Source organism: Nonlabens sp. SY33080 (assembly GCF_011784885.1).
Taxonomy (GTDB): domain Bacteria; phylum Bacteroidota; class Bacteroidia; order Flavobacteriales; family Flavobacteriaceae; genus Nonlabens; species Nonlabens tegetincola.
This window is the reverse complement of the sequence record NZ_CP050461.1, coordinates 115,343-173,013: the sequence shown is the minus strand read 5'-3', so window position 1 is coordinate 173,013 and position 57,671 is coordinate 115,343. Positions and strand designations below refer to the sequence as shown.

Sequence of the window (57,671 nt, the reverse complement as noted above, 5' to 3'; positions counted from 1 at the left end):
CAAAATGGGGAACATCATCATACCCACGATAAGAAGCAAGTTGATAAACCTAAAGGCAAAGGAACAGGAACATTTTACTGTCCGATGCATTGCGAGGGCGACAAGACTTACGACAGACCAGGCGATTGTCCTGTTTGCGGAATGGATTTGGTCGAAGAAGTGAATTTAGCGACTACTTCTGATACTCAATATACCTGCCCGATGCACCCAGAAATTATTAAGGACGAACCGGGAAGCTGTCCAATTTGTGGAATGGATTTAGTTCCTATGAAACCCGATTTATCCGCAGAAGAAAAGACCTATAAAAAACTGCTTAAAAAGTTCTGGATAGCGGTCGCTTTCACATTGCCCATTTTTATCATTGCAATGTCCGAAATGCTGCCCAACAACCCCTTATATGATGTTTTAGAATTAAAATATTGGAACTGGATTCAATTTGCGCTTTCTATTCCTGTGGTATTCTACGCTACTTGGATGTTCTTTGAACGTGCCTACCGCAGTATAAAGACGTGGAACTTAAATATGTTTACGCTTATCGGTATCGGTGCTGGCGTTGCTTGGCTCTTCAGCGTGTTCGGGATGCTCGTACCCGATTTTTTCCCTGACCAATTCAAGACCGAAGCCGGTACGGTTCACGTCTATTTTGAGGCTGCTACGGTGATTCTAACTTTGGTTCTACTTGGTCAAGTCCTCGAAGCTCGTGCGCATAGCAAGACCAATTCCGCAGTCAAGGAACTTTTAAAATTGGCACCTAACAAGGCTATAAAGGTAGTTGATGGGGAAGAACAGGAAGTGGCCATCGATGAAATTGAATTGGGCGATATCCTACGTGTGAAGCCGGGCGATAAGATTCCTGTGGATGGCGTTATTACCGAAGGCGAAACTTCCATCGATGAATCGATGATTACAGGCGAACCCATTCCTGTAAACAAATCAGTAGATGATAAAGTAAGTAGCGGAACTATCAACGGCAATCAGTCCTTCTTGATGAAAGCTGAAAAGGTGGGGTCTGACACCCTGTTATCACAGATTATACAGATGGTTAATGATGCCAGTCGAAGCCGTGCACCCATCCAAAAGTTGGCCGATACCGTTTCGGGATATTTCGTGCCAATCGTGGTCATCATCGCTGCTGTGACATTCGGCGTTTGGGCGATTTGGGGCCCAGAGCCAGCCTATGTTTATGCCTTGGTTAATGCGATTGCCGTATTAATTATCGCCTGTCCGTGTGCTTTGGGGCTTGCGACACCTATGTCCGTAATGGTCGGTGTTGGTAAAGGCGCACAAAATGGGGTGCTTATCAAGAATGCTGAAGCCCTTGAGAAAATGGATAAGGTAGATACTCTCATTGTCGATAAGACCGGAACGATAACCGAAGGAAAACCTACAGTTGAGAAAGTGGGTTCTTTTGAGAAGGGTTTTACCGAAACCGAAGTACTACAATACATTGTTTCCTTGAACAGCCAAAGTGAACATCCGCTGGCGGAAGCCACCGTAAAATATGGAAAAGAACAAAACGCAGAGTTTTTAAAAGCAGATGGATTTAACGCAGTAACTGGAAAAGGCGTTGAAGGTGAAGTTAACAATAAAGAAGTGGCTTTAGGTAACGCCAAAATGATGGAACAGGCAAATGCTACACTTACCGAAGCTATGGAAAACGAGGCACAATCCTACCAAAAACAAGGGAAAACGGTTTCCTATCTCGCTGTAGAAGGTCAAGTTGTAGGCTACGTCGTTATCGGCGACAAAATCAAGGAAACAAGTGCAAAAGCTATCAAGGATTTGCAGAATAAGGGAATTGCGGTCATTATGCTTACTGGTGATAATCACGACACCGCCCAAGCTGTCGCAGATGAGCTTAACCTTGCCGATTTTCAAGCAAGTATGCTACCAGAAAACAAATTGCAGGAAGTCGAGAAATTACAAGAGCAAGGCAAGGTGGTTGCAATGGCAGGCGATGGTATCAATGATGCACCTGCACTCGCTAAAAGTGATGTAGGTATCGCAATGGGAACAGGTACGGATGTTGCCATTGAAAGTGCAGCCATTACATTGGTGAAAGGCGATTTACACGGTATTGTAAAGGCAAGAAATCTAAGTGATGCAGTAATGCGCAATATCAAACAAAACCTCTTTTTTGCAATGATTTATAACACGCTGGGTATCCCTATTGCAGCAGGACTACTGTATCCGTTTTTTGGAATACTCTTATCGCCAATGATTGCGGCTTTGGCGATGAGCTTCAGTTCGGTATCGGTAATTGCCAACTCATTACGTCTAAAAAGTAAAAACATATAATCTAACTAATTAAATACTTATGAAATATAAAATTTTGATAATCCTATTGGTAGTTGCTGTCAGCGGATGTAAAAACGAAGAAAAGAATAATACCAAAATAGAGATAGAGCACAATCATACCCAGAGTGAACCTAAATCTGAGAACAAAAAAACCCTTAGTCCACATACATCGGCAATGGCGATGATAGGCGATACACATATCCATATAGATTATTCGTCGCCAGGCGTAAGGGATAGAATTATTTTCGGTGGACTGTTGGCTTACGACCAAGTCTGGCAGGCTGGTGCCCATATGGCTACTTGGCTTGAAACAAATAAGGATTTAGAAATTGACGGTAAAGAATTGAAAGCCGGGAAATATGGGTTTTTTGTAATTCCGAATCAAGAAGAATGGACTGTCATTTTCAACAGGAATTGGAACCAACACGGTAAGGACGACTATAATGAAAATGATGATGTATTACGATTTAAAGTGACACCTAAAATTTCCGAAGAAATTAAAGAACATTTAGAGTATAACGTAAACAAAACAACTGAGACTTCCGGAACAATATCAATGAGTTGGGAAAAAGTCACGATTGAATTTCCTTTTGAAATAAAGTAAAATGGTGAACAGAAAAACAGCGAAATGGATTAGAAAAGCGCACCGCTATTTGGGTATCTTTTTAGGGATTCAGTTTCTGATGTGGACGATTAGTGGGATGTATTTCAGCTGGACAGACATCGACGAGATACACGGCGACCATTTTAAGAAAGAAGCACCTTTAAAGACTACATTTAATGATTTGCTCGGCACATCCCAACTTGCTACTAAAGAACCCGTACAATCTTTGGAATTACTGGAAATAGCCAATGAACCTTATTATTGGATTAATGAAGCACAGCTTTATAACGCAAGAACGGGACAAATGAAAAACGGAATTTCTAAAGAAGAGGCACAACAAGTTGCAAATAGGTATATGTTGAACGATTTAGAAATAGCAAAAATTCAATTAGTCGATTCTGTAGGGCCACATCACGAATATCGAGGTCGCCCACTTCCAGCTTATGAAATCTCGTATGAGACACCACAAAATTTAAAAGCCTATGTGGCGGTTGAAAATGGCGCTTTTCAAACGGTGAGACACAGAGACTGGCGCTGGTTTGATTTTCTATGGATGACCCATACAATGGATTATCAGGGAAGGGATAATTTCAACACGTTGTTGTTAAGGGCATTTTCACTTTTGGGATTGATAACTGTCTTAAGCGGTTTCGTTTTGTGGTATATCAGTTCCCCATCAATCAGAAAACTAAAAAAGAAAATCAAATAATTAGTAACAAATAAAACCAAAAATTATGAATTCAAACGAACACGAAAACAAGAACAAAGGAATGAGCCAATACACTAAATTCTTCCTTATGCTAGGGTCATCATTTATAGCAATGTACATCACAATGTATTTAAATACCTACGAGTTTGACCACGTGTGGTTCAGTCTTACACGATTTTATATGGTGTGTTTAGGAATAGCTACTATGGCTGTTATTATGTTGTTATTTATGTTGAATATGTATAAAGACAAGAAAAAGAATATTGCAATTCTCGCAGGTAGTGTTATATTGTTTTTGGGAGCATTAGGACTAGTACGCGACCAAAAATCCACTGTGGGCGACGTACTGTGGATGAAAGCAATGATACCGCACCATTCTATAGCAATTTTAACAAGTGAGCGTGCAGATATTAAAGACCCAGAAGTAAAAAAACTGGCAGAAGACATTATTAAGGCACAACGTAAGGAAATTGCAGAGATGAAAGCAATGATTGAACGTCTAGAAAACGAAAAATAAGATTATGAATAAGAACATTTTATATATAGCAATAGCCCTAATAATAGGTCTGGGCGCAGGCTGGCTCATTTTTGGAAACGGGTCAAGTGATACTATGGCAAACAAGGATATATCCGAGATGTCTGATCAACACGACCACTCTGGCGAGAGTGCAGACCAGATGTGGACGTGCTCAATGCATCCACAGATTATGCAACCAGAAGCTGGCGATTGTCCTATATGTGGGATGGACTTAATCCCTGCAGAAGCTGGTGCAGAAGGTCTCGCTGCAAACGAGATAAAAATGACTGAAAACGCAATGGCGTTGGCAAATATTCAAACCACTATCGTGGGCAATGCAGAAGCCAGCGATGATGATGGGATGATATCCCTTTCTGGAAAAATAGCTGCTAATGAAGAAAACAATACTGTGCAAGCCAGCTATTTCAAAGGAAGAATAGAAAGACTCAACGTCAACTATGAAGGTCAACAAGTAAATCGTGGTCAGCTGCTCGCAACCATTTACGCACCAGACCTTGTAGCGGCACAACAGGAATTGATTACCGCAGCATCGTTGAAAGAATCGCAACCCGCTTTGTATAAAGCAGTTCGCAATAAACTCAAAAACTGGAAACTTTCAGATACACAAATCAATGCTATTGAAGAAAGTGGAACGGTACGAGAGAATTTCCCGATTTATGCAACGGTTTCCGGAACGGTTTCAGAAGTAATGGCAGCACAAGGCGATTATGTAAATCAAGGACAGCCTATTGTGAAGTTGAGCAACCTCAATTCGGTTTGGGCAGAATTTGATGCCTATGAAAATCAAATAGCGCAATTCAACATTGGGCAAAAAATCAACATCACGACCAATGCCTATCCTAACAAGGAATTTGAAGGAACTATTTCATTCATCGACCCTATTCTAAATAATGCGACACGCACGGTAACGGTACGTGCAACCCTTCAAAATAGAGACAACCTGTTTAAACCAGGAATGTTTGTGACGGGCAAGGTTAAAGGCGCAACGCAAACTATGGAAAATACCCTTACTGTACCTGCAAGTGCTGTACTATGGACGGGCGAGCGCTCATTGGTATATATTAAAACCAATCCTAACGAGCCTGTGTTTGAAATGCGCGAAGTGACCTTGGGCAATCGCTCTGGCGAAACTTACCAAGTATCTTCCGGATTAAATAATGGCGATGAAATTGTTACCAATGGAACGTTCACGGTAGATGCAGCAGCACAATTACAGGGTAAAAAATCAATGATGAATCAGCAAATGATGCAGGACGAATCAGCAATGATGGGCGATATGGAAATGAGTTTCAGTAATGCGTTTAGTTCTGATTTCAACAAAGCATTACCATCATATCTCAAAATGAAAGATGCCCTTGTAGCAAGCGATGCAAGTCAAGTTTCCGCTTTCGCGAAAGCGACATCAGAAAAATTAAAAGCAATATCGACTGATGATTTAGGTACGATGGAAAAACAACATTTAACCAAAAGTATTGAGATGCTGGATGCCATTGCAAACAATGACATTCTGGAAAATCAGCGTTCTCACTTCGTCATTCTAAACGAGAATATCGTGCCTATTGCAATGAGCATAGAAAACTCGACAAATTATTACATTCAGAAATGCCCTATGGCAAATAACAATAAAGGTGCGGTATGGTTAAGTATGGAAGAAGAAATAAGAAATCCATACTATGGCGATGCAATGTTGACTTGCGGAAGTTTAATTGATTCGTTGTAAAAACCCTTTGCAACTCAATTGCATCATTATTCTTTTATCTTTGTAATATATATGAAAGCATTTTGTTCTATATCAATGGCAATCTTATTCCTTTTTCAAGGGGCTACAGCCAATATGGAAATATGTGAACAAATAGAGAAGTTTTCACATTTTTTATCGCATTACCAAATGCATAAAGAGTATGGTGGAGATACGTTTTATGAATATGTAGTAGAGGTAGTTTTCAATGATGAGTCTGATAACAAAGACCATCACGATGGCTCGCACGACGATAGTGCGCCTGTACATTCACATCATCAATGCTGTTATCCTAAAGTTTTTTTAACGCCTTCTAACGCATTAACCATAAAGCCACTTCTCTTTGAAAAAAGGGTGACATATTCATATTATTCTTTTCAATTCAATTCCAGATATCTGGAATCTCTTTTTCAGCCACCTCGGGCATAATTCAGTTTTCATAGGATAGCTCTATCCTGTTTTGAAGTTTTTCTAATTGAAAAACTTTATGATGTTTTCGCTTTCGCGAAAGCGTACAACTAATTTTTAACTGAATTAATTCTCTAATCTATGATTAACAAAATCATTGATTTTTCAATCAATAATAAATTTATTATTGGCTTGTTTACGTTGACTCTTATAGGAGTTGGTATCTGGTCAATGGCAACGGTAAATCTTGGGTCTGTGCCAGATATTACCAATAATCAAGTGCAAGTCATCACGCAATCGCCCAATCTGGGAACGGAAGATATTGAACAGTTCGTGACCTATCCTGTAGAATTATCTATGGGTAATTTACCGGGCGTTACCGAAATAAGATCTATCTCACGTTTCGGACTCTCTGTAGTAACCATCGTTTTTGAAGACGATATGGGAACCTATCTTCCTCGACAGCTGGTACAGGAAAAACTAAACGAACTGGGCGAATCTATCCCTGAAAAATTTGGAAGTCCATCTATGGGTCCCATTTCCACAGGATTAGGTCAAATTTATGAATACACCATTCAGCCAGGGAAAGGATTTGAAAACAGATATTCGCCTATGGAACTGCGTACCATCCAGGACTGGGTTATCAAACGACAACTTACTTTACTGGAAGGTGTGGTAGAAGTTAACTCATATGGTGGTAGCATTAAGCAGTACGAAGTTGCCGTCGATCCAGAGAAGTTAAATAGTATGGGCATCAGCATTTCACAAGTGTATGACGCTCTTGCTATGAACAATGTCAATACAGGTGGTGCCTATATTGAGAAAAATAAAATGTCAAACTTCATAAGAGGCGAAGGTCTTATTCGCTCTTTGGAAGACATCAAGAATATCTCGATTATCAACGAAGGCAACATTCCCATAACAATTGGAGATGTAGCAACGCGTGTCCATTTTGGGAGTCAGGTACGTTATGGTGCATTTACCCAAGACGGTAAGGAAGCCGTGGGCGGTATGATTATGATGCTCAAGGGTTCTAATCCTAATGCAGTTATTCAAAATGTAAAGGATCGTATGGCAGAAATTGAAAAATCCCTGCCAGAAGGTTTAACGATCGCCCCTATCATTGATCGTAGTGAGCTTATTGCCAGAACTACAGATACGGTTAAAACTAATTTACTGGAAGGTGCTCTTATAGTGATTTTTGCCCTTGTGTTATTGCTGGGTAGTTTAAGAGGTGGAATCATAACAGCCACGACCATACCATTGTCCTTACTTTTTGCCTTTATCCTGATGAAGCAGTTTAATGTATGGGCAAACTTAATGAGCTTGGGAGCTATTGATTTTGGGATTATCATAGATGGTGCGGTAATTATTATAGAAGGAACGGTTTATGAGATCCAAAAACGGATTAGGTCTGGCAAGCTAAAATTCAATCAAGGCGTGATGGATAAAGTGGCTTATGATGCAGGAAGCACGATGATGGGTTCCGCTTTTTTTGGACAGATAATTATCCTTATCGTTTTTACGCCTATACTTTTTCTAACTGGTGTAGAAGGTAAAATGTTTAAACCTATGGCATACACCTTTGGCTTTGCAATGATAGGTGCCATCATCTTGTGTCTCACGTATGTGCCTATGATGGCAGCGCTTTTTATGAAACCAGTACAAAATACCAAAAACTGGTTCGGCAGGTTCGAGCGTTGGCTCGAAAAAATAAGCGATAAAATTATAGGTGCTATTCATAGTGCATATATGCCATTATTAAAGGGAGCCCTTAAACTAAAACTTATTGTTTTATCAGCTGCTACCGTATTACTTCTTATTGCTGGTTTTATCTTTTCTAATATGGGTGGAGAATTTGTGCCCCAGCTTGATGAAGGAGATCTAGCAATGCAAGCGCTCATTAGACCAGGAAGTTCATTATCCGAATCTATTGAAGTTTCCAAGAAAATAGAAACTATCCTATTAGAAAATTTCTCTGAAATTAAAACAGTCACAGCTCGTATAGGTGTTGCAGATATTCCTACCGATCCTATGCCTATGGATATTGCAGATATGTACATCATCCTAAACAAGGATATGGACGAGTGGACAACAGCTACTACTAAAGAAGGTTTGATAGATGCCATTAGAGACAAATTAGATGAAGAACTCGTGGGTGTAAATTTAGTTTTTACCCAACCAGTAGAGTTACGATTTAACGAGCTGTTAGAAGGTGTAAGAGAAGATATTGCGGTAAAGCTATATGGCGAAGATTTAGAGGTGTTATCACAAAAGGTTCAGGAAATGGCAGCGATTATACAGACCGTTCCTGGCGCTGGTGATGTGAGTGCAGAACGAACTGCAGGATTACCACAGATGACCGTAAAATATAAGCGTGATAAAATGGCGCAATATGGACTGGATATTCAAAAAGTAAATGATTACATAAGTACCGCATTCGCTGGCGGAACTGCAGGAGTAATTTTTGAAGGCGAGAAACGATTTGATCTCGTGGTACGATTTGATGAAAGCCATAGAAAAAGTATCGATGACCTACGCAATATGTATATCGATCTTAAGGATGGCAATCAGATACCCATTATCGAAATAGCCGAAATTGAATACGTCCCTGGACCTATGCAAATTTCACGTGACAATACGTATAGAAGAACCTACGTAGGTGTAAATGCAAGAGGCAGGGATGTGGAGTCTGTAGTAAAAGATATTCAGCAAAAATTAGATGAAGAACTGGACTTGCCATCAGGCTATTATATTACCTATGGTGGCGAGTTTGAAAATCTACAAAGCGCAAAGGATCGTTTGATAATCGTTGTGCCCATCGCCCTGTTTTTAATATTTATACTGCTGTACTTTGCCTTAAAATCCTTTTCACAATCGCTAATGATTTACATAGCGATTCCCTTGGCGGCCATCGGTGGTGTGTTTGCCCTATGGTTGCGGGATATGCCATTTAGTATTTCGGCAGGTGTCGGCTTTATTGTGCTATTTGGTGTTGCAGTTCTTAACGGACTGGTACTTATAAACCGATTTAATTCCTTAAAAGAAGAAGGTGTGATAAGTATAAAGGATAGAATATTTCAAGGGACTAAAGAACGTATTCGTCCCATTATGCTCACGGCCACCACAGATATTTTTGGGTTTTTACCAATGGCATTTTCCACATCAGCCGGTGCAGAGGTGCAACAACCGCTCGCTACGGTAGTTATTGGTGGGATGCTTACGGCCACCCTACTCACGTTGATCGTACTTCCCGTGCTCTATACCTTTATAGAAAAGCGACGTGAGCGCAAAGACCAGAACAAGATTGGTTCGTTTAATCCGCAAGCATTGGCCACGATTTTAATACTTGGTTTTATGTTAGGTGGTACCGCTTTCGCGCCTGCCCAGAGCGCAGTCGAAGGGAAAGGGCAACAAACACAAGCACCTGTGCCAGACCTCATTGTTCAGGATAGCATTACACCCATTACCTTATCTCGGGCTGTAGAAATTGCCAAAGAGAATTATCCAGCACTCAAGACGAGCCAACTCGAAATAGAAAGACAGAACGCACTTAAGGGCATTGCTTACGACTTCGGTAATACCCAAGTTTTTACAGGTGGCGAAGAAGTGGCAGATGGTCAGGGCATTTATACATTGATAGGCATCGGGCAGCAGAATATTGATTTACTGGGAATAGGTGCTAAAAAACGTTTGCAACAACAACGTATTGAATTGGCACAAACCGCATTTGACCTATCTGAAATCCAGATAGAACTGGAAGTCAAAAAAGCCTGGTCTGAAGCTTTTCAGGCAAAGAAGAAATTTGTTTTGTACCGAGAACTGGACAGCATTTATGTGCAGTTTGCACAATCTGTAGAACTCAATTATGAAGTGGAAGCCATTTCAAGACTGGAATACGCCGCTGCGCGCAATCAAGCACTACAGATCAACAATAAGTTTCAGCAGGCAGAAACAGACTATTTTATAGCTCTGCAAAAACTCAACCTTTGGTTGACACCAGATACGATGTACGGCGTTACTGATGAATTGGGCGCTACTGAAATTTCAATTTTAGAGACTGATGATACATTGAATGATCATCCCGAGTTATCGCTTTCGCGAAAGCGTATAGATGAAGCACAAGCAAGTTATGATGCTGCTAGGGCAAATTTACTGCCCCAGTTTAATCTGCAAGGTGGTCTGCAACGTGTCAATGGTGATAGTGGTTTCTACACATATCAAGCAGGTATTTCCATACCGCTGTTTTCTGGACCAGTCCGTAGTCGTGCAAAAGCGGCAAAACTCGATGCACAGATTGCAGAAACCAATGCTATTTTCAAACAACGCGAGCTAAAATCGCAATTCGTACAGTCACAACAAAATTATGCACGATGGCGGGATACCTGGTTTTTCTATAAAACCGAAGCCTTGCCACTTGCCATAGACCAGCGCAAAGGTGCATTGCTGGCATACAAAGAAGGAGCGCTGGATTATGCAGCATTCACGCAAATAATACGTGATGCCATACAGACCGAAATGGATGCGCTGGACGCACTTGATAATTATTTAGAAGCCCTGTTTGATTTACAATATTTCCAAAACTAAAAAAGATGAAAACGATAAAATATATACCAATAGCCGCTATGCTAATAGCATTTACTTTAACCAGCTGTGGCGACTCAAAAACTGAAGATGGCCACGATGAAGCCACCCATTCTGAAACAGAAGAAAATCACTCTGAAGGGGAAGATGAAGAAGATAATATGGAAGGCGAAGCTGAAGAAGTAATGCTCACGGCACAGCAGTTTGAAGCTTTACAAATGGAAATTGATACACTCGCGCAACGCAATATGAGTGGTTATGTAGAAGCAAACGGTACGCTGGAAGTGCCACCGCAAAACGAAGCAAATATTACCGCGCTTGCAGGTGCAAATGTGGCATCCATAGAAGTAATAGAAGGCGACGAAGTCAAGAAAAATCAAGCAGTTGCTTATTTATCACATCCCAGCATCATCCAGATACAGAGTGATTACCTAAATGCATACAGCAACAGTCGCTTCTTAAAGCAAGAATATGAACGTCAAAAGAGGCTTTATGAAGCTGGTGTAGCATCTGGAATGAACTTTCAAAAAGCAACGGCAGACTATCGGTCATCTACCGCAATGGTAAACGGGCTTGAAGCACAGTTGCGACAGTACAACATCAATGCAAGTGGCGTGCGCAATGGTACCATATACCAGCGTGTTGCGTTGCGCAGTCCCATTGCAGGTGTGGTAGAAAAGGTTTTCATAAAAACTGGTCAATATGTAGAACCACAGACCAATCTTATGGAAATAGTAGATACAGACCACGTACACGCAGATTTGATGGTTTTTGAAAAAGATGTGGACAAAGTGAAGAAGGGACAAAAGGTACGTTTCAGTATCCAATCGCGTCCAGGAAAAGAACTGGAAGCCGTAATTTATTCGGTTAGCCAGACCTTTGAACAAGACCCAAAAGCAGTGCACGTTCACGCTGAAATTGAGAATAAAGAAAGTGGTCTTATCCCTGGTATGTATATAAAAGGTAAAATTGAAGTTGATAACCAACAGACTACAGCACTACCTAAAAGTGCCATAGTTACAGAAGCTGGAAAGAATTATGTATTTACAGCGCAAAAAGAAGGCGATGCTTGGAGTTTTAAACCAGTAGAGGTTACAACCGGCGAGAAAGATGGCGACTGGATTGCCATACGCTTTTTTGAAACCCCAGATCCCAATACACGTTTTGCATTCAACAATGCCTATTACCTGATGGGAGAAATGAAAAAGGGAGAAACTGAACACGAACATTAATAACTATGGATAAGACAAGAAGAAATAATCTTAAACAAGCCAGAACGCTACAGATTTGGAACGTTGTTTATGATGTTATTGAAGTAGTGGTCTCGCTTATAGCAGGATTTACGGCCAATAGTTCAGCATTAATTGGTTGGGGATTAGACAGCACAATTGAAGTCGTAAGTGCGGGAACATTAGGCTGGCGACTACACGGCGAGATTAAAGGTATTGATGAAGAAAAAGTAAAACGAAGACAAAAAATCACGTTAAACGTAATAGCAATTTCATTTACGCTCATCTGTGTTTTCATTTCGTATGACTCCATTACAAAGCTTATAAATCAAGAAACTGCAAACTGGAGCACTTTGGGACTTATTATATTATTGGTTTCCCTCGCTGTAAATCCAATTCTAATATATTTCAAAAGAAAATATGGAAAGAAACTGGACAGTCCAGCTTTAATGGCCGATGCTAAAGACACCTTTATTTGTCTATACCAAACCGTGGTCGTTCTTATAGGACTGATATTGGTCAATTGGTTAGGCTGGTGGTGGGCAGACCCTGTGGCAGCATTGCTTATCGTGCCCTATGCGGCAAAAGAAGGCTGGGAAGCCTACAACAAAGCCAGAAACATCAATTATAACATCGCGAAAAATGACTGAAATAGAAAAAACATTGAGCGATCATAAGGTGCGTCCTACCGCAATGCGCATTTTGATCTACAAATATCTGGCTCAACAAAAGATTGCACTGGCTTTGCTTGATATAGAGACCGCTTTCGCGAAAGCGGAACGATCTACCATCTTTAGAACATTAAAAACTTTTGAAGAGAACGGTATTGTACACCAAATAGAAGATGGTACCGGAATCACTAAGTACGCACTTTGTGAGCCAGGTTGCAATTGCGAGATAGATCAAGATTTACACTTGCATTTTCATTGCAGTAATTGTGATGAAACTGTTTGCTTGACAGAACATAAAATACCACACATCAACCTTCCAGATGGCTACGTAGCCGAAGATGTAAATCTTGTTGTGACAGGTGTTTGTGAAAAGTGCAGTAGTTGACATTGCACAACAGTTGCGCAACTATTTTTTGCATTTTTGTACTTAATGAATTAAATAAAATGAAAAATAAATTAGCGGTTACAAGTATCCTAACAGCAATTACAGCTTCATTGTGTTGCATCACACCTGTTTTGGCATTAATTGCAGGAACAAGTGGTGTAGCTTCAACTTTTTCTTGGATAGAACCATTTAGACCTTACTTAATAGGGCTAACAATATTAGTTCTTCTGTTTGCTTGGTATCAAAAATTGAAACCAGAAAAAGAAATAGACTGCGAATGTGAAACGGATGAAAAACCAAAATTTATGTATTCAAAAACCTTTTTAGGTATTGTAACGGCATTTGCAATTGTGATGTTGGCTTTCCCATACTACTCAAGTATGTTATATCCAAAAACCGAAAAACAAATCATAATAGTTAATAACTCAAATATCAAAACAACAGAGTATAAAATAAGCGGTATGACCTGCGCCAGTTGTGAAGCACACGTAAACCACGAAGTAAATAAACTCAACGGAATTGTAAATTCAAAAACATCATACGAAAATGCTAACGCAATTATTAAGTATGATAAAACTAAAACGAACGAAACGGAAATTGAGAAAGCAATTAATGCTACAGGGTATAAAGTAACTGATAAAAAATAAAATTGATGCAAACCATATTAAAATCGGAAATCACTTGCCCAGCCTGTGGTTATAAAAAAGAAGAAAATATGCCAACAAATGCCTGTCAGTTCTTTTATGAATGTAAGGATTGTAAAATAGTTCTCAAACCAAAGGAAGGAGATTGCTGCGTGTATTGCTCATACGGAACCGTTCCTTGTCCACCAATTCAACAAAACAAAAGTTGTTGCTAACACAAAATTAGATGAAAAAGAAAAAAGTAAACTTACGTGACATAGACCCAAAAGAACATCAAGGCGAACATTCTCACGATGATGGTCACAATCACGATCACGGAGATGGAAGTGCATTTAAAACGTACATCCCTGCGATAGTAAGCTTTCTAATGCTTATTCTAGGCATAGCTGTTGATTATTTTGATGCCATTCCAGCCTTTAAAGGTTGGGTACGGATTGTTTGGTACACCATTGCTTATTTACCTGTAGGTTTTCCAGTTATTAAAGAAGGTTGGAAAAGTATTATGCGTGGAGACGTCTTTACAGAATTTTTCTTAATGTCCATTGCCACCTTGGGTGCATTTGCGATTGGAGAATATCCAGAAGGGGTAGCCGTAATGCTGTTTTATGCTGTGGGCGAACTCTTCCAGAATGCGGCTGTTAACCGTGCAAAAGGAAATATAAAAGCCCTACTCGATGTAAGACCAAATGAGGCATTAGTTTATCGTGATGGCGATTATGTTTCAGTAAATCCCGAGACAGTTGAAATTGGCGAAAAGATACAAGTGCGTGTGGGCGAAAAAGTCCCACTAGATGGTATTCTGCTTTCTGAAAAGGGATCTTTTAATACTGCGGCCTTGACAGGTGAAAGCAAGCCTGATACAATTGCTAAAGGCGATAGTGTTTTTGCTGGAAGTATTAATCTCGATGGAGTTATTGAAGTTGAAACAACAAAAGAATTTAAGGACAGTTCCATTGCACGTATTCTCGATATGGTGCAAAACGCAACTGCTAGAAAATCAAAAACGGAATTGTTCATTAGAAAATTTGCGCGGATTTATACGCCTATCGTTGTATTCCTTGCCATCGGCCTGACGTTTCTTCCTTACTTTTTTGTAGATGATTATGTGTTTAGAGATTGGTTATATCGTGCATTGATATTCCTCGTGATTTCGTGTCCTTGTGCTTTGGTTATCTCAATACCGCTAGGTTATTTCGGTGGTTTGGGAGCTGCTTCACGTAATGGTATTCTTTTTAAGGGTGCGTCCTTTCTCGATGCAATGACTCAAGTTAATACCGTAGTGATGGATAAGACGGGAACGGTCACTAAAGCAGTATTTAAGATTAAAGAAATTGTTACTGGTTCCGCTTTCGCGAAAGCAGAATTTATGAAATACCTAATGGCAATGGAAGAGCAATCCACGCATCCAATAGCAATAGCCATTATGGAATATAAGGCTGAAGGAGCAGATTATAATGCTACAGACGTTTCTGAAATTGCAGGTAAAGGTTTGAAAGGTAGCGTAAATGGAAAAACAGTCTTAGTTGGGAACAAAGCATTGATGACAGCACATCAGATAGAAGTTCCAGCAGCAACCGATAACATTGTTGAGTCTATAGTGATGGTAGGCATAGATGGCGCATTTGCAGGTTATGTAACAATCGCCGATGAATTGAAAGACGATGCGCATCAAGCGATCAAAGAAATAAGGGCAGCAGGAATCGATAAGATTATTATGCTTTCTGGAGATAAGGATTCTATCACTCAAGAAGTAGCAAAAGAATTAGGCATCGACTGGGCAAAAGGTGGAATGCTTCCAGAAGACAAACTCAATGAGGTGGAAAAATTAAAACAGCAACCAGATACTAAGGTGGCTTTTATAGGTGATGGTATTAATGATGCGCCTGTACTTGCGGCTAGTGATGTAGGAATCGCGATGGGCGGTCTTGGTAGCGATGTGGCTATTGAAACCGCAGATGTTATTATACAAACAGATCAACCCAGTAAAATCTCAAGAGCGATAAAAATAGGCCGTTCTACACGTCGGGTTGTTTGGCAAAATATCATACTTGCCTTTGGCGTGAAAGTTATTGTATTAATATTAGGCGCTGGAGGTCTCGCCACAATGTGGGAAGCAGTCTTTGCAGATGTGGGCGTCGCATTGCTTGCTATTCTCAATGCTGTTCGATTGCAGAAAATGAAGTGGGAATAGCATTGTAGAATTCAATAAGTCAACTGGATGATTCACTTACTCAAAAGTTACATTTACGGTTTTCTGTTATGAAAGGAATTGTTTTTAAATTAATTTTCTTGGCAAACATCAACCAATGGAAAAAAATTTACTCGCTACACTTTCAAATTACAAAACAGAAATTGAACCCATCATTACATCTGACCTATCAGATATAGCAATCGTAAGCAATGGAATTGCAAAGTCAAGAATGTGTATTCATAGTTTCAGAACTACTCTTAGATCATCAAAATTTAGAAGTAGAAAAGCTGAGGTACATTTCTTCAAATACACAAAACCTTATGTATATGGACGACTAAAGTTTTTTGTAAAACTTCATAAATATTTACTTCTCAAACCTCAAGGAAGTATAGCAAAACAACGGGCGCACATTGATGAAGCCGTATTGAAGTTGGAGGCACATAATTTTAAAAACATTGATTTTGTAGGTTACTATCGAAGGGATGAAAAAAATTTAGACAAATACTATTTCGTACGTGGCAAAGACGAGATAGGCTTAGCGTCTGACTCTTCACACTTTTATACAGATCCAGAATTTAGCACCAGTCACGATAATTTGGCAGCTCAGATAATAGCCTATGATTTGTTGATTGAACATTATAATGAAGAATTGGATAGACTACGTAAAAAAGAACTCAACTTATCAATTGAGCCAGACAGCCCAGCAATTCTTAATAATTTATCCTGGACCGCTTCCAAGACTGATTTAGTTGAGATTATATATGCACTGCAAGCGTCTGGTGCGATTAGAAATGGTCAGGCAGAAATCAATAAGATGGCATTGGTCTGTGAAAAATTATTTGATTTAGAATTAGGAAATTTCTATCGCACCTATTTTGAAATTAAAGAGCGTAAAAATGATAGAACAAGATTTTTGACTAAGCTCAAAACAGATCTTGAACAAAAAATGAAAAATGATGATGAAAGATATTAGACATAAGGAATGAGTAACTTAAACACTTTGAAATGTTAAAACTCTTACCAACCCATTCCCAACTTGGGAATAAAATTCATCAAACAACCACACATTTGTAAAACGAATGTCAAATCAAAGCAAAGCAACCGCTTTGAACTGCAAGCAGTTCGGCGGTTGTTTTAATTTTAAACCGTTTTACTATGCCCACATCGATTATCACATCAGATGACCTAAGAGAATTCAAAATGGAATTACTCGAGGACCTAAAAGAACTTATTCAGACACCTGTTCAACCTAAAAAGAAGAAATATCTCAAGTCAGCTGAGGTTATGGAAATGCTTCAAGTGAGTCCTGGAACACTTCAGAATTTGAGAATCAACGGCACACTTCCCTACTCAAAAATTGGTGGCATCATATTCTATGATGCAGATGAGATTACGAAAGTAATTCTCGAGAACCGTATTGATAATTCTCAATAAATGGAATGGAAGTCAACTACATCCAGCACCTCAACGCAGTATTCAAATCATTTCAGGAAGATGGCAGACTAAATCCCACACACATCAGTTTATACCTGGCGCTATTCCAGTTGTGGAATCATCATCGCTTTCGCGAAAGCTTTCACGTCAACCGTGAGGATGTGATGAAGCTGTCAAAGATTGGGTCAAAATCTACCTATCACCGTTGTGTCAAAGAGCTGAACCATTACAAATATTTGGTTTATGAGCCGTCGCACAATCCGTTCAAAGGGTCTAAAATTAAGATGCTCAAATTTGGGACAACCTCTGGACAAGTATTGGAACAAGCTGTGTACCAAGGTGTCCCAAATCAAGGACAAGAAGTGGTACGTTCTAATAAACATATACAAACTAATCAAAACAGTTATAAACTACCCAAGCCTAAAAATGAAATTGAAGTTCTACAATTTTTTAAAAAAGAAGAGTGGCCAGAAGTCGAGGCGCAAAAATTCTTCAATCACTACCAATCTATCGGCTGGAAGATTGGCGGGAAAATCAAAATTGAGAATTGGCACGCTTCCGCGAAAAATTGGATGCTAAAAGCCGAAGAACTCAAACAAGAAAAACAGAAAAGCGAGCTGTCCCAAAACGCTGCCCTGAGCTTGTCGAAGGGTCAGGACAACCTGCATACCACTCGGAACAAGAATTATAATAAGCCGTTATGAAAACACCGGAAACTACATTCGACCCAAAGAACCCTCATATCATTATTGAAGGTGCTGTGGAATATAAGCTCGGTACGTTTGACGGTAGCTTTATCCAATACGATTTCGCAAGCATAGCTCGCTACATTGATGCCAAAGGGAAGTTACTTTTCGGTAAGAACTTCAAACTTTACGATGAAGACAAACAATTGTTGTACAAGCTCTGCAGCTACTTCGTAGCTGATGCAGTCGAGTGTAAGAAGTACGACATCGACATAGATAAAGGCCTGCTATTAACAGGTCCAGTAGGATGTGGTAAAACCACATTGATGCGGTTGTTACCGCACATCGTTCCACACAAGCGCGGTTACAACTTCATTCCGTGCCGGAATATCGTTTTTGGTTTTAATGGTATTGGCTTCAAAATGATACAGGACTACGAAGACCATAAGTCCTATTGTTTTGATGATTTGGGTGTAGAGCACGTAGGCCGCTACTACGGCAAGGACTGCAACGTAATGGGCGAAATCCTCATATCCAGATACGACATCTTCAAACAGAAAGGCATCAAAACCCATATCACCACAAACCTCAACGCAGACGAGCTGCAAGAAAAATACGGCGAGCGCGTGCGCTCTCGTATGCGTGAAATGTTTAACCTGATTTCGTTTGATGAGAATAGTGTGGATAAGAGGAAATAATTTAAACAATAAATTGACATTCTGTCATATATCTTATGTCCATTTGGGTTTATTTGTCAATGCAAGATGAATGGCAAGTTTCTTGAACATAGTTTGTTAAAGAAATATTAAAATGATAGAGAAGTGCAGAATATTATCAATTGATGGTGGTGGAATAAGGGGTGTGTTTCCTGCTCAAATTTTAGCATCCATAGAAGATGAAATTGGAGAAGGTAATATTCACAAACATTTTGATTTAATATGTGGAACTTCTACCGGTGGCATTATAGCTTTAGCATTGTCATTAGGTATTCCTGCAAGAGAGATTCTTAATCTTTACAGAAACAATGCAAGTACCATTTTTGGTAGTAAACGTCGAAATTTTTTCAAATATGCCTCTTATAATAATAAACCACTTGAAGATTTATTGAAGGAAATATTTAATAAATATCATATTGATGATAGTGATCCTCGTGTTATCGATGCACAAGTAAAACTACTAATTCCAACTTATAGTTTAGTTGATGGCAAAACTCAAATACTCAAAACACCTCATTCAACTGATTTACTAATTGATAAGCATATACCAATGTATATGGTTGGTATGGCAACCTCCGCTGCCCCTACCTATTTCAATGCATACTCAAATACTTTTAGAAAACAAGATAGCAACAGCATTGAACATTTTTCTAATAAGGTGGATGGAGGTGTTTATGCTAACAATCCAGCCTTGCTTGGCGTTATAGAAGCTCAAACAAGACTTGAATCTGAATTGTCAGACATTGAGCTCTTTTCTATAGGTACTGGTCACAAAAAATTTACAGATACTAAACAGCGCAAAAGATGGCCACTTGCTTATTGGATTATGAAAAAAAGATTGATTGATCTTTTTATGCAAAGTCAAGCTCAGATTACTCATAATACGATTTCAGTTCTTAAGAAGTTCAATGATGATTTTATATATCATCGTATTGATACTGAATACGACCACAACTTCAACTTGCAAATGGACGATACTGACAAAAATAAGTTGGATAAATTAATGGAACGCGCCCAAAGAACCTATCAAGAAGAATGTAACTATGTACTGGATACCTTTTTTAGTAGCAGGGAGTCTGCTGCTGCTGTCAAATAAGACTGATAAACCAAAAAAGAAAAAGAAAAATATGGCAAACTGCAACAAACTGTTTTTAGACTACAATAAAAATCTAACAATAACCAAAAAGAAGAAAGATAGCTTAAAAGATTCTAAAGAAGTATTAAGAAAGAGGATTCTTAAGCACTTTAAAGAAAATCATCCTGATTATGTTCCTGAGTTTTATATTCAAGGTAGTTATAAGATGGGTACTACAATAATAACTAAAGATGATGAATGTGACCTTGACGATGGTGTTTATTTTAGAAGGAAGGAAGGTGTCTCAGGAACAACTTTACAAAAATGGGTCAAAGATGCAGTCGATGGCGCCACATCAACGCATCCACAACACAGAAAAAGATGCGTAAGGGTCATATATGCGGGTAATTATCACATTGACTATCCTGTCTACTATTTTCCATCAGATTGGCAACATCCAAAACTCGCAGTTAAAAATGAAGAAATTGTTGAGAGTGATCCAAAAGAAGTAGTAACCTGGTTTGATTCTGAAAAAAAAGATAATCCTCAGCTTATTCGTATTGTTAAATATTTGAAGGGTTGGGGAGACTATAAAAGAAACAGAATGCCTAATGGTTTATCTATGTGCATTCTTGGTGCAGAAAACTTGATAGCAGACGATAGGGATGATATTGCTTTACAAAAAACTTTGATAGCGATTAAAAATAACTTGGATAATGAATTTGAATGTATAGTTCCAGCTACACCCTACGATGATCTTTTTGCAGATTATGACGAGGATAGGAGAAATTACTTTTTAGATAATCTTCAGGCATTTATAGATGATGCAACTACAGCAGTAGAGGACGAAAAAAATCAACTTGCTGCAAGTAAGCTTTGGCGAAAACATTTGGGGAAAACATTCCCGCTGGGTGCCGACGAAGATGTCGATACTAAAGAAAAGGCATTGAAAGAGCAGTCTTCAACAATTCTTTCTGGCAATGCATATACAACTCGAGATGGTAAGATAAAAGAAAGTGGGGCAGTAAAAAACAAACCGCATACGAATTATGGCGGGAAGTAAATTTATAAGGGGAAATAAACAACAGACCAGAGCAAAGCAAGTTCGTAGGGCAATCCTTTTAAGGGAAAAGGCATTACTTAAACAGCATTTTGATTTCCTCAAGTGTAAAATATCAAGCGACCTGTTAATCGTGAAAGGTTATTCAAAACCTACTGTTGATTCTATTTTCTATAGTTATACTTTAACCTATAATGGAATCAGTTCGCCCAAAGTCCTGATAGATAGCCCAACTATCGAATATAACGATGATATCCATATGTTTCCTAAAGACAATTCATTATGCTTATACCATTCTGAAACAGATAATTTGAAATGGGATTTTCGGAAACATCATCTTTATGATACTATTATTCCTTGGACTCAAGAATGGTTTATATACTACGAACTTTATAATATAACTGGGAAATGGGAACACCCTCATATTGATCACCGCTTAACTAATATTAAATCAATCGAAGTCAACATATAATTTCCCCACCTACGGCACTTGCCAGCTCATCACTCATTACCTCATTGCGCAAGCTGCATTCGTCCATTCGCTCTTCACTAAAAAGAGCCTACGGTTCCGCGCGGTACCAGCAATGATTACCACAATTATTCAAATAATAAACTAACTGCTATGGTTAATTTATGATGCATCTTTTTTTAAATCTTCATTTAGATAATCATTGCTCGTACCCTTTGCCTTTGCGCGCACAATCGTCGAAAGATTTGTCTTTCAATTAAACAGCAGTAATAGCATTAACATTCGGGAAGGCAGGTAATAAGGTGTGCGCCAGTTGTTCCATTTTGTTCCATAAAACATCCCGACAAGGGTATATAAACAGGCATTAGCAATAGGTCTTCAAATTAAACACACATCTTGCCTGCCCTTGTCGGGACCGCCAACACGTCCAACGCGCCATCCAGAAGTGCTGGCTTGTTTTATTCCACACATTCCACGCCTTCTGCACTCGCGGCTACTATTGTCCCTTAAAATCCCAAATAGGACGGCTATCGCCGGCATAATTAGTAAGGGACAACCGCCGCTTCACGTTTTGCGAGCCTGCGTGTCGCTGCGGGCTTATACGGTGTCACATTTTTTGATGTCTAGTTAATAAACACTTGTAAATGCAATAACGTCCTACAGCCGTAACACAGAAAAAGTGTTACAGCTTCCGTCCTGGCAAGTAAGAGCTGTACCTTCCTTCCGCGACTTCCTATCGTCAGCCACTACACTCACGCACAGCACTTACCCATATCAAGAAACCTCATCCTTCCATTAAAAAGAATCAAAAAACTGCGCCACCTAGTGTACAACATAGCCGTGACCGCCTTCCGTGCCTACAGGCGCCCACTCACGGCACCCTTGCTCATCTCGCAGGCGGCTCGCGCCTTTTGGATTACCTGCTTAACAACAAATAAAAAGACCTTTGCGTTATACATTAATCCTATACACTTAGTAATAGAAAATGAACGAAGATTTCAAAAGAGTATTTATACACGAATTAGGTCATTTTATTGCCTTAGAGCTAAATTTCCGGTTATACAATTATGATAGAAGAGCTATAGGACTAAAAATTGAACCAAGAATAAATACTAAATTTTACAATGGTAGTATTTCCACTGACAAAGCTACAATCGGCAGTTACAACCCAATTAATAGTGCTAAAGAATATGCCCAAACATTTTACGGCTGCTTATTTGAATCACTATACCGCAATATTGATATAAAATCTTGCTTGAAGTCCTCAGTTAGTAAAACTGATTATTTAGTTAACAATATTGGCAATGGCAAAGTAGATGCGTTGCACTTATATTCAATATCCATCAGACCAGAATTAAAGGATGTCGGTAAAAAGTGGTTCAACTACGCTACTGAAAACTTTTATCCATTAATAAAGAATAATGTTACTCATTTCAAAACAATATTCGATTTGAGTCCTGAGAATTATATAGTATCAAAACAATATAATCAAACCACATTCGACATCAATAAATTAAGAAATGCAACTATATTTTTCGTCTTAGAGCACAGTGATGTTTATGATTCTTTCATCAAAAGCTTAGAATCGATAAAATAAAAAAAGGTCACAAATATAGTTGGCTTCCTACGGCCAACGTTATGATGCAGTAAAGTTCAGGCCTATCGGTTTTGAAAAAAATAATGCGCCGAAGAAACGCATCATTTTTTTCAACCCTTTATCGGTCGGTCGCAAGATTTTTACCAAAAAACTTGACAGCATCGCCACGCCACCAGAGAGATTGCTTTCTTTTTTTGTTTTTCTTTTAAAATAATATTGGTGGGCTTTGGTAGTAAGTAGAAACATCCTGCTAAAAGAAAAACCCTAGAACTAATTCCAGGGTTTACTCAATTACCGATGTCATTTTCGTTTACGCTTTTTTACCTGCCGATTGGTACTTCGCGAAAGTATCTTCTTAATACGGTTCTTAACCAAAATCTTGAGAAGTAAAGACACTATGAAACTGATAGTCGCACCGAATACTGCCATAATTGCTGAGGTCAAGAAGCTCTCACTGTCAATACTCGGAACAGTAGCAGCGATAGTACCACCAAAAGTGCCCATTATCGTTGGAAGATATCGGTGTGGCATAGCGATTACTTTTCATTCCTACTTAGACGGGGATCAGTTTTGCCTATATCCTCAGACTTTTCTTTTTTCGCTTTCGCGGAAGCGGAATCATCTGAAACTACTGCTTGACTTACAGCTGTGGCAACCGTGCCAGCGACGGTCATATAGGTTGCGACGGTTACAACAGCTGCAGGAAGTGCGATGGGAGCTGCGATAATGGCACCGCCAGCGGTGGCCAATGCGATACCTATATTTCTCAAAGTCTTGAAAAACTTCGGTGTTGGTTTTTTATAACGTTGTACAAGGTTCATTGTATTAAGATTTTATAGTTAATGTTACTTTTTCTTTTCGGTCATAGGCTTGATAGCAGAGCGATAACAGCTTCTGCAATGCAGCCCGAGATAACCAGCCCGTTCCAATGCCTGAGAGTTGCGAAACTGGCGATAGACAGCCGCGCAGTTCCTTTGCGGCATCATTTGCAGGGTGTATGAGAATCAAACTACGACCAGGAACGTTCAAAATGTGAAGATGATTTCTAAACCGCTTCGAAATTCTCGGTACAACCTCATAAGCGCCTTCCGGAACACAAGAAACATTCCGCCGATTGTCCTGCCAAGGCAGCTCAATCGTAAAGCAGATGAATCTGCCATTGATGAAAAGGGCACCGTTGGTACCCTTTTCAAAATAGCTTCGCTTCAGGATGAGGTCCATCTTAAACCTTATCTACATTTGCAACTGAAAGCGCATTAAATGCACCATTTTTCAACGAATACATCTGCCCGTTCACTTGCTGATAGAATTCGATTCCAACCACCTGCACAATCGGCAACGCCGATCCAGCTGGAAGAGCGACCGCAAGGTTGATGGCTGCGGTGTTTGCACCGTCATACGGCAAAATTGCCGTCTCAGCACTCTCGAAGCTCGAGGTCTCATTTGCAAAGTCAAGCTCTGCAGCACCAGTTACAACTTTGAAGTGTGTAGTTCCACCAGGAGCAGCAATTCGCACCGCTGGTGCAAATGGTGCCAAGTTCAATTCCACATCGCCAGTTGCACGGTCGAGAGTGGTGGAATAAGGAGCAAACAAGGTTGCACCAAGTTTCCCATTGAGGTTGAACTCAAAGCCTTGTAGCGTTGCCATATCACCATCTTCGATAGTTCTGGCGCCACGCTCGTTGACCGTGTCCGTTTTGGTTACTGCCACAAGTGCTTTTGTCAATCGACTTACCACACGCTTGTCTTTTGCATTCTGCAAAAGCACACGGATAGCATTGCGGATGACTTTGCCGCCTTTGCCGGCACGTCCAAATTCAGACCCATTCTCACGCGTTCTTTGAAACGCTGGATCATTGGCGATACGATTGGCATCCACACCACCTTTGGTGCGCGCCAGGTGCCCGTCAGAGCTTTTGTAAAAGGAAATGTCGCCAAGTGTTCCCTTCAGTTTGATAATACCAGTTTGTCTTGCCATTTTTAAAAATTTTATGATTACTCAACAAATCAAAGTAGATTTGTAAGGAAAGAGAAATAACCCATACCACCTCAGCCGATTAGCACGATTTTTGCCGAGAATGACCTATACTTCAAGCAAGGATTCCCTATGGATGACGTATGGATAGTGTATCACTATGAAGATTTTAAGAGCCTGCATATTCCCAAAAGACGTGCATTGCCTAACTGGCAGAAGCGAACGCTATGGCAGGAAGCTTTTAAATGATATTAGAAGGCACTTTGATAAGCAATCCCATCAGTTTGTAACCGTCAAAGAATTCGCCGAATATAGCGGCATAGAAGAGGAAATTATCACAGAATATTTACAGCAAGTTTCATAGTATTTAGTGCTGTTTATGTAGGTTTGAATACTGGAAATTGTTATCTTTATATAGTCTTGAAAGTATCAAAACAATTCAAGCAAGTTCATTAAAAATGGTAGTTAATCGGTCAGTTGTATATCTTGACTAACTGTTTAAGCCCTGAAAATACTGCATAATGCGTGGTTTTACGGCAATCCTGTCGAGGTCACTTTAAAAACCCAGCTTTTATAGCTGGGTTTTTTATTTCTTCACATTTACAAAACAAAAGTCACAAACCCAAGAAAGCGTTAATTTACACGTTGTTGCAAATCACTATTACTATCTTTGAGAAGACTAAAAATTTAAATTAACTAACAAACTAACATCATGAACATAAAAAAATACAGAATAGCAGCTATTGGTTTAGCCTTAACAGCTACCACACTTATTGCATGTAAGGAATCTCCAAAATCAGAGGAAAGCGAAGAAATGCTCTCTGAAGAAGCGATGGTAGAACAAGAATTGCCTTCTATTACTATCGAAAAATTAATGGACTCACCAGCTTATGAAACTGCTAGTCTTTCTCTTAAATCTCCAGATGTTTCTGGAACTATTCCTTCCGGTGATACTAACTTTGATTTTGAAGTTACAAACTATGAATTAGGAGCAATTACTGACAGTGAAAATGCAAACCGTTTAGCCAATTCAGGAAAAGGTCAGCACATTCATTTTATTGTGAATAATCAACCCTACTCTGCTCACTATGAGCCTACCTTTACTAAAGCTCTTCCTGACGGAACACACCACCTAGTAGCTTTTTTAAGTAGATCTTACCATGAATCTGTTAAAAATAACAATTCTGTCGTGGTAAAGAAAGTACAAGTAGGTGACGAGATTACTCAAGAATTAGATATGGATGCTCCTACTCTTATTTATAGCAGACCTAAAGGAGAGTATTCTGGTAAAGACACTGAGAATTTACTATTAGATTTCTTTGTTATTAACACCACTCTTTCAGAAGACGGAAATAAGGTAAGAGCTACTATAAACGATCAAATTTTTACTATTACTGAATGGGCTCCATATATTATAAAAGGACTTCCTATGGGTGAAGTTTCCATCAAACTAGAGCTTGTTGACGATAATAATCAAGTTATACCTGGACCATTCAATAGTGTGACAAGAACAGTTACTCTTAAGGAGTAAGGTATTAAGGAAAAAGAACGGAAAATCATAAAAAGTGTTTTTACATATGTAAAAACACTTTTTTTATATTTTAAGTAGTTGCTAATACGATTAAAAATTTAAAACGAGAGAAAGTTCATAGTTTTAAATTTACTAAGCTCACACAAAGTCATATATTGAATTTAATAAGTAAAGCCAATTAATAAAAAAACAGCTTTATGAAATATTCACAAAGCTGTTTTTAATGTTGTATAATAAGATGTTATTTTTTCTTCTTCTGTAACTCTTGTTGAGCTTGTGCTTGTTCCATCATCTGTTCCATTCTTTTAGCAAATCTACCCTTCTTTTTAGGTTTAGCTTTTGCTTTCTCAATTTTGGCAAGGACCTTATCCTTATCAATTATTACATTCTTTATAACCAACATCAGTCCTATTGTGATTAAGTTAGATACAAAATAGTAAAGCGATAGACCAGCTGCGTAATTATTAAAGAAAACTAACATGAATAATGGCGATAAATACATGATAAACTTCATGTTAGGCATTCCTGGTTGTTGTGCCTGCGCCATGTTTTGACCAGTGGTCATTTGCATATAGAAAAATATAGCAACAGACGCTAGAATTGGAAATAAACTTACATGATCTCCGTAAACCGGTATGTGGAAAGGAAGTTTAAAAATTTCGTCGTAACTCGACAAATCATCTGCCCATAAAAAGCTTTTCTGTCTTAATTCGATAGCTGTTGGGAAAAATTTGAACAAGGCAAAAAATACAGGCATCTGCAATAAGGCCGGTAAACATCCCGATAAAGGACTTGCTCCAGCCTCACGCTGAATACGCATAGTTTCTTGTTGCTTTTTAAGAGCGTCATCTTTATACTTTGCAGTTACTTTTTCAATCTCAGGACGTAATATTTTCATTTTTGCCTGAGTTAAATAACTTTTATATAAAACTGGCGATAATAATAACCTTACCCCAAATGTTAGAAGAATAATTCCTATTCCAACAGGAATTCCTAGATAATTAGGAGACGTAATAAAAGTAAATAGTGGTCTAATTACATATTTATTAATGACACCAAAAATTCCCCAACCTAAATCAACTACTTCTTCCAGATTGGCATCATAATTTTCAAGAATATCATAATCCGTAGGACCAAAATACCAGTCCATATTATACATTAACTCACCACCAGAATAATCTAATTGAAATTCTGAACTAAATTCCTTGGTAAATTTATTTTGTGTATCGTCTATAGATGCAATATTCTTAGTTCTTAAAACACCAGACGTAAATGGAGTGTCGGTTACAAGTATTGAACTGAAAAAGTGTTGCTTGTAAGCTGCCCAAGTAATAGCGTTTCCTTCCTCCTCGGCGGTTTCTCCTTGTCCTGTATAATCATCGCTACCACCATCATATTCAAATTTAATTTCAGTATATCTGTTCTCATTTTGAATACTCTTTGAACGTCTATACCCTTGCATATCCCATTTAAGTGAAACAGCATCACTTGTATTTGCAACCGAGTTTAAACCAGTACTTCTAATAGTAAAATCAACCATATAATTATCTGGTTTGATTTCATATCTAAATTCTATTTTGGCATTGTTACCTGGTGTAGCAACGAAGTTAAAAACCTTATTTTCACCGTTCATACTTTGTTGCGGAGTAAAAAGCATGTCTGCGGTATTTAACTTACGACCATCTTTGGTCATAAAGGTCAAATTCAATCGCATATCACCATCGTTTACTAAGTAAACTGGTAAAGAATCGTAAGTCTTAAACTTTAAAAGTTCGGCTTGGGTTAAATATGCTCCTTTTGTACTGAATTTGTAATCTACTAATTCGGTCTGGTAGGATAAAGTTTCCGCACTATTACTAGGATTAATTGAATCATTTACAACTGTCAAGCCATCAGGAACAAGTTGATCATTATTGGATATAGATTGTTCAGTTGTGGTATTTGGTTTTTGTTCTTGTACTTCTTCCTTATTCATAAAGAACATGTACATCAATATTGCAAAGATTAAGGACATACCTAATATTTGCTTCCAGTCTGTTTTATTTTCTTCCATTTCTAGATAGAGTTTGAAACTCTGTAAAGGGTTTGTGGTGATTCTGCTTTCGCGAAAGCGGAATCAGATTATTTATTTTTATTACTTTTAAATGTTGCCGCCGCAGCTACAAATGATTTGAACAATGGGTGTGGATTTGCTACTGTACTTTTATACTCAGGATGGTACTGTACTCCAATAAACCAAGGATGATCCTCTATTTCAACGATTTCAACCAAATCAGTTTTTGGATTGACTCCGGTAGTTTTTAATCCAGCTTGTTCAAGTTGATCTCTATATTCATTGTTATATTCATAACGATGACGATGACGCTCACTTATCAATTCATTTCCATAGATTTCTGACACTCTACCACCATTCAATTTACAATCCCAAGCACCTAGTCTCATGGTACCACCCATGTCTAGTATATTTTTTTGATCCTCCATAAGAGAAATTACAGGATGCGGCGTGTTGTCGTCCATTTCTATAGAGTTAGACTCTTTCAATCCTAAAACGTTACGTGAATATTCAATTACCGCCATTTGCATACCCAAACAGATACCAAAAAATGGTAATCCGTTTTCTCGAGCATACCTAACTGCTTCTATTTTACCTTCTATCCCTCGTTCACCAAACCCAGGTGCAACTAGAACGCCGTCTAAATGTGATAACTTTTTCTCAACATTTTCTACCTCTAAGTACTCACTGTGAATACTCTCAATCTTAACTTTTACCTCATTTTCTGCACCGGCATGAATGAATGCTTCTAAAATAGATTTATAGCTATCTTGTAACTCAACATATTTACCAATTAATCCAATCGTCACCTGACTTTTAGGATTTTTATGTTTGATAACAAACTCGTTCCAACTTTTAAGGTTTGGTTGGCTCTCAGTTTCTATGTGTAATTGTTTAATGACAACTCTATCCAATCCTTCTAATAGCATTTTATTAGGAACGTCATAAATAGTTTCTACGTCAATAGATTGTATTACTGCTTCTGGTTTAACGTTACAAAAACGTGCTAGCTTCGTTCTTATTTCATCAGAAAGTTCGTGTTCAGTTCTACAAACTAATATATCTGCTTGTACTCCACTTTCCATTAATGTTTTAACACTGTGCTGCGTAGGTTTTGTTTTTAACTCGCCTGCCGCACTTAAAAATGGTATAAGCGTTAAATGAATAACTAATGAATTGTTATCACCTAATTCCCATTGTAATTGACGTACGCTTTCGATGTAAGGTAATGACTCAATATCTCCAACTGTTCCACCTATCTCGGTAATTATAACATCATAATCACCTGATTTACCTAAAATCTGAATACGCTCCTTAATCTCATCAGTTATATGTGGAATCACTTGAACCGTTTTTCCTAGGAACTCTCCTCTACGTTCTTTTTGAATGACACTTTGATAAATACGTCCTGTAGTAACGTTATTTGCTTGAGAGGTATTAACATTTAAAAACCTTTCATAATGTCCTAGATCTAAATCAGTTTCGGCACCATCCTCTGTTACGTAACACTCACCATGTTCATAAGGATTCAGTGTTCCAGGATCTACGTTAATGTATGGATCAAGTTTTTGGATTGTAACTCTTAATCCTCTAGCCTGTAGCAGTTTTGCTAGTGAAGCTGCGATAATTCCTTTTCCTAATGATGAGGTTACTCCACCCGTTACAAAAATGTACTTAGCATGTGCCATAATATCTGTTTCCTTACTTTAAAAACAGGTGCAAAAGTAATTATTTAATATGGGATTGTAAGCATAATTGAAGTAGTTATTAAGCACTTCACCGATTAAGAAATTTAGTTGCTATTATTAAAGAATCCCTATTCCTTTTTTATGAGGAATAGGGATTTGAATTATAATTTTATTTTATATACTTACTCTACTATGAGTTTAGTAGAAATCGTATTACTATTTTGTTTTACTTCTACTATATACATACCGCTGGCAATTGTTTCCAAAGAAAACTGCTGCTCTACAAACGAGTTCTCAAAATTGCGAGTTATAATTTCTTTACCAGACAGGTCATATAAGGTTACAGAAGTAGGTTCGTCATTCCATTGATCTAATAAAAGATTGAATGAATTTGTAGCAGGATTTGGATATATAGAAACTTGCGGAGTCAATACAATATCCTGATTACTCAACGGAGTTACTGTTGTTTGACATACTTGAACAGCCCATTGATTCAATACACCAGCATCTCCATTAAAAAAATCTGCCATTACTATAGTCCAATTGCCATTAACATCACTGTTTGATAATGTTGACATAGGATCAACCGGACTAGAGTAAGTACCTGAAACAGGACTAACACATACAACATCAGGTGCACCATCTTGAAACAAAATATCAATATCGTCCTCACCAATACATGTTCTACCCCAAATCGTAGCAACATCACCGTTCGGATTGTTAACTTGTACTACTAAGTCCTGAACATAGTCATGTGTAATATCTAAATCTATTCTAATTTCTTGAGAAACATTGGAAACTGGAATATTAATTTGATTTGAAAGTACAGCTCCTTGAACATTGCTTCCTTGACCGTCAGGAATAGGTAAGTTGATATTTCCTGAAGAATAGGTATCACAAGTGGTTTGCACATTTGCGTTTATATTGAAATCTTCATCGTTTATATTAAAAAAGATGTTATTAGCTGCCTCTATCATTAACCTACAATTAGGCGCTACAATTCCGCCAGGAACTATCAAATCATAAGAACCATTATTAGGAACGTTTGATGCTAAAACAGTATCGAAGGTTTGACCACCATCAGTTGATAAAACAATATTAACAAACCCTTCATTAATACCGTTTGCATTAGTTCCTGCCACATCCCAAGTAATGGTTTCGGTACTTCCTGGCAACCATACTATACCCGTAGTATTTTGAGATGTAACTCTAAAGGGTCCTGCAGCGGTTATTGAAGTAGCTCTCATGGTATCAGAGTCCGTTTGTCCACCTCTTGCATCATTATCCCTTACGGTTACGGTAAAATTCATTCCCCTTGTTACAGAAGGAAGTACTTCCCACTCTGTAGATACTCCTCCATTTGCAACTATATCTTCAAGCTGTGGGATAAATCTTGTAGGACTAGTAGTTCCTTGAAAAGATCTAAATAGTGGTCCTGTAGTATTAGTTGGGCTAGGCAACCCTGCTGAGCCAAGATCAAATTGCTCCCAAGTATATGTCAACCCTGCAGTACCATCTGCATCCGTTGCGCTTGCAGTTAATTTGAAAGGAGTTTGACTAGGTATAAAATAATCTAAACCAGCATTTGCAGTTGGTTGAGAGTTTCCTGTAGGAGTTTGTTGTGCGCAGGTAAAATCGATTGTATTCCATATACTATTAATACTCGTTTGATGAAAATAAGCATCACTATTAGGTTGAACGTTTTGAGGTGGACAAATTCCTGCATATGCCATAATTGTTGAACCACTTCCTACTTCATAGGCAGATCCACCACTTCTATTACCACCCGAACAGCTTCCTGCTGTACCATTAAAACTATGTGGCGCACCAAATTGATGTCCTAATTCATGAGCTACAAAATCAATATCATATGGATCTCCAATTGGTTGTGCTCGTCCAGTTACTCCTTGTGCTTTTCTACCAGGTACGCAAACACTACCTAACGAAGCCAAACCACCACCACCAGTTGTGAAAACATGTCCAATATCGTAATTACCTGACCCTATAGTTGAGTCAATTAATTGCTGATTTTGAGGTAAAATTGCTCCAGCATTGTCGTTGCTTAAATTATCAGAATTGATAAAAATTAATAAATCATTGTTAGCCACTAAATTCATTGTAACTGATAAATCTTGTTCATAAACAAAATTGTTTCGCGCGAGTGTTACATTCATAGCTGCTAGAACAGCCGCTCTTCGTACTTGTTCAGTGTCTGTATTTGTAAAACCTGCTCGTTCCCAATGAAATCTAGAATATTCTATGGTAGCACTTATAGCAATTCTATAAGTACGCAACTGACCGTCATTTGCATTCTTAGAAATATCGTGGCTATGATCCTCACGTGATTGAACATTTGACGTATCTAGTGTACAATAACCGCCAGCATCAATAACTGGTAGATCCTGTTTTGAATAAGATATATAAACTGATCTATCCTTTGTAAAAGGATCAATAAATTCCAATCCAGATTCTGGGTTATAAATCATTCCGTGAAATCCTAATGGTGTGATTGTAAAACGAATTTGAGTACTGGAATTATCTGTTGAATAGCCTATATAAGAATTGATATCGCTATACTTATCCTGCAATGCTTTTTCCATAATAGGTGCTGCGTAAACCTCAAAATCCAAAACACCATGGCTTGTAGGCAAGGTGATAATGTCAGAGCTATGGGTGGTACTATCAAAACGATGAGGAGCATTAATAATCGATGCCTTAATTTGATTTACATCGATAGAATAAAGTTTGTACCTAAAAGGCTCTGATTTCCTTTCGAGTTTATCAGAATCCTTAATTTGAATTTTAGAAATTTGTTTAAAAAAATTATTTTGAGCAATCGAAATTGATGAAATCAATATTACTAAAACTAAAAATAAAGCATTAGAAGGGTATTTGTTTTGCATAATCTATATCTTATGCTGTAAAAATAACGTTTAATCATCACATTTATATAAACAAACTCATAATGAATAGTGGACAAAAATTTAAAATTTCTATAATGAAGATCTTTCTTTTAATTGTTCTAACTGTAACCTTGGGATGTAAAACTGAAAAGGATATGATAATGAAAAACAGTTCATCCAATTGCCCAGAAGGAGGCACATGTCAATCTGAGTTTTTTGAAAATACAATTTTCAAGATACAAGCAGATGAATATGGTGCCACCTACATTAAAAAGATGAACTCTGATCAAAGTTCTGTTCGTTATTCCTTCTTAAGAGATGAGATGAATAACATTGCAGATTCTTATTACAAGGAAGAACTTCACATTTTAATTCCTAACGAGAATGGTACCTACGAGTACAATCAGGAAAATATCAAGGATTTGTCTTTCGGTAGATTGTGTAATTGTAGAGGAGCGACTGGATACTATCCAGTTGAAAAAGCTAATATTAAGCTCAATAGAAACAATGAACAGATTACTTTAACAGGAACTTTCTCTTTAAGTGAAGTGCCTCACATTTTAAAATCAATTAATACCACTATCAAATTATAGATGAGTAGTTTTAAAAAGTTGCTCCTTGATTTTTATGTACCACCTAGCTTGTTCTACCTTGTCGATACCGTGATTAGTTTCCCTATCGTACTGCTTTTGTAGCTTTCGTCTTTCTGATTCAATTTTTTGGAAGATTTCATTCAAATCAGTTTTGTATGACTTTCTAGGTCGATATTTGCCTAAAGTTATTCTGAGTTTTCTAGCATAAATTTCAGAAATATCCCAATGCAATTGCTCGTGAGCAAGTAAATCTCTACTACTTTCTTGTATATTTTTTTTCCAACTGAGCTGAGGATAAAATTGACTTTCTACTTCATAGCTCAAATGAAAATCACCATTTAAAATCTTAACCTCATAACTATAGGCTATACCTGTGTTGACACTTGCAAAATGTCTCGCATTTTGTGGTGGAACACCTTTAAAATCTTCCCAGCTCAATACAGGATGATCCTCGTAAGTAAAATATTCTGAAGGATAAGAATTTAGAACTAAAAGAAAAACGAAACACCAAGCAAGTTTCATCATTCCCAGTTGAACTTAATTACCTTTTCAATGTCAGGATGCAAGCTATTTAGTACAGGACAAGTATTCCCTATCCTCTCAAGAATAATTTGAGTGCGCTTATCACAATTACCCTTCATTTCAAGTGAAACTTCTATTTTAGAAATTCTTCGAGGTTCACTTGCCATTGTTTTTAACACATGAGCACAACTACCAGAAATATCCTGATTAAGATCATTTGCCTTTATTCCCATTACAGTAAGCATACAACTTGCAAGAGCCGTTGCCACAGTGTCAGTTGGTGAAAAGGCTTCTCCTTTCCCATTGTTATCGGTAGGAGCATCTGTTACGAATGATTTATCACTTTTAATATGAACAGATTTACACCTTAAATCTCCTAAATACTCAACCCTTGATGTCATATCTCAACTATTCGATTTTTTAATTCTCTTTTGTTTGCTCAGACGAATCCACATCAATAACTTTTATAGATAAATCCTTTTGATATTGTAATAGAAAAACTGCTTCATTATAATATCCCGCAAGAAACTTCTTTCGATAATCAAATTTGTTTTCAACCATCGTTGTTGCTCCATGGCGCATGGCACTTTCAAATAAATCACTAGCGCTAGCTTGTCTTAATATCACATCCATAGTTACATCAAATCCTCTTGTTGCATACTCATTGGGTGAAATATTGTGTGCTCGATAGTACGCTTTCGCGAAAGCGGTATCACCACCAGAATCTCTATTCATTTTTGGGTAAATATAATTAAGCTGCGCAAGTCGAGTATTTGACAAATCCATATCCTCGTAATTATCCATTCCTATCATGGTGATTTTAAAGTCATCAGCCTTTGCGCTATAATTAGAAACAGCATCGGTGATAAATCCAACGTTATCAACTGCAAGAATTACTAAATTTTCTTTTTCCTTATCCAAGGCATCAAAATAGTGACGACTAAAAATGTAATTCTTTTTTTGATTAGGAATTAACAGTTTTGCTTCGGGAACAAGGTTTGCAAATAAATTTTTAAGCTCAGGCTTTGTATTGTCTGTAACTATGATAATATTTTTTCCTTCCTTAATACTAAGGATATATTTTTGCATTTTTTCAATAAAGAGCTCGTCAACAGGTCTTGATTGAAAAAGATTTTTATACAGTCTTACATCGGTTGTTGTGAGAGGACTCACCACAGGAATATCATCTCCTTTTACGTGTTTTGCCACTTCTACTACATTTTTACCCATCAATGGACCAATAATAGTATTGTAATTCGAAAAATCTGTTTGATTTAAAATGGATTTTGTTCTATCTAAACTTTTACGAGTGTCGTATAAATCAAAGTTGACGTCTATTCCCAATTTTTTGGCACTGTCTCTGGCTACCTGCATACCACTATAGAAATCTAGGGCAATCCTTAGAGTACGATCAGCTTGCAATCTATCATCCTGGGATTGTTCCTCAGTAATTTTATGCAATGATAATGGTAGCATTACTGCTATACGCTGTTGATCATAATTAACAATACTATCTCGTAAATTGCTATATAACCTATTTGTATTTTTACCATTACCACTTAAACCATTATCTAGGTTAACTCTGGCAGGTAATTTTAATTGCATTCCAACTTTGAGACCTTCTTTAACATCAGGATTTAAAGATATTATACTATCCTCGGAAATTCCTGCTAATCTAGTAAGCGAATACATTCCCATTTTTGCCGGCACAGTGTAGGTCACAAATTTACTTGCATCAGTTGACCCTTCATTTTCAACGGTATTCTTTTTGGGAACGTTGATTATCATTCCAGGTTGTAAGTTATCTAAACCATCATTAAGTTTTTCTAATTCCTTAACTTTTATACCATATCTAGTTGCTATACCGTATTTAGTATCCTTGGGCAAGACTTTATATTGTCCATCTATCAAAGTGATAGGTGAATTATCCTGTGTCATTTGTTGCTTTTGGTCTTCGGCAAAAACAGGAATTCTTATTTTATCACCTCGTTTTAAGGGTTTTGAGTATAATTCTTTGTTGGCCTCTTTTATATCTAGTTCATCAATCCCATACTTTTGAGCAAGTCTAAAAAGATTATCTTTTCGTTTAACTTTATGGGTGATATATTTTTCAATCCTACTATCTTGCTTGCCAGACTTTTCAGGTATCAATAGTACTGCACCCATTTTTAATCCTGATTTAAGGTCGGGATTAAGTTGAACTAGAGCATCTTCTGTAACGTCATATAACTGCGTTATACTATACAAGGTCTCACCCTGATCAACTGTATGCTTTTTATAGGTTTGTGCGCTTGCACAGCTCGCTTTCGCGAAAGCGAGACAAATAATTAATAAACTATATATAAAATGCTTCATATTATTCCCACTCTATTGTTGCTGGCGGTTTTGAACTAATGTCATACACTACTCTATTAACGCCCTTTACTTTATTTATTATCTCATTACTGGTAGCTTGTAAAAATTCATAAGGTAAATTCACCCAATCGGCGGTCATACCATCTGTACTTTCTACAGCTCTTAAAGCTACACATTTTTCATAAGTGCGTTCATCACCCATCACTCCTACAGAATTTACAGGAAGTAAGATTGCTCCTGCCTGCCATACTTTATCATAAAGATTCCATTTTTTAAGATTCTCAATAAAAACAGCATCTACCTCTTGCAGTATAGCGACTTTTTCTGGTGTGATATCACCTAGAATACGAATAGCTAATCCTGGACCTGGAAAAGGATGACGACCCAATAATTCTGGTGCCATTCCCATACTTGCTCCTACTCTACGAACTTCATCCTTAAACAATGCCTTAAGAGGTTCTACCACTTTTAATTTCATAAAATCTGGCAATCCTCCTACATTGTGATGAGATTTAATCGTGGCACTAGGTCCACCAGTAGCACTTACACTTTCTATCACATCAGGATAAATTGTTCCTTGTGCCAGGTAAGTAACGTCTTTGATAGAAGTAGCTTCATCATCAAATACTTCTATAAACACACGCCCTATTGCCTTACGTTTTTTCTCTGGATCGCTTTCACCAGCAAGTGCTTCCATAAATCGTGCCGAAGCATCCACTCCTTTAACATTAAGTCCCATTCCTTCATATTGATGAAGTACTTGACTAAATTCATTCTTACGAAGTAGGCCGTTGTTTACGAAAATACAATACAGGTTATTTCCGATCGCTTTGTGCAGTAACATGGCAGCCACACTGCTATCTACTCCACCAGACAATCCTAATACCACTTTATCATCACCTATTTTCTCTTTAAGATGGGCAACTGTTTCTTCAACAAAAGCATTAGGCGTCCAGTCTGGTTTTACTTCGGCTATGTCTATCAAAAAGTTTTGCAGTAGTAACTTACCATCTGTACTATGATAAACTTCTGGATGAAATTGAATAGCATAGGTTTTTTCTCCTTCTATTTTGTATGCGGCATTCTCTACATCATTTGTAGAAGCTAAAAGTGTTCCGCCTGTGGGAAGTTTTTTAATTGTATCACTGTGACTCATCCAGACCTGACTGCCTTTGTTTATTCCTTTGAAAAAAGGCTCATCTGGGTGAACGTAATTCAAATTAGCTCGTCCATATTCTCTTGTGCTACTAGCTCCTACTTCACCTCCATGGAAATGTGCAAGGTACTGTGCTCCATAACAAACACCCAAAAGTGGCTTTTTACCACGTATAGAATCTAGATCTATGTGAAATGCCTGATCAGACCTTACAGACATTGGACTACCAGAAAGTATTACGGCTTTAAATCCATCGATATCATCAGGCAAGTGATGATAGGGATGAATTTCAGAATAGATATTGAGTTCTCTAACACGGCGAGCAATAAGCTGAGTATACTGCGAGCCAAAATCGATTATAAGTACCTTGTCATGTTGCATGGGCAAATTTACCCTTTTGCTAGAAAAAAGCCATCAGGCTTTTAAATAATTGTCATCAGGTTTTGTTAACAACTATATCTTATCAATCAGGTAATTCAATCACCGTAAACCTTAAATCAAATGGATTTAAATTACTCTTCAGTTTTTCCAGCCATTGAGAACCGTATTTTTCATAAAAGGATGAAAAATTAAGAACTCTCTCTTGTAAATTACCATTAGGAAACAACTGTTCTTGCAGCTTTAATGCTCTTTCATTCACATCCTTTAATTTACGTTTTTGAGCTGTAAGGAGTCTCTTTTCTAAATTTTCAAGACCTTTTATCTGTTTACGCTCTTGTGCTGCCACTGCTCCATAAAATGAGTGATCTGTTTTTGTCGCTATTTCATACAAATCCTTAAATTGCTTTTTAAGATGACTTTTCTGATTAGAAAAATCTATTTCAATTTCACTATGCAAATTGGTAACCTTTTCTTTGAGCTCGTCCGGATGTAAAAACAATTCTTGAACAGACAATTTGAGGGCTGTTAATTTTCTAAGCTGCTTTTCAGTCGCAATCAACACACTGTTTCTAAGAAGTAATATTGGAAACGTCACGTTATAACTATCGAACATTTGCTTTAATTGCAACCAGTAGGCCATTTCACCACCACCACCTATATAACACAAATTAGGTAATATAACTTCTTGATAAAGAGGTCTCAATATAACATTAGGTGAAAATCTTTCTGGGTGTTTATTTAGGTCTTCCAAAATTTCCTTCTTGTCAAATTTTAAATCTGTACCGTCAATCGAATAGGTGTTATTTTCATGAGAAATTATTCTAGACCTTAAATTATCCTTTAGATAAAACAAATTGTTCTCTCTAGGGTTTACTTGAACCTTATATTTTTCAGGCCAACTAGCAAGAGTATTGTTCACCTGATTATAAGATTTTTGATCTGTAAATTCCTGTTTAAAAAAAGGAAACATTGTTCTTTTTAGCGTTGTATCGTCAGCGTCTAGAATAAGTAACCCATCATCTTTAAAAAATTGATGAACTAGTACCCTAGTGGCTTCAGATAACGAACTGGTTTTTAAATAGGCTTTTTCAAATGTTTGTAATAATTCCTGAGCGTAATCACTTTTACCCAAAGACAATTCAAGAACTTTATAAACTTTATTTAATTCACGGTTTTCAAATCTACCTACTGCGCCTGTTTGATCTGTTTCATAAACAATTTTTTTTCCTGCATAGTTAAAGTATTGGATTTCTTCAAAGTCATGATCCTCACTAGCCATCCAGTATACAGGTACAAAATTATACTTGGGGTAAGTTAACCTTAGTATATTGGTTAGGTTTATGGTGTCTATAATTTTATAGAAAAAATATAAAGGACCCGTAAAAAGATTTAATTGATGTCCAGTAGTTATTGTGAATGTGTTTTCTTTTTCGAGTAAATCAATATTATATAGAACTTTATCAACATCTTCCAAACCATTGTATTGATTTCTTAGGACTTTTACCAAATTTTGTCGCTCTAGTGATTTTGAAGACCATTCTATGGACTTTTCTTCTATTTGATTTTCAAAATTTTTAATATTTGGAAATCTATGGTATAAAGATTTAACATCAGGTTTTTCATCTAAATAATCCTTCATTAAATTAGAAAAATATCTTAGATCTTGATATGAAATATGACAGTCGTCCATTAATCTTACTATAGTTCTTTAAATTGCAGAACAAATTGGAATTGATACGCTTTCGCGAAAGCGTAATATTATTTATTCTTTGTTTTAGGTTCGTAGATTGGTAAAAGCTTATTTGTTACTTCGCCAAAACCTATTCTAAAAGGACCATTATTACAATAACCACGCAATGTAACCGTATCGTTGTCTTGAATAAACTTACGTTCTGTACCATCGTTAAGTTTAACCGGTTTCTCACCTCGCCAGCTCAATTCCAACATACTACCATAACTATCTGGCGTAGGTCCAGAAATAGTTCCACTACCCATTAGATCACCGCTATTCACACTACAACCATTAATGGTATGGTGTGCTAGTTGTTGTGAAATATTCCAATACATGTACTTAAAATTGGATTTACAAACTGTTGTTGGTTTTCCATCTTCTGGGGTTATATCCACTTCTAGATGAATATCAAAACTTTTTTTCCCTTTACTATTAAGGTAATCTAACACAGGTTTCTCCCTTTTAGGACTTTCTACCCTATAAGGTTCCAAAGCATCTAAGGTAACAATCCATGGAGAAATACTACTAGCAAAATTTTTAGCAAGAAATGGACCTAAGGGAACATATTCCCATTTCTGGATATCTCTTGCGCTCCAGTCATTAAATAAAACCATACCAAAAATGTAATCCTCTGCTTCATTTACTGGAATGGGATGTCCTAGATTATTGGCATCAGTAGTTATAAATGCCATTTCTAATTCAAAATCTACTAATTTAGAAGGACCAAATACAGGTGCATCAGAACCTGCTGGCATAGTTTGTCCTTGTGGTCTATGAATATTGATACCAGATGGGATAATTGTACTACTGCGCCCATGATATGCTACTGGCATATGTAACCAATTAGGTAAAAGAGCATTTTCAGGATCTCTAAACATGGTTCCAACATTGGTTGCATGTTCTTTACTACTATAAAAATCAGTATAATCACCTATTGAAACTGGCAATTGCATTTCAACTTCGTCCATAGCGAAGATTACTCTATCTCTATGTTCTTTATTGTCCCTTAATTCTGGATTGTTTTTATCAAAAATATCGCCAATTCTATTACGAACTAGTCTCCATGTTTTTTTACCATCCGAAATAAAATCGTTAAGAGTATCCTGCATGAACATGTCATCAGTCAACGGGATCATTGAGAAGTAATTCATTTCTTGCAAGGCACCTAGATCTATGGCATAATCTCCAATCCTTGTACCTATTGTAATTACATTATCTCTAGTCAAAAAAACTCCAAATGGAATATTTTGTATAGGAAAATGAGTATCTTGATTATAGCCGATCCATGATTTTCTATTCGGGTCGTTAGTTTTATTTGGCATACCGTAAGTTATTGTTGTTGAAAAGTACTAATCAAATATATAATTTAAGTATAGATTATATATAGCAACATGTATTTTTGTCAAATAATTAATATAATATGGCACACAGAGATAAGGAAATTTTCAATTTGATTGAACAGGAAAGAATCCGTCAAACAAATGGTATAGAATTAATTGCTAGTGAAAACTATGTAAGCCCAGACGTTCTAGCTGCAGCAGGTTCTATTTTAACTAATAAATATGCAGAAGGCTATCCTGGCAAGAGATACTACGGTGGTTGTGAAATTGTGGATGAAATCGAAAATCTAGCCATAGAAAGAGCTAAAGAATTATTTAATGCAGAATATGTAAATGTTCAACCTCATTCTGGTAGCCAAGCTAACACAGCTGTATTTCATGCTTGTCTCTCTCCTGGTGATAAAATACTAGGATTTGATTTAGCTCATGGTGGTCATTTAACACATGGTTCACCTGTGAACTTTTCTGGAAAACTTTATCAAACATCATTCTATGGTGTTAATAAGGAATCTGGTTTACTTGACTACGATAACATCGAGAAAATAGCAGAAGCTGAAAAACCTAAACTTATAATAGCTGGTGCTAGTGCTTATAGTAGAGATATTGACTACAAAAGATTTAGAGAAATCGCAGATAAAATTGGAGCTATACTACTAGCAGATATTGCACATCCCGCTGGACTAATTGCCAAAGGTATTCTAAATGATGCAGTCTTATACGCTCACATCTGTACGTCAACTACACACAAGACATTAAGAGGTCCACGAGGAGGAATTATTATAATGGGTAAGGATTTTGAAAACCCATTTGATCAACGTTTGAAGAGCGGTAAATTGAAAAAGATGTCATCATTGTTAAACAGTGCTGTATTTCCTGGTAATCAAGGAGGTCCTTTAGAGCATATAATCGCTGCTAAAGCAGTGGCATTTAAAGAGGCACTCTCTGATGATTTTCTTCATTACATGGTTCAAGTAAAGAAAAATACACAAACACTCGCAAGTGCCTTAATCGATAAAGGGTTTAATATTATTTCTGATGGTACAGATAACCATATGATGTTAATCGATTTAAGAAACAAAGGCATTACGGGTAAAGACGCAGAAGAGCTTCTTGGTAAGATAGATATAACCGTAAATAAAAATATGGTGCCGTTTGACGACCAGTCACCGTTTATAACAAGTGGTATACGCATAGGAACTGCAGCTGTAACAACAAGAGGATTGAAAGAAGATCAAATGAGTCTAATATCTCAATATATAAATGACGCAATCACAAATAAAGACGATGAGAGTAAATTAAAATCTATAAAAGAACAAATCAATTTGATGATGAGCACATATTCTTTATTTCAACTCTAAAGAACATATTAATAGAATACAATAAAAGGCTGTTATTATTTATTTAATAACAGCCTTTTATTTAATTTATTTCTAATTAGAGAAAATTTACCACAACAAAAAACCCTTATCAAATTGATAAGGGTTTTAAAAGAAGGCGGCGACATACTCTCCCACAAATGCAGTACCATCTGCGCTAATGGGCTTAACTTCTCTGTTCGGAATGGTAAGAGGTGAGCCCCATTGCTATAACCACCTTAAAGGTTTCAGTTAAATTAAAATAATCCAACTGTATATGTTGACATTTTGAAAAGTTCAAAATCAATACAAGTAGATAGAGGTATCTAAGCTTACGGGTAATTAGTATCACTCGGCTATGACATTACTGCCTTTACACCTATGACCTATCAACGTGGTAGTCTCCCACGACCCTTTAAAGAAATCTCATCTTGTGATGGGTTTCGCGCTTATATGCTTTCAGCGCTTATCCCTTCCCGACGTAGCTACCCAGCAATGCCCCTGGCGGAACAACTGGTAGACCAGCGGTCAGTCCAACTCGGTCCTCTCGTACTAAAGTCAGATTCACTCAAATTTCTAGCGCCCACTACAGATAGAGACCGAACTGTCTCACGACGTTCTGAACCCAGCTCGCGTGCCACTTTAATGGGCGAACAGCCCAACCCTTGGGACCTTCTCCAGCCCCAGGATGTGACGAGCCGACATCGAGGTGCCAAACCCCCCGTCGATGTGAGCTCTTGGGGGAGATCAGCCTGTTATCCCCGGCGTACCTTTTATCCTTTGAGCGATGGCCCTTCCATGCGGAACCACCGGATCACTATGCTCTTGTTTCCAACCTGATCGACCTGTATGTCTCTCAGTCAAGCTTCCTTATGCCATTGCACTCTACGCACGGTTACCAAGCGTGCTGAGGAAACCTTTAGAAGCCTCCGTTACTCTTTTGGAGGCGACCACCCCAGTCAAACTACCCACCAAGCAATGTCCCCATTTCTGGGTTAGATTTCAAATAAGCAAAGGGTGGTATTTCAACAATGACTCCACAACGCCTGGCGACGTCACTTCATAGTCTCCCACCTATCCTACACATTACTTATCCAAAATCAATACTAAGCTATAGTAAAGGTGCACGGGGTCTTTTCGTCCCGTAGCGGGTAATCGGCATCTTCACCGATACTACAATTTCACCGAGCTCATGGCTGAGACAGTATCCAAATCGTTACACCATTCGTGCAGGTCGGAACTTACCCGACAAGGAATTTCGCTACCTTAGGACCGTTATAGTTACGGCCGCCGTTTACTGGGGCTTCAATTCAGATCTTCGCCGAAGCTAAACCCTCCTCTTAACCTTCCAGCACCGGGCAGGTGTCAGGCCCTATACTTCATCTTTCGATTTTGCAGAGCCCTGTGTTTTTGATAAACAGTCGCTTGGATCTTTTCACTGCGCCCTATTAAATAGGGGACCTTTCTCCCGAAGTTACAGGTCTATTTTGCCTAGTTCCTTAGCCATGAATCACTCGAGCACCTTAGAATTCTCATCCCAACCACCTGTGTCGGTTTACGGTACGGGCTGCTTCACTTGCTTTTCTTGGAAGTTGCTCCTCTGGATTATCCACGTAGCCGTAGCCTTGTGGTACTATCCCAACCTTAACAGTTGGTTCAACGTACATTTCCGTCAGTACGCACCAAATTCACACCTCCGTCACTTTTATTGTGAGCAGGTACAGGAATATTAACCTGTTATCCATCCACTTCCCCGTTCGGGTACGCGTTAGGACCCGACTAACCCTCAGCTGATTAGCATAGCTGAGGAAACCTTGGTCTTTCGGTGAGGGGGTTTCTCGCCCCCTTTATCGTTACTTATGCCTACATTTTCGTTTCTAATCGTTCCAGCAAACCTCACAGTTCACCTTCAACACAATTAGAATGCTCTCCTACCACTCTCAATGGAGTCCATAGCTTCGGTAGTATGTTTATGCCCGATTATCATCCATGCCGTACCGCTCGACTAGTGAGCTGTTACGCACTCTTTAAATGAATGGCTGCTTCCAAGCCAACATCCTAGCTGTCTAAGCAGTACAACCTCGTTTTTTCAACTTAACATACATTTGGGGACCTTAGCTGATGGTCTGGGTTCTTTCCCTTTCGGACATGGACCTTAGCACCCATGCCCTCACTGCTGATCATCATTTTATAGCATTCGGAGTTTGTCAGGAATTGGTAGGCGGTGAAGCCCCCGCATCCAATCAGTAGCTCTACCTCTATAAAACTAAATCAACGCTGCACCTAAATGCATTTCGGAGAGTACGAGCTATTTCCGAGTTTGATTGGCCTTTCACCCCTACCCACAGGTCATCCGAAGACTTTTCAACGTCAACCGGTTCGGGCCTCCACTGTGTGTTACCACAGCTTCACCCTGCCCATGGGTAGATCACACGGTTTCGCGTCTACCACTACTAACTATCGCGCCCTATTCAGACTCGCTTTCGCTACGGCTCCGTGTCTGAAACACTTAACCTTGCTAGCAACGGTAACTCGTAGGCTCATTATGCAAAAGGCACGCCGTCACCCGAAGGCTCCGACCGCTTGTAAGCGTATGGTTTCAGGTTCTTTTTCACTCCCTTATTCAGGGTTCTTTTCACCTTTCCCTCACGGTACTGGTTCACTATCGGTCTCTCAGGAGTATTTAGCCTTAGCGGATGGTCCCGCTAGATTCATACAGGGTTTCCCGTGCCCCGCACTACTCAGGATACTACTATCAATAACTAAAATTACCAATACAGGGCTATCACCTTCTTTGGCTCCTCTTTCCAAAGGATTCTTATTCTTTTAGCATCAAATATTGTAGTCCTACAACCCCAATTAGGCCGTAACCTAATTGGTTTGGGCTTTTCCGCGTTCGCTCGCCACTACTGACGGAATCACTATTGTTTTCTCTTCCTCCGGCTACTTAGATGTTTCAGTTCACCGGGTTTGCTCCATTACTGGTGACATGTCTTCAACATGCCGGGTTGCCCCATTCGGAAATCTGCGGATCACATCGTATGTGCCAATCCCCGCAGCTTATCGCAGCTTATCACGTCCTTCATCGCCTCTGAGAGCCTAGGCATCCCCCATACGCCCTTATTTGCTTATGATACCTATTACTATACAACGATATATAGTAATATTATTTTTTCTATCTTGTATTAATCCTAATTAATATTAGAACTAATGCTCGTTTTGATCTTTTCAAAATGTCAATGAACGTTTAATGATTAAATTTCTATTAATCAATCGTGGAGAATATCGGAGTCGAACCGATGACCTCCTGCGTGCAAGGCAGGCGCTCTAGCCAGCTGAGCTAATTCCCCATGACGAATCCTAAATACTGAATTCAGAATATCGAATTTAGAATCCTCAACCTCTAGAATTTCCATTAAAATTCTATAAATGAACTTTATCTCTTAGCTATAATTATCTACTCAATAACTACCTAAGACATCGTAGTCTCAGGCAGACTCGAACTGCCGACCTCTACATTATCAGTGTAGCGCTCTAACCAGCTGAGCTATGAGACTGAGTGTCTTGCGACTATTTCTTGATTGACTTGCTTTTTAAAATAAACACACACTAATTGAGTGTTAAAGGTCTTGAAACTATCCCTTGTTTCGTTCCATTATTTCAGGAACTCCAGAAAGGAGGTGTTCCAGCCGCACCTTCCGGTACGGCTACCTTGTTACGACTTAGCCCCAGTTACTAGTTTTACCCTAGGCAGCTCCTTTCGGTCACCGACTTCAGGCACCCCCAGCTTCCATGGCTTGACGGGCGGTGTGTACAAGGCCCGGGAACGTATTCACCGCATCATGGCTGATATGCGATTACTAGCGATTCCAGCTTCACGCAGTCGAGTTGCAGACTGCGATCCGAACTGAGATAGGGTTTGTAGATTCGCTCCTTCTCGCGAAGTGGCTGCTCTCTGTCCCTACCATTGTAGCACGTGTGTAGCCCAGGACGTAAGGGCCGTGATGATTTGACGTCATCCCCACCTTCCTCACGGTTTGCACCGGCAGTCTCTCTAGAGTCCCCACCATTATGTGCTGGCAACTAGAAATAGGGGTTGCGCTCGTTATAGGACTTAACCTGACACCTCACGGCACGAGCTGACGACAACCATGCAGCACCTTGCAATATGTCCGAAGAAAAATCTGTTTCCAAATCTGTCATACTGCATTTAAGCCCTGGTAAGGTTCCTCGCGTATCATCGAATTAAACCACATGCTCCACCGCTTGTGCGGGCCCCCGTCAATTCCTTTGAGTTTCATTCTTGCGAACGTACTCCCCAGGTGGGTTACTTATCACTTTCGCTTGGCCACTCAGATCTCAATCGATCCAAACAGCTAGTAACCATCGTTTACGGCGTGGACTACCAGGGTATCTAATCCTGTTCGCTCCCCACGCTTTCGTCCATCAGCGTCAATATATTGTTAGTGATCTGCCTTCGCAATCGGTATTCTATGTAATATCTAAGCATTTCACCGCTACACTACATATTCTAACCACTTCACAATAATTCAAGATAACCAGTATCAATGGCAGTGCCGGAGTTGAGCCCCTGCATTTCACCACTGACTTAATTACCCGCCTACGGACCCTTTAAACCCAATGATTCCGGATAACGCTTGCACCCTCCGTATTACCGCGGCTGCTGGCACGGAGTTAGCCGGTGCTTATTCTTACGGTACCGTCAAACAATCACACGTGACTGTATTTCTTCCCGTACAAAAGTAGTTTACAACCCATAGGGCCGTCTTCCTACACGCGGCATGGCTGGATCAGAGTTGCCTCCATTGTCCAATATTCCTCACTGCTGCCTCCCGTAGGAGTCTGGTCCGTGTCTCAGTACCAGTGTGGGGGATCTCCCTCTCAGGACCCCTACCTATCGTTGCCATGGTGAGCCGTTACCTCACCATCTAGCTAATAGGACGCATACCCATCTATTACCGTAACCTTTAATTATTAAATGATGCCATCTTATAATACTATGAGGTATTAATCCAAATTTCTTCGGGCTATCCCTCAGTAATAGGTAGGTTGTATACGCGTTACGCACCCGTGCGCCGGTCGCCATCAGATAGCAAGCTATCTATGCTGCCCCTCGACTTGCATGTGTTAGGCCTGCCGCTAGCGTTCATCCTGAGCCAGGATCAAACTCTTCATCGTAGAATCTTTTAAAGATCATTTATTAGAATAACTCCAAAAACCTCTTTTAAGAACCCTCAATTAGCGTACATGTGTCTATTTTTATTTTCTTACCAATACTTGCCTTTGTATTAATCAATACAAAAACAGTATCGCTGTGCTGTCAATCATTATTTTCAATGAACTACTTCAAAATATCTAGACCGAAAATTTGATGCGAAATCCTCACAATCCGCTACAAATATTTTCAACCTTTTTGAAGAACTATCGCTTTATTTAAACATCATTGTTTCCCAAAGCGGGTGCAAATATACACACACTTTTTCTTACCAAACAAACTTTTATGACAAAAAATTTGAAAAAAAATTACAACAAACCCTTAAACACCTTCAAATCATTTACTTACAAAATGAAAAAATCAAAACTTTTTTAATCACAATATATAATCCCTTATCTATTGGTAAATAGAAATTTGATCAACGTTTGAAGAGCGGTAAATTGAAAAAGATGTCATCATTGTTAAACAGTGCTGTATTTCCTGGTAATCAAGGAGGTCCTTTAGAGCATATAATCGCTGCTAAAGCAGTGGCATTTAAAGAGGCACTCTCTGATGATTTTCTTCATTACATGGTTCAAGTAAAGAAAAATGCACAAACACTCGCAAGTGCCTTAATCGATAAAGGGTTTAATATTATTTCTGATGGTACAGATAACCATATGATGTTAATCGATTTAAGAAACAAAGGCATTACGGGTAAAGACGCAGAAGAGCTTCTTGGTAAGATAGATATAACCATAAATAAAAATATGGTGCCGTTTGACGACCAGTCACCGTTTATAACAAGTGGTATACGCATAGGAACTGCAGCTGTAACAACAAGAGGATTGAAAGAAGATCAAATGAGTCTAATATCTCAATATATAAATGACGCAATCACAAATAAAGACGATGAGAGTAAATTAAAATCTATAAAAGAACAAATCAATTTGATGATGAGCACATATTCTTTATTTCAACTCTAAAGAACATATTAATAGAATACAATAAAAGGCTGTTATTATTTATTTAATAACAGCCTTTTATTTAATTTATTTCTAATTAGAGAAAATTTACCACAACAAAAAACCCTTATCAAATTGATAAGGGTTTTAAAAGAAGGCGGCGACATACTCTCCCACAAATGCAGTACCATCTGCGCTAATGGGCTTAACTTCTCTGTTCGGAATGGTAAGAGGTGAGCCCCATTGCTATAACCACCTTAAAGGTTTCAGTTAAATTAAAATAATCCAACTGTATATGTTGACATTTTGAAAAGTTCAAAATCAATACAAGTAGATAGAGGTATCTAAGCTTACGGGTAATTAGTATCACTCGGCTATGACATTACTGCCTTTACACCTATGACCTATCAACGTGGTAGTCTCCCACGACCCTTTAAAGAAATCTCATCTTGTGATGGGTTTCGCGCTTATATGCTTTCAGCGCTTATCCCTTCCCGACGTAGCTACCCAGCAATGCCCCTGGCGGAACAACTGGTAGACCAGCGGTCAGTCCAACTCGGTCCTCTCGTACTAAAGTCAGATTCACTCAAATTTCTAGCGCCCACTACAGATAGAGACCGAACTGTCTCACGACGTTCTGAACCCAGCTCGCGTGCCACTTTAATGGGCGAACAGCCCAACCCTTGGGACCTTCTCCAGCCCCAGGATGTGACGAGCCGACATCGAGGTGCCAAACCCCCCCGTCGATGTGAGCTCTTGGGGGAGATCAGCCTGTTATCCCCGGCGTACCTTTTATCCTTTGAGCGATGGCCCTTCCATGCGGAACCACCGGATCACTATGCTCTTGTTTCCAACCTGATCGACCTGTATGTCTCTCAGTCAAGCTTCCTTATGCCATTGCACTCTACGCACGGTTACCAAGCGTGCTGAGGAAACCTTTAGAAGCCTCCGTTACTCTTTTGGAGGCGACCACCCCAGTCAAACTACCCACCAAGCAATGTCCCCATTTCTGGGTTAGATTTCAAATAAGCAAAGGGTGGTATTTCAACAATGACTCCACAACGCCTGGCGACGTCACTTCATAGTCTCCCACCTATCCTACACATTACTTATCCAAAATCAATACTAAGCTATAGTAAAGGTGCACGGGGTCTTTTCGTCCCGTAGCGGGTAATCGGCATCTTCACCGATACTACAATTTCACCGAGCTCATGGCTGAGACAGTATCCAAATCGTTACACCATTCGTGCAGGTCGGAACTTACCCGACAAGGAATTTCGCTACCTTAGGACCGTTATAGTTACGGCCGCCGTTTACTGGGGCTTCAATTCAGATCTTCGCCGAAGCTAAACCCTCCTCTTAACCTTCCAGCACCGGGCAGGTGTCAGGCCCTATACTTCATCTTTCGATTTTGCAGAGCCCTGTGTTTTTGATAAACAGTCGCTTGGATCTTTTCACTGCGCCCTATTAAATAGGGGACCTTTCTCCCGAAGTTACAGGTCTATTTTGCCTAGTTCCTTAGCCATGAATCACTCGAGCACCTTAGAATTCTCATCCCAACCACCTGTGTCGGTTTACGGTACGGGCTGCTTCACTTGCTTTTCTTGGAAGTTGCTCCTCTGGATTATCCACGTAGCCGTAGCCTTGTGGTACTATCCCAACCTTAACAGTTGGTTCAACGTACATTTCCGTCAGTACGCACCAAATTCACACCTCCGTCACTTTTATTGTGAGCAGGTACAGGAATATTAACCTGTTATCCATCCACTTCCCCGTTCGGGTACGCGTTAGGACCCGACTAACCCTCAGCTGATTAGCATAGCTGAGGAAACCTTGGTCTTTCGGTGAGGGGGTTTCTCGCCCCCTTTATCGTTACTTATGCCTACATTTTCGTTTCTAATCGTTCCAGCAAACCTCACAGTTCACCTTCAACACAATTAGAATGCTCTCCTACCACTCTCAATGGAGTCCATAGCTTCGGTAGTATGTTTATGCCCGATTATCATCCATGCCGTACCGCTCGACTAGTGAGCTGTTACGCACTCTTTAAATGAATGGCTGCTTCCAAGCCAACATCCTAGCTGTCTAAGCAGTACAACCTCGTTTTTTCAACTTAACATACATTTGGGGACCTTAGCTGATGGTCTGGGTTCTTTCCCTTTCGGACATGGACCTTAGCACCCATGCCCTCACTGCTGATCATCATTTTATAGCATTCGGAGTTTGTCAGGAATTGGTAGGCGGTGAAGCCCCGCATCCAATCAGTAGCTCTACCTCTATAAAACTAAATCAACGCTGCACCTAAATGCATTTCGGAGAGTACGAGCTATTTCCGAGTTTGATTGGCCTTTCACCCCTACCCACAGGTCATCCGAAGACTTTTCAACGTCAACCGGTTCGGGCCTCCACTGTGTGTTACCACAGCTTCACCCTGCCCATGGGTAGATCACACGGTTTCGCGTCTACCACTACTAACTATCGCGCCCTATTCAGACTCGCTTTCGCTACGGCTCCGTGTCTGAAACACTTAACCTTGCTAGCAACGGTAACTCGTAGGCTCATTATGCAAAAGGCACGCCGTCACCCGAAGGCTCCGACCGCTTGTAAGCGTATGGTTTCAGGTTCTTTTTCACTCCCTTATTCAGGGTTCTTTTCACCTTTCCCTCACGGTACTGGTTCACTATCGGTCTCTCAGGAGTATTTAGCCTTAGCGGATGGTCCCGCTAGATTCATACAGGGTTTCCCGTGCCCCGCACTACTCAGGATACTACTATCAATAACTAAAATTACCAATACAGGGCTATCACCTTCTTTGGCTCCTCTTTCCAAAGGATTCTTATTCTTTTAGCATCAAATATTGTAGTCCTACAACCCCAATTAGGCCGTAACCTAATTGGTTTGGGCTTTTCCGCGTTCGCTCGCCACTACTGACGGAATCACTATTGTTTTCTCTTCCTCCGGCTACTTAGATGTTTCAGTTCACCGGGTTTGCTCCATTACTGGTGACATGTCTTCAACATGCCGGGTTGCCCCATTCGGAAATCTGCGGATCACATCGTATGTGCCAATCCCCGCAGCTTATCGCAGCTTATCACGTCCTTCATCGCCTCTGAGAGCCTAGGCATCCCCCATACGCCCTTATTTGCTTATGATACCTATTACTATACAACGATATATAGTAATATTATTTTTTCTATCTTGTATTAATCCTAATTAATATTAGAACTAATGCTCGTTTTGATCTTTTCAAAATGTCAATGAACGTTTAATGATTAAATTTCTATTAATCAATCGTGGAGAATATCGGAGTCGAACCGATGACCTCCTGCGTGCAAGGCAGGCGCTCTAGCCAGCTGAGCTAATTCCCCATGACGAATCCTAAATACTGAATTCAGAATATCGAATTTAGAATCCTCAACCTCTAGAATTTCCATTAAAATTCTATAAATGAACTTTATCTCTTAGCTATAATTATCTACTCAATAACTACCTAAGACATCGTAGTCTCAGGCAGACTCGAACTGCCGACCTCTACATTATCAGTGTAGCGCTCTAACCAGCTGAGCTATGAGACTGAGTGTCTTGCGACTATTTCTTGATTGACTTGCTTTTTAAAATAAACACACACTAATTGAGTGTTAAAGGTCTTGAAACTATCCCTTGTTTCGTTCCATTATTTCAGGAACTCCAGAAAGGAGGTGTTCCAGCCGCACCTTCCGGTACGGCTACCTTGTTACGACTTAGCCCCAGTTACTAGTTTTACCCTAGGCAGCTCCTTTCGGTCACCGACTTCAGGCACCCCCAGCTTCCATGGCTTGACGGGCGGTGTGTACAAGGCCCGGGAACGTATTCACCGCATCATGGCTGATATGCGATTACTAGCGATTCCAGCTTCACGCAGTCGAGTTGCAGACTGCGATCCGAACTGAGATAGGGTTTGTAGATTCGCTCCTTCTCGCGAAGTGGCTGCTCTCTGTCCCTACCATTGTAGCACGTGTGTAGCCCAGGACGTAAGGGCCGTGATGATTTGACGTCATCCCCACCTTCCTCACGGTTTGCACCGGCAGTCTCTCTAGAGTCCCCACCATTATGTGCTGGCAACTAGAAATAGGGGTTGCGCTCGTTATAGGACTTAACCTGACACCTCACGGCACGAGCTGACGACAACCATGCAGCACCTTGCAATATGTCCGAAGAAAAATCTGTTTCCAAATCTGTCATACTGCATTTAAGCCCTGGTAAGGTTCCTCGCGTATCATCGAATTAAACCACATGCTCCACCGCTTGTGCGGGCCCCCGTCAATTCCTTTGAGTTTCATTCTTGCGAACGTACTCCCCAGGTGGGTTACTTATCACTTTCGCTTGGCCACTCAGATCTCAATCGATCCAAACAGCTAGTAACCATCGTTTACGGCGTGGACTACCAGGGTATCTAATCCTGTTCGCTCCCCACGCTTTCGTCCATCAGCGTCAATATATTGTTAGTGATCTGCCTTCGCAATCGGTATTCTATGTAATATCTAAGCATTTCACCGCTACACTACATATTCTAACCACTTCACAATAATTCAAGATAACCAGTATCAATGGCAGTGCCGGAGTTGAGCCCCTGCATTTCACCACTGACTTAATTACCCGCCTACGGACCCTTTAAACCCAATGATTCCGGATAACGCTTGCACCCTCCGTATTACCGCGGCTGCTGGCACGGAGTTAGCCGGTGCTTATTCTTACGGTACCGTCAAACAATCACACGTGACTGTATTTCTTCCCGTACAAAAGTAGTTTACAACCCATAGGGCCGTCTTCCTACACGCGGCATGGCTGGATCAGAGTTGCCTCCATTGTCCAATATTCCTCACTGCTGCCTCCCGTAGGAGTCTGGTCCGTGTCTCAGTACCAGTGTGGGGGATCTCCCTCTCAGGACCCCTACCTATCGTTGCCATGGTGAGCCGTTACCTCACCATCTAGCTAATAGGACGCATACCCATCTATTACCGTAACCTTTAATTATTAAATGATGCCATCTTATAATACTATGAGGTATTAATCCAAATTTCTTCGGGCTATCCCTCAGTAATAGGTAGGTTGTATACGCGTTACGCACCCGTGCGCCGGTCGCCATCAGATAGCAAGCTATCTATGCTGCCCCTCGACTTGCATGTGTTAGGCCTGCCGCTAGCGTTCATCCTGAGCCAGGATCAAACTCTTCATCGTAGAATCTTTTAAAGATCATTTATTAGAATAACTCCAAAAACCTCTTTTAAGAACCCTCAATTAGCATACATGTGTCTATTTTTATTTTCTTACCAATACTTGCCTTTGTATTAATCAATACAAAAACAGTATCGCTGTGCTGTCAATCATTATTTTCAATGAACTACTTCAAAATATCTAGACCGAAAATTTGATGCGAAATCCTCACAATCCGCTACAAATATTTTCAACCTTTTTGAAGAACTATCGCTTTATTTAAACATCATTGTTTCCCAAAGCGGGTGCAAATATACACACACTTTTTCTTACCAAACAAACTTTTATGACAAAAAATTTGAAAAAAATTACAACAAACCCTTAAACACCTTCAAATCATTTACTTACAAAATGAAAAAATCAAAACTTTTTTAATCACAATATATAATCCCTTATCTATTCGTAAATAGACATAATACTTGTACTTTTAAGAAACTTAAAACTACATTGCAATCCTTCTCACTAAATACTTATATCTGAAAAACATCATAGTTGCCGATGATGTTAACGCAATTAATAAGGCTACCCATATACCCATTGAAGATAAATAAGTGTGCAGCCCCAAGTAATACGCCAAAGGAAATCCAATGCACCAATAACTTATAAGGCAAAATAAACTAGGATACCAAACATCATGCAATCCACGCAATAATCCTAAAAGGAAAACTTGTATTCCGTCACTAACCTGAAAAATTGCTGCTATTAGCAATAAATGTGAGGCTATCTGTATAACCTCTGTATCGTTTATATAAATCCAAGGCAGGTAATTTCTTCCGATGAAGAATAAACACATGAATAGGATCTCAATTACTAGAACCATAAAAAATAAGCTTTTTACAATTTGCTTCATGTAAGCGAAATTTCTTTTCCCTAGTTGGTTTCCTACTCGAATAGTAGCTGTAACTCCTAATCCTATACCGAACATAAATGTTAATGCAGATAAATTCAATGCAATTTGATTTGCAGCCTGATGTTTTGTTCCCAACATACCAGATAAAAATATTGCTCCTGTAAAAAGAGACACTTCAAACAACATTTGCAATGCAGTGGGGAATCCTAACGATAAGATTTTAGTGATATTGGTCTTAGATATAAATATTGGACCCTTGAATTGTTGGTGTAGACTCGGTTTTCGCGAAAGCGAAATATAAATTATTATCACCATGATTATTCTAGATACTAAAGTACCCCATGCTGCACCTACTAATCCTAATTTTGGAAAACCAAACTCTCCATAAATTAATAGATAGTTCAACATTACGTTTATCACGTTTGCAATAATTGCAGCGTTCATTGCATGTTTAGTAAGACTCAACCCATCAGAAAATTGCTTGAAGGCCTGAAATAACATTAATGGCACCATGGATATAGAGACAATATGCATGTACGGAATCGCGAGTTCAACAACTTCTGCTGGTTGATCCATGTAAAATAATAGAGGTTCTGCCACTATAAGTAATGCAGTGAGTAATATTCCCATAATAAAGGATAGGAACACTCCGTTGTCTAGAATCCTTTTAACCTTGGTCCAATTTTCCTGACCTTGTGCTGTAGATACTAATGGCGTTATAGCGAAGGAGAACCCAATACCAATACTTAATGCAATATAGATAAGGGTGTTTCCCAAGGATACTGCTGCAAGAGGAGCATCTCCCAGTTTACCTACCATAACATTATCAGCCAACGCTACTAATAAATGAGCTACCTGTCCTAAAACTATAGGATAGGCAATTTTGTAATTAGTTAAAAATTCTTGTTTATATGATACTAGGTTCACGCCAGTTTTTTTTGTTATTAAGGCGCCAAAACTAAACAATCAAATGCTCACGATAACATATTAAGGTACTTTAGTCACATCAATAGAATTAAAAAATTCAAGGTTAGAATGTAACTAGAATTTATTCCTCGTTTTCTAATTGGCTGATATAACTCTGAATATTAGCAGCTTTATCCATGTCTAATTTAGGTGGTTGTATCTCACTAAATTGTTGCAGTGTTTGATTCAAAACCTCAGCAACTATTAATCTTGCCATTGGTTTATTATCTGACGGCACTACATACCACGGTGCGTATGTTGTCGAAGTATTTTTTATAGCGTCTTGATAACAATCCATATATTTACCCCAAAGTTTCCTCTCTGCTAGATCTCCATCTGAAAACTTCCAGTTTTTTTCTGGTATGTGCAATCTCCTTAATAAGCGATTTTTTTGTTCTTGCTTGCTGATATTCAAAAAGAACTTAAATATAAAGGTACCATTTTGCGTAAGTTCTTTTTCGAAATTGTTGATTTGTTCAAATCGCATACTCCAAAAATCAGAATTAGCATCGCTAGGATCATTAAAATCAGGGAGATTTTCTCCCATCAGGTATTCTGGATGTACTCTAGTCACCAACACATTTTCATAATGCGTTCTATTAAAAATTCCAAAATGACCTTTTGAAGGTAAAGCTATATAGTGACGCCATAAGTATCCATGTGAACGTTCTAAATCGGTAGGTACTTTAAAACTATAATGTTCAACACCTCTCACATTAAAGTCTTTAAAAACTTCTCTTACTAAGCTATCCTTTCCTGCCGTATCCATACCTTGAAAACAGACCAGTACAGCGTGTTTGTCATGGGCATACATTCTAGCCTGGAAATGTGCTAATTCTCTTCTAACCTTAGCTAGCCTTTTTTTTGCCTCTTTTTTTTCTAAAATATCTAAAGGTAAGGTAGGATGAGATGACAGGTTAAAAGTAGAGTCAACTTTAAAATCTGATGGCGTTACGTTGAATTCCATTATTTACTTGCAAATAGTTTGACATCATTTTCACTAATCTCTTCTCCTCCTAATATGATTAGTCGTTCCACTACATTACGTAATTCTCTAATATTTCCCGTCCAATCATATTCTTGCAATAATTTAATTGCATTAGCATGAAACTCTTTTCTCGAACCACCTTGTTCCTGAGCTATTTTTTGTGCAAAGTGCTCTACCAATAAGGGTATATCATCACGTCGATCATTCAGTGATGGAACGTTTATTAAAATCACAGCTAATCTATGATATAGATCTTCTCTAAATCTTTTTTCTTCAATTTCTTTTTTTAGATCCTTATTTGTAGCTGCAAGAATTCTCACATTTACCTGTATATCCTTATCACTACCTACTCGTTGAATTCTATTTTCTTGTAACGCTCGTAAAACTTTGGCTTGAGCAGGCAATGACATATCACCTATTTCATCGAGAAAAATGGTTCCGCCATTTGCGGCTTCAAATTTTCCTGCACGATCTTTATTTGCTCCAGTAAAGCTACCTTTAACATGACCAAAGAGCTCACTTTCTATGAGTTCACTAGGAATAGCGGCACAATTAACTTCAATGAATGGCTTTTTTGAACGATCACTTTTTTCATGTAACCAGTGAGCCACAAGTTCTTTACCTGTACCATTCCCACCGGTTATTAAAACTCGGGCATCTGTAGGAGCTACTTTCTCAATAATATTTTTGATTATTGAAATTAATTCGCTCTCACCAATCATCTCGTAATTCTTACTTACCTTTTTCTTTAACCGCTTATTTTCTACGACTAGAGTTTTACGATCTAAGGCGTTGCGCACAGTATTCAACAACC

Annotated in this window: 39 protein-coding genes, 4 tRNA genes, 6 rRNA genes and 1 pseudogene (2 of these 50 running past the window's edge); 25 read left to right on the top strand and 25 right to left on the bottom strand. The window is 38.8% G+C overall.

The window, feature by feature from the left end; genetic code table 11:
* The 21 genes from HCN53_RS00805 to HCN53_RS00705 all read left to right on the top strand — a co-directional run.
* On the top strand, positions 1-2,298 hold the 3' portion of the coding sequence (locus HCN53_RS00805) for a heavy metal translocating P-type ATPase (protein ID WP_105018630.1). Its footprint begins 204 nt before the window's first position; the window shows 2,298 of its 2,502 coding nt (coding positions 205-2,502); the start codon falls outside the window, past its left edge; it ends in the stop codon at positions 2,296-2,298.
* Between the two features lie 19 nt (positions 2,299-2,317).
* On the top strand, positions 2,318-2,902 hold the full coding sequence (locus tag HCN53_RS00800) for a DUF2911 domain-containing protein (RefSeq protein ID WP_105018629.1): 585 nt from the start codon (positions 2,318-2,320) through the stop codon (positions 2,900-2,902).
* A gap of 1 nt (position 2,903) precedes the next feature.
* Positions 2,904-3,611, top strand: coding sequence for a PepSY domain-containing protein (locus HCN53_RS00795; protein WP_105018628.1), 708 nt, complete (start codon positions 2,904-2,906; stop codon positions 3,609-3,611).
* A 25-nt stretch (positions 3,612-3,636) separates the two neighbouring features.
* Entirely contained in the window at positions 3,637-4,128 is a 492-nt protein-coding gene (locus HCN53_RS00790) for a DUF305 domain-containing protein (protein ID WP_174270037.1), read from the top strand.
* Between the two features lie 4 nt (positions 4,129-4,132).
* On the top strand, positions 4,133-5,869 hold the full coding sequence (locus tag HCN53_RS00785) for an efflux RND transporter periplasmic adaptor subunit (RefSeq protein ID WP_167341681.1): 1,737 nt from the start codon (positions 4,133-4,135) through the stop codon (positions 5,867-5,869).
* Between the two features lie 51 nt (positions 5,870-5,920).
* On the top strand, positions 5,921-6,316 hold the full coding sequence (locus HCN53_RS00780; RefSeq protein ID WP_167341680.1) for a hypothetical protein: 396 nt from the start codon (positions 5,921-5,923) through the stop codon (positions 6,314-6,316).
* 120 nt (positions 6,317-6,436) lie between these two features.
* Entirely contained in the window at positions 6,437-10,882 is a 4,446-nt protein-coding gene (locus tag HCN53_RS00775) for a CusA/CzcA family heavy metal efflux RND transporter (RefSeq protein WP_167341679.1), read from the top strand.
* Between the two features lie 5 nt (positions 10,883-10,887).
* Entirely contained in the window at positions 10,888-12,111 is a 1,224-nt protein-coding gene (locus tag HCN53_RS00770; RefSeq protein WP_167341678.1) for an efflux RND transporter periplasmic adaptor subunit, read from the top strand.
* A 5-nt stretch (positions 12,112-12,116) separates the two neighbouring features.
* Complete coding sequence (locus HCN53_RS00765) at positions 12,117-12,758, top strand: cation diffusion facilitator family transporter (RefSeq protein WP_167341677.1); 642 nt, start codon at positions 12,117-12,119, stop codon at positions 12,756-12,758.
* Positions 12,751-13,164, top strand: a complete 414-nt coding sequence (locus HCN53_RS00760) for a Fur family transcriptional regulator (protein WP_013188075.1) — start codon at positions 12,751-12,753, stop codon at positions 13,162-13,164. The genes HCN53_RS00765 and HCN53_RS00760 overlap by 8 nt, the downstream gene beginning before the upstream one ends.
* Positions 13,165-13,223: 59 nt before the next feature.
* Positions 13,224-13,811 (top strand): mercuric transport protein MerTP, encoded by a 588-nt coding sequence (gene merTP, locus HCN53_RS00755; protein WP_121917036.1) that lies wholly within the window; start codon positions 13,224-13,226, stop codon positions 13,809-13,811.
* A 5-nt stretch (positions 13,812-13,816) separates the two neighbouring features.
* A complete protein-coding gene (locus HCN53_RS13025) occupies positions 13,817-14,023 on the top strand; it encodes a GDCCVxC domain-containing (seleno)protein (RefSeq protein WP_083798876.1) in 207 nt (68 codons plus the stop codon).
* 11 nt (positions 14,024-14,034) lie between these two features.
* A complete protein-coding gene (locus tag HCN53_RS00745) occupies positions 14,035-15,999 on the top strand; it encodes a heavy metal translocating P-type ATPase (RefSeq protein WP_167341676.1) in 1,965 nt (654 codons plus the stop codon).
* 115 nt (positions 16,000-16,114) lie between these two features.
* On the top strand, positions 16,115-16,972 hold the full coding sequence (locus HCN53_RS00740) for an RteC domain-containing protein (protein ID WP_124979864.1): 858 nt from the start codon (positions 16,115-16,117) through the stop codon (positions 16,970-16,972).
* A gap of 182 nt (positions 16,973-17,154) precedes the next feature.
* Positions 17,155-17,433, top strand: a complete 279-nt coding sequence (locus HCN53_RS00735; protein WP_167341675.1) for a helix-turn-helix domain-containing protein — start codon at positions 17,155-17,157, stop codon at positions 17,431-17,433.
* Positions 17,434-17,438: 5 nt separating this feature from the next.
* A complete protein-coding gene (locus tag HCN53_RS00730) occupies positions 17,439-18,137 on the top strand; it encodes a hypothetical protein (protein WP_167341674.1) in 699 nt (232 codons plus the stop codon).
* Positions 18,134-18,817, top strand: coding sequence for an ATPase (locus HCN53_RS00725; protein WP_167341673.1), 684 nt, complete (start codon positions 18,134-18,136; stop codon positions 18,815-18,817). The genes HCN53_RS00730 and HCN53_RS00725 overlap by 4 nt, the downstream gene beginning before the upstream one ends.
* 112 nt (positions 18,818-18,929) lie before the next feature.
* Entirely contained in the window at positions 18,930-19,931 is a 1,002-nt protein-coding gene (locus tag HCN53_RS00720) for a CBASS cGAMP-activated phospholipase (protein ID WP_167341672.1), read from the top strand.
* Entirely contained in the window at positions 19,879-20,973 is a 1,095-nt protein-coding gene (locus tag HCN53_RS00715) for a CBASS cGAMP synthase (RefSeq protein WP_206063927.1), read from the top strand. Before HCN53_RS00720 ends, HCN53_RS00715 begins: the two co-directional genes overlap by 53 nt.
* Positions 20,960-21,442, top strand: a complete 483-nt coding sequence (locus tag HCN53_RS00710; RefSeq protein ID WP_167341671.1) for a hypothetical protein — start codon at positions 20,960-20,962, stop codon at positions 21,440-21,442. Before HCN53_RS00715 ends, HCN53_RS00710 begins: the two co-directional genes overlap by 14 nt.
* A gap of 982 nt (positions 21,443-22,424) precedes the next feature.
* A complete protein-coding gene (locus HCN53_RS00705) occupies positions 22,425-23,036 on the top strand; it encodes a hypothetical protein (protein ID WP_167341670.1) in 612 nt (203 codons plus the stop codon).
* Between the two features lie 536 nt (positions 23,037-23,572).
* On the opposite strand, the gene HCN53_RS00700 is transcribed toward HCN53_RS00705, so the two are convergent.
* The 3 genes from HCN53_RS00700 to HCN53_RS00690 are packed head-to-tail and all read right to left on the bottom strand — an operon-like array spanning position 23,573 to position 25,014.
* Complete coding sequence (locus HCN53_RS00700; RefSeq protein ID WP_167341669.1) at positions 23,573-23,857, bottom strand: hypothetical protein; 285 nt, start codon at positions 23,855-23,857, stop codon at positions 23,573-23,575.
* 4 nt (positions 23,858-23,861) lie between these two features.
* Positions 23,862-24,257, bottom strand: coding sequence for a DUF5675 family protein (locus HCN53_RS00695; protein WP_121916941.1), 396 nt, complete (start codon positions 24,255-24,257; stop codon positions 23,862-23,864).
* A 1-nt stretch (position 24,258) separates the two neighbouring features.
* Complete coding sequence (locus tag HCN53_RS00690; RefSeq protein WP_121916940.1) at positions 24,259-25,014, bottom strand: hypothetical protein; 756 nt, start codon at positions 25,012-25,014, stop codon at positions 24,259-24,261.
* Positions 25,015-25,723: 709 nt separating this feature from the next.
* On the opposite strand from HCN53_RS00690, the gene HCN53_RS00685 reads away from it, so the two are divergent.
* A complete protein-coding gene (locus HCN53_RS00685) occupies positions 25,724-26,542 on the top strand; it encodes a hypothetical protein (protein WP_167341668.1) in 819 nt (272 codons plus the stop codon).
* A gap of 241 nt (positions 26,543-26,783) precedes the next feature.
* Here HCN53_RS00685 and yidC read toward each other — a convergent pair whose 3' ends face one another.
* From yidC to HCN53_RS00670, 3 genes are all read right to left on the bottom strand, one after another.
* Complete coding sequence (gene yidC / locus HCN53_RS00680) at positions 26,784-28,595, bottom strand: membrane protein insertase YidC (RefSeq protein ID WP_167341667.1); 1,812 nt, start codon at positions 28,593-28,595, stop codon at positions 26,784-26,786.
* A 68-nt stretch (positions 28,596-28,663) separates the two neighbouring features.
* Complete coding sequence (locus HCN53_RS00675) at positions 28,664-30,283, bottom strand: CTP synthase (RefSeq protein ID WP_105018594.1); 1,620 nt, start codon at positions 30,281-30,283, stop codon at positions 28,664-28,666.
* A 182-nt stretch (positions 30,284-30,465) separates the two neighbouring features.
* Positions 30,466-33,186, bottom strand: coding sequence for a reprolysin-like metallopeptidase (locus HCN53_RS00670; RefSeq protein WP_167341666.1), 2,721 nt, complete (start codon positions 33,184-33,186; stop codon positions 30,466-30,468).
* A 95-nt stretch (positions 33,187-33,281) separates the two neighbouring features.
* Between HCN53_RS00670 and HCN53_RS00665 the strand changes: the two genes are divergently transcribed.
* On the top strand, positions 33,282-33,779 hold the full coding sequence (locus tag HCN53_RS00665) for a hypothetical protein (protein ID WP_146104989.1): 498 nt from the start codon (positions 33,282-33,284) through the stop codon (positions 33,777-33,779).
* Here the strand turns inward: HCN53_RS00665 and HCN53_RS00660 are convergent.
* The 6 genes from HCN53_RS00660 to fahA all read right to left on the bottom strand — a co-directional run bounded on the left by HCN53_RS00660 (position 33,774) and on the right by fahA (position 41,247).
* Positions 33,774-34,301: a DUF922 domain-containing protein gene (locus HCN53_RS00660; RefSeq protein ID WP_167341665.1), complete on the bottom strand. Its 528-nt coding sequence runs from the start codon at positions 34,299-34,301 to the stop codon at positions 33,774-33,776. The genes HCN53_RS00665 and HCN53_RS00660 overlap by 6 nt on opposite strands.
* A complete protein-coding gene (locus tag HCN53_RS00655; RefSeq protein ID WP_167341664.1) occupies positions 34,301-34,702 on the bottom strand; it encodes an OsmC family protein in 402 nt (133 codons plus the stop codon). Before HCN53_RS00655 ends, HCN53_RS00660 begins: the two co-directional genes overlap by 1 nt.
* Before the next feature lie 19 nt (positions 34,703-34,721).
* Entirely contained in the window at positions 34,722-36,656 is a 1,935-nt protein-coding gene (locus HCN53_RS00650) for a LysM peptidoglycan-binding domain-containing protein (RefSeq protein WP_167341663.1), read from the bottom strand.
* A 1-nt stretch (position 36,657) separates the two neighbouring features.
* Positions 36,658-38,193, bottom strand: a complete 1,536-nt coding sequence (gene guaA, locus HCN53_RS00645; protein WP_105018589.1) for a glutamine-hydrolyzing GMP synthase — start codon at positions 38,191-38,193, stop codon at positions 36,658-36,660.
* 82 nt (positions 38,194-38,275) lie between these two features.
* A complete protein-coding gene (gene bshC / locus HCN53_RS00640) occupies positions 38,276-39,832 on the bottom strand; it encodes a bacillithiol biosynthesis cysteine-adding enzyme BshC (protein ID WP_240919369.1) in 1,557 nt (518 codons plus the stop codon).
* 119 nt (positions 39,833-39,951) lie between these two features.
* Positions 39,952-41,247 (bottom strand): fumarylacetoacetase, encoded by a 1,296-nt coding sequence (gene fahA / locus HCN53_RS00635; RefSeq protein WP_105018587.1) that lies wholly within the window; start codon positions 41,245-41,247, stop codon positions 39,952-39,954.
* A 98-nt stretch (positions 41,248-41,345) separates the two neighbouring features.
* On the opposite strand from fahA, the gene glyA (HCN53_RS00630) reads away from it, so the two are divergent.
* On the top strand, positions 41,346-42,623 hold the full coding sequence (gene glyA, locus HCN53_RS00630) for a serine hydroxymethyltransferase (RefSeq protein WP_167341661.1): 1,278 nt from the start codon (positions 41,346-41,348) through the stop codon (positions 42,621-42,623).
* A gap of 131 nt (positions 42,624-42,754) precedes the next feature.
* Here the strand turns inward: glyA (HCN53_RS00630) and rrf (HCN53_RS00625) are convergent.
* The 5 genes from rrf (HCN53_RS00625) to HCN53_RS00605 all read right to left on the bottom strand — a co-directional run bounded on the left by rrf (HCN53_RS00625) (position 42,755) and on the right by HCN53_RS00605 (position 47,819).
* A 5S ribosomal RNA gene (rrf, locus tag HCN53_RS00625) occupies positions 42,755-42,862 on the bottom strand.
* An 80-nt stretch (positions 42,863-42,942) separates the two neighbouring features.
* Positions 42,943-45,755: ribosomal RNA gene (locus tag HCN53_RS00620) — 23S ribosomal RNA — on the bottom strand.
* A 141-nt stretch (positions 45,756-45,896) separates the two neighbouring features.
* A tRNA-Ala gene (locus HCN53_RS00615) sits at positions 45,897-45,970 on the bottom strand.
* A gap of 133 nt (positions 45,971-46,103) precedes the next feature.
* Positions 46,104-46,177, bottom strand: a tRNA-Ile gene (locus HCN53_RS00610).
* Between the two features lie 116 nt (positions 46,178-46,293).
* Positions 46,294-47,819 (bottom strand): 16S ribosomal RNA (locus HCN53_RS00605).
* A 450-nt stretch (positions 47,820-48,269) separates the two neighbouring features.
* Here HCN53_RS00605 and glyA (HCN53_RS00600) point away from each other — a divergent pair.
* Positions 48,270-48,821: pseudogene (gene glyA / locus HCN53_RS00600) on the top strand (serine hydroxymethyltransferase); the annotation flags it as partial.
* Between the two features lie 131 nt (positions 48,822-48,952).
* On the opposite strand, the gene rrf (HCN53_RS00595) reads toward glyA (HCN53_RS00600), so the two are convergent.
* The 8 genes from rrf (HCN53_RS00595) to HCN53_RS00560 all read right to left on the bottom strand — a co-directional run.
* A 5S ribosomal RNA gene (rrf, locus tag HCN53_RS00595) occupies positions 48,953-49,060 on the bottom strand.
* An 80-nt stretch (positions 49,061-49,140) separates the two neighbouring features.
* Positions 49,141-51,953: ribosomal RNA gene (locus HCN53_RS00590) — 23S ribosomal RNA — on the bottom strand.
* 141 nt (positions 51,954-52,094) lie between these two features.
* Positions 52,095-52,168 (bottom strand) — tRNA-Ala (locus HCN53_RS00585).
* 133 nt (positions 52,169-52,301) lie between these two features.
* Positions 52,302-52,375, bottom strand: a tRNA-Ile gene (locus tag HCN53_RS00580).
* Positions 52,376-52,491: 116 nt separating this feature from the next.
* A 16S ribosomal RNA gene (locus HCN53_RS00575) occupies positions 52,492-54,017 on the bottom strand.
* The 16S, 23S and 5S rRNA genes sit together here with 4 tRNA genes alongside, the layout of an rRNA operon.
* 478 nt (positions 54,018-54,495) lie before the next feature.
* Positions 54,496-55,830, bottom strand: a complete 1,335-nt coding sequence (locus tag HCN53_RS00570) for an MATE family efflux transporter (protein WP_167341659.1) — start codon at positions 55,828-55,830, stop codon at positions 54,496-54,498.
* A 121-nt stretch (positions 55,831-55,951) separates the two neighbouring features.
* Positions 55,952-56,836, bottom strand: a complete 885-nt coding sequence (locus HCN53_RS00565) for a PPK2 family polyphosphate kinase (RefSeq protein ID WP_167341658.1) — start codon at positions 56,834-56,836, stop codon at positions 55,952-55,954.
* On the bottom strand, positions 56,836-57,671 hold the 3' portion of the coding sequence (locus HCN53_RS00560) for a sigma-54-dependent transcriptional regulator (RefSeq protein WP_167341657.1). 328 nt of this gene lie beyond the right edge of the window; only the last 836 of its 1,164 coding nucleotides appear in the window; its start codon lies off the right edge, out of view; it ends in the stop codon at positions 56,836-56,838. Before HCN53_RS00560 ends, HCN53_RS00565 begins: the two co-directional genes overlap by 1 nt.

Coding starts and splice junctions, on each gene's coding strand:
- HCN53_RS00800 (WP_105018629.1), top strand. CDS start 2,318: ATGAAATATAAAATTTTGATAATCCTATTGGTAGTTGCTGTCAGCGGA.
- HCN53_RS00795 (WP_105018628.1), top strand. CDS start 2,904: ATGGTGAACAGAAAAACAGCGAAATGGATTAGAAAAGCGCACCGCTAT.
- HCN53_RS00790 (WP_174270037.1), top strand. CDS start 3,637: ATGAATTCAAACGAACACGAAAACAAGAACAAAGGAATGAGCCAATAC.
- HCN53_RS00785 (WP_167341681.1), top strand. CDS start 4,133: ATGAATAAGAACATTTTATATATAGCAATAGCCCTAATAATAGGTCTG.
- HCN53_RS00780 (WP_167341680.1), top strand. CDS start 5,921: ATGAAAGCATTTTGTTCTATATCAATGGCAATCTTATTCCTTTTTCAA.
- HCN53_RS00775 (WP_167341679.1), top strand. CDS start 6,437: ATGATTAACAAAATCATTGATTTTTCAATCAATAATAAATTTATTATT.
- HCN53_RS00770 (WP_167341678.1), top strand. CDS start 10,888: ATGAAAACGATAAAATATATACCAATAGCCGCTATGCTAATAGCATTT.
- HCN53_RS00765 (WP_167341677.1), top strand. CDS start 12,117: ATGGATAAGACAAGAAGAAATAATCTTAAACAAGCCAGAACGCTACAG.
- HCN53_RS00760 (WP_013188075.1), top strand. CDS start 12,751: ATGACTGAAATAGAAAAAACATTGAGCGATCATAAGGTGCGTCCTACC.
- merTP (WP_121917036.1), top strand. CDS start 13,224: ATGAAAAATAAATTAGCGGTTACAAGTATCCTAACAGCAATTACAGCT.
- HCN53_RS13025 (WP_083798876.1), top strand. CDS start 13,817: ATGCAAACCATATTAAAATCGGAAATCACTTGCCCAGCCTGTGGTTAT.
- HCN53_RS00745 (WP_167341676.1), top strand. CDS start 14,035: ATGAAAAAGAAAAAAGTAAACTTACGTGACATAGACCCAAAAGAACAT.
- HCN53_RS00740 (WP_124979864.1), top strand. CDS start 16,115: ATGGAAAAAAATTTACTCGCTACACTTTCAAATTACAAAACAGAAATT.
- HCN53_RS00735 (WP_167341675.1), top strand. CDS start 17,155: ATGCCCACATCGATTATCACATCAGATGACCTAAGAGAATTCAAAATG.
- HCN53_RS00730 (WP_167341674.1), top strand. CDS start 17,439: ATGGAAGTCAACTACATCCAGCACCTCAACGCAGTATTCAAATCATTT.
- HCN53_RS00725 (WP_167341673.1), top strand. CDS start 18,134: ATGAAAACACCGGAAACTACATTCGACCCAAAGAACCCTCATATCATT.
- HCN53_RS00720 (WP_167341672.1), top strand. CDS start 18,930: ATGATAGAGAAGTGCAGAATATTATCAATTGATGGTGGTGGAATAAGG.
- HCN53_RS00715 (WP_206063927.1), top strand. CDS start 19,879: ATGTACTGGATACCTTTTTTAGTAGCAGGGAGTCTGCTGCTGCTGTCA.
- HCN53_RS00710 (WP_167341671.1), top strand. CDS start 20,960: ATGGCGGGAAGTAAATTTATAAGGGGAAATAAACAACAGACCAGAGCA.
- HCN53_RS00705 (WP_167341670.1), top strand. CDS start 22,425: ATGAACGAAGATTTCAAAAGAGTATTTATACACGAATTAGGTCATTTT.
- HCN53_RS00700 (WP_167341669.1), bottom strand. CDS start 23,857: ATGAACCTTGTACAACGTTATAAAAAACCAACACCGAAGTTTTTCAAG.
- HCN53_RS00695 (WP_121916941.1), bottom strand. CDS start 24,257: ATGGACCTCATCCTGAAGCGAAGCTATTTTGAAAAGGGTACCAACGGT.
- HCN53_RS00690 (WP_121916940.1), bottom strand. CDS start 25,014: ATGGCAAGACAAACTGGTATTATCAAACTGAAGGGAACACTTGGCGAC.
- HCN53_RS00685 (WP_167341668.1), top strand. CDS start 25,724: ATGAACATAAAAAAATACAGAATAGCAGCTATTGGTTTAGCCTTAACA.
- yidC (WP_167341667.1), bottom strand. CDS start 28,595: ATGGAAGAAAATAAAACAGACTGGAAGCAAATATTAGGTATGTCCTTA.
- HCN53_RS00675 (WP_105018594.1), bottom strand. CDS start 30,283: ATGGCACATGCTAAGTACATTTTTGTAACGGGTGGAGTAACCTCATCA.
- HCN53_RS00670 (WP_167341666.1), bottom strand. CDS start 33,186: ATGCAAAACAAATACCCTTCTAATGCTTTATTTTTAGTTTTAGTAATA.
- HCN53_RS00665 (WP_146104989.1), top strand. CDS start 33,282: ATGAAGATCTTTCTTTTAATTGTTCTAACTGTAACCTTGGGATGTAAA.
- HCN53_RS00660 (WP_167341665.1), bottom strand. CDS start 34,301: ATGAAACTTGCTTGGTGTTTCGTTTTTCTTTTAGTTCTAAATTCTTAT.
- HCN53_RS00655 (WP_167341664.1), bottom strand. CDS start 34,702: ATGACATCAAGGGTTGAGTATTTAGGAGATTTAAGGTGTAAATCTGTT.
- HCN53_RS00650 (WP_167341663.1), bottom strand. CDS start 36,656: ATGAAGCATTTTATATATAGTTTATTAATTATTTGTCTCGCTTTCGCG.
- guaA (WP_105018589.1), bottom strand. CDS start 38,193: ATGCAACATGACAAGGTACTTATAATCGATTTTGGCTCGCAGTATACT.
- bshC (WP_240919369.1), bottom strand. CDS start 39,832: ATGAAGGATTATTTAGATGAAAAACCTGATGTTAAATCTTTATACCAT.
- fahA (WP_105018587.1), bottom strand. CDS start 41,247: ATGCCAAATAAAACTAACGACCCGAATAGAAAATCATGGATCGGCTAT.
- glyA (WP_167341661.1), top strand. CDS start 41,346: ATGGCACACAGAGATAAGGAAATTTTCAATTTGATTGAACAGGAAAGA.
- HCN53_RS00565 (WP_167341658.1), bottom strand. CDS start 56,836: ATGGAATTCAACGTAACGCCATCAGATTTTAAAGTTGACTCTACTTTT.